59 protein-coding genes and 1 pseudogene (2 of these 60 running past the window's edge) are annotated in these 53,801 nt (G+C 62.8%); 26 read left to right on the top strand and 34 right to left on the bottom strand.

Annotated features, from left to right (window positions below; genetic code table 11):
• A protein-coding gene (locus J5278_RS14445; protein WP_209183161.1) for a DeoR/GlpR family DNA-binding transcription regulator crosses the window boundary here: on the bottom strand, window positions 1–328 show its start. The gene continues 428 nt to the left of window position 1, outside the view; only the first 328 of its 756 coding nucleotides appear in the window; its start codon is at window positions 326–328; its stop codon lies off the left edge, out of view.
• A 117-nt stretch (window positions 329–445) separates the two neighbouring features.
• Between J5278_RS14445 and J5278_RS14440 the strand changes: the two genes are divergently transcribed.
• Together J5278_RS14440 and J5278_RS14435 are read left to right on the top strand one after the other, a co-directional pair.
• Window positions 446–802, top strand: a complete 357-nt coding sequence (locus J5278_RS14440; RefSeq protein ID WP_142824295.1) for a DUF4406 domain-containing protein — start codon at window positions 446–448, stop codon at window positions 800–802.
• Between the two features lie 111 nt (window positions 803–913).
• Entirely contained in the window at window positions 914–1,534 is a 621-nt protein-coding gene (locus tag J5278_RS14435) for a glutathione S-transferase family protein (protein ID WP_209183162.1), read from the top strand.
• Window positions 1,535–1,537: 3 nt separating this feature from the next.
• Here J5278_RS14435 and J5278_RS14430 read toward each other — a convergent pair whose 3' ends face one another.
• The 3 genes from J5278_RS14430 to J5278_RS14420 form a co-directional block, all read right to left on the bottom strand.
• Complete coding sequence (locus tag J5278_RS14430; RefSeq protein WP_209183163.1) at window positions 1,538–2,197, bottom strand: glutathione S-transferase family protein; 660 nt, start codon at window positions 2,195–2,197, stop codon at window positions 1,538–1,540.
• 103 nt (window positions 2,198–2,300) lie between these two features.
• Window positions 2,301–3,656: a TIGR03808 family TAT-translocated repetitive protein gene (locus J5278_RS14425; RefSeq protein ID WP_209183164.1), complete on the bottom strand. Its 1,356-nt coding sequence runs from the start codon at window positions 3,654–3,656 to the stop codon at window positions 2,301–2,303.
• Window positions 3,657–3,740: 84 nt separating this feature from the next.
• Window positions 3,741–4,526, bottom strand: coding sequence for a carbon-nitrogen hydrolase family protein (locus J5278_RS14420; RefSeq protein ID WP_209183165.1), 786 nt, complete (start codon window positions 4,524–4,526; stop codon window positions 3,741–3,743).
• A gap of 247 nt (window positions 4,527–4,773) precedes the next feature.
• Between J5278_RS14420 and J5278_RS14415 the strand changes: the two genes are divergently transcribed.
• The 3 genes from J5278_RS14415 (at window position 4,774) to J5278_RS14405 (ending at window position 8,938) form a co-directional block, all read left to right on the top strand.
• Window positions 4,774–5,787, top strand: coding sequence for a ligase-associated DNA damage response exonuclease (locus J5278_RS14415; RefSeq protein ID WP_209183166.1), 1,014 nt, complete (start codon window positions 4,774–4,776; stop codon window positions 5,785–5,787).
• Between the two features lie 403 nt (window positions 5,788–6,190).
• Window positions 6,191–7,828, top strand: a complete 1,638-nt coding sequence (locus J5278_RS14410; protein ID WP_209206627.1) for a cisplatin damage response ATP-dependent DNA ligase — start codon at window positions 6,191–6,193, stop codon at window positions 7,826–7,828.
• Window positions 7,829–7,984: 156 nt separating this feature from the next.
• Window positions 7,985–8,938 (top strand): S9 family peptidase, encoded by a 954-nt coding sequence (locus tag J5278_RS14405; RefSeq protein WP_209184071.1) that lies wholly within the window; start codon window positions 7,985–7,987, stop codon window positions 8,936–8,938.
• Between the two features lie 469 nt (window positions 8,939–9,407).
• On the opposite strand, the gene scpA is transcribed toward J5278_RS14405, so the two are convergent.
• Together scpA and J5278_RS14395 are read right to left on the bottom strand one after the other, a co-directional pair.
• Complete coding sequence (gene scpA / locus J5278_RS14400) at window positions 9,408–11,543, bottom strand: methylmalonyl-CoA mutase (RefSeq protein ID WP_209187359.1); 2,136 nt, start codon at window positions 11,541–11,543, stop codon at window positions 9,408–9,410.
• A gap of 946 nt (window positions 11,544–12,489) precedes the next feature.
• Window positions 12,490–13,860 (bottom strand): methylmalonyl-CoA mutase family protein, encoded by a 1,371-nt coding sequence (locus J5278_RS14395; RefSeq protein ID WP_209183169.1) that lies wholly within the window; start codon window positions 13,858–13,860, stop codon window positions 12,490–12,492.
• Between the two features lie 228 nt (window positions 13,861–14,088).
• On the opposite strand from J5278_RS14395, the gene J5278_RS14390 reads away from it, so the two are divergent.
• Window positions 14,089–14,886: a L,D-transpeptidase gene (locus J5278_RS14390; RefSeq protein ID WP_247749013.1), complete on the top strand. Its 798-nt coding sequence runs from the start codon at window positions 14,089–14,091 to the stop codon at window positions 14,884–14,886.
• A 168-nt stretch (window positions 14,887–15,054) separates the two neighbouring features.
• On the top strand, window positions 15,055–15,786 hold the full coding sequence (locus tag J5278_RS14385) for a L,D-transpeptidase (protein ID WP_142824305.1): 732 nt from the start codon (window positions 15,055–15,057) through the stop codon (window positions 15,784–15,786).
• 19 nt (window positions 15,787–15,805) lie between these two features.
• On the opposite strand, the gene J5278_RS14380 is transcribed toward J5278_RS14385, so the two are convergent.
• Complete coding sequence (locus J5278_RS14380; protein WP_224128065.1) at window positions 15,806–16,294, bottom strand: MarR family winged helix-turn-helix transcriptional regulator; 489 nt, start codon at window positions 16,292–16,294, stop codon at window positions 15,806–15,808.
• 121 nt (window positions 16,295–16,415) lie between these two features.
• On the opposite strand from J5278_RS14380, the gene J5278_RS14375 reads away from it, so the two are divergent.
• Entirely contained in the window at window positions 16,416–16,838 is a 423-nt protein-coding gene (locus J5278_RS14375) for an organic hydroperoxide resistance protein (RefSeq protein WP_209183171.1), read from the top strand.
• 254 nt (window positions 16,839–17,092) lie between these two features.
• On the opposite strand, the gene J5278_RS14370 is transcribed toward J5278_RS14375, so the two are convergent.
• Window positions 17,093–18,214 carry an NADH:flavin oxidoreductase gene (locus J5278_RS14370; RefSeq protein WP_209187360.1) on the bottom strand — a complete coding sequence of 374 codons (1,122 nt, stop codon included), beginning with the start codon at window positions 18,212–18,214 and terminating at the stop codon, window positions 17,093–17,095.
• Window positions 18,215–18,314: 100 nt separating this feature from the next.
• Here J5278_RS14370 and J5278_RS14365 point away from each other — a divergent pair, with 100 nt between their 5' ends.
• Complete coding sequence (locus tag J5278_RS14365; RefSeq protein ID WP_209183173.1) at window positions 18,315–18,734, top strand: helix-turn-helix domain-containing protein; 420 nt, start codon at window positions 18,315–18,317, stop codon at window positions 18,732–18,734.
• A 65-nt stretch (window positions 18,735–18,799) separates the two neighbouring features.
• The gene (locus tag J5278_RS14360) at window positions 18,800–19,105 is read left to right on the top strand and encodes an alkylphosphonate utilization protein (RefSeq protein ID WP_142824309.1); all 306 of its coding nucleotides are present in this window, start codon (window positions 18,800–18,802) and stop codon (window positions 19,103–19,105) included.
• Window positions 19,106–19,169: 64 nt separating this feature from the next.
• Here the strand turns inward: J5278_RS14360 and J5278_RS14355 are convergent, their stop codons facing one another.
• The gene (locus J5278_RS14355; RefSeq protein ID WP_209229192.1) at window positions 19,170–20,726 is read right to left on the bottom strand and encodes a helicase HerA-like C-terminal domain-containing protein; all 1,557 of its coding nucleotides are present in this window, start codon (window positions 20,724–20,726) and stop codon (window positions 19,170–19,172) included.
• A 212-nt stretch (window positions 20,727–20,938) separates the two neighbouring features.
• On the opposite strand from J5278_RS14355, the gene J5278_RS14350 reads away from it, so the two are divergent.
• On the top strand, window positions 20,939–21,337 hold the full coding sequence (locus tag J5278_RS14350) for a hypothetical protein (protein ID WP_142824311.1): 399 nt from the start codon (window positions 20,939–20,941) through the stop codon (window positions 21,335–21,337).
• A gap of 42 nt (window positions 21,338–21,379) precedes the next feature.
• Here the strand turns inward: J5278_RS14350 and J5278_RS14345 are convergent, their stop codons facing one another.
• From J5278_RS14345 to J5278_RS14320, 6 genes are all read right to left on the bottom strand, one after another.
• Window positions 21,380–21,634: a BrnA antitoxin family protein gene (locus tag J5278_RS14345; RefSeq protein ID WP_209183175.1), complete on the bottom strand. Its 255-nt coding sequence runs from the start codon at window positions 21,632–21,634 to the stop codon at window positions 21,380–21,382.
• Window positions 21,594–21,866, bottom strand: coding sequence for a BrnT family toxin (locus J5278_RS14340; RefSeq protein ID WP_209183176.1), 273 nt, complete (start codon window positions 21,864–21,866; stop codon window positions 21,594–21,596). Before J5278_RS14340 ends, J5278_RS14345 begins: the two co-directional genes overlap by 41 nt.
• A 100-nt stretch (window positions 21,867–21,966) precedes the next feature.
• Window positions 21,967–22,740: a trans-aconitate 2-methyltransferase gene (gene tam / locus J5278_RS14335; protein WP_209183177.1), complete on the bottom strand. Its 774-nt coding sequence runs from the start codon at window positions 22,738–22,740 to the stop codon at window positions 21,967–21,969.
• Window positions 22,741–22,800: 60 nt separating this feature from the next.
• Window positions 22,801–24,360: a TerC family protein gene (locus J5278_RS14330; protein WP_209183178.1), complete on the bottom strand. Its 1,560-nt coding sequence runs from the start codon at window positions 24,358–24,360 to the stop codon at window positions 22,801–22,803.
• A gap of 379 nt (window positions 24,361–24,739) precedes the next feature.
• Window positions 24,740–25,201, bottom strand: a complete 462-nt coding sequence (locus J5278_RS14325) for a cupin domain-containing protein (RefSeq protein WP_209184072.1) — start codon at window positions 25,199–25,201, stop codon at window positions 24,740–24,742.
• 323 nt (window positions 25,202–25,524) lie between these two features.
• The gene (locus J5278_RS14320; protein WP_209184073.1) at window positions 25,525–26,565 is read right to left on the bottom strand and encodes a zinc-dependent alcohol dehydrogenase family protein; all 1,041 of its coding nucleotides are present in this window, start codon (window positions 26,563–26,565) and stop codon (window positions 25,525–25,527) included.
• A gap of 247 nt (window positions 26,566–26,812) precedes the next feature.
• Between J5278_RS14320 and J5278_RS14315 the strand changes: the two genes are divergently transcribed.
• Window positions 26,813–27,700: a branched-chain amino acid aminotransferase gene (locus J5278_RS14315; RefSeq protein WP_209183179.1), complete on the top strand. Its 888-nt coding sequence runs from the start codon at window positions 26,813–26,815 to the stop codon at window positions 27,698–27,700.
• 88 nt (window positions 27,701–27,788) lie between these two features.
• Here J5278_RS14315 and J5278_RS14310 read toward each other — a convergent pair whose 3' ends face one another.
• Window positions 27,789–28,145 carry a hypothetical protein gene (locus J5278_RS14310; RefSeq protein WP_209183180.1) on the bottom strand — a complete coding sequence of 119 codons (357 nt, stop codon included), beginning with the start codon at window positions 28,143–28,145 and terminating at the stop codon, window positions 27,789–27,791.
• A gap of 110 nt (window positions 28,146–28,255) precedes the next feature.
• Here J5278_RS14310 and J5278_RS14305 point away from each other — a divergent pair, with 110 nt between their 5' ends.
• The 3 genes from J5278_RS14305 (at window position 28,256) to J5278_RS14295 (ending at window position 30,295) form a co-directional block, all read left to right on the top strand.
• A complete protein-coding gene (locus J5278_RS14305; protein WP_209183181.1) occupies window positions 28,256–28,870 on the top strand; it encodes a TetR/AcrR family transcriptional regulator in 615 nt (204 codons plus the stop codon).
• A 130-nt stretch (window positions 28,871–29,000) separates the two neighbouring features.
• On the top strand, window positions 29,001–29,852 hold the full coding sequence (locus J5278_RS14300; protein WP_209183182.1) for a protein-L-isoaspartate O-methyltransferase: 852 nt from the start codon (window positions 29,001–29,003) through the stop codon (window positions 29,850–29,852).
• A gap of 191 nt (window positions 29,853–30,043) precedes the next feature.
• Window positions 30,044–30,295, top strand: coding sequence for a DUF1488 domain-containing protein (locus tag J5278_RS14295; protein ID WP_111220761.1), 252 nt, complete (start codon window positions 30,044–30,046; stop codon window positions 30,293–30,295).
• A 37-nt stretch (window positions 30,296–30,332) separates the two neighbouring features.
• Here J5278_RS14295 and J5278_RS14290 read toward each other — a convergent pair whose 3' ends face one another.
• The 3 genes from J5278_RS14290 to J5278_RS14280 all read right to left on the bottom strand — a co-directional run bounded on the left by J5278_RS14290 (window position 30,333) and on the right by J5278_RS14280 (window position 33,206).
• Window positions 30,333–31,556 carry an MFS transporter gene (locus J5278_RS14290; RefSeq protein WP_209184074.1) on the bottom strand — a complete coding sequence of 408 codons (1,224 nt, stop codon included), beginning with the start codon at window positions 31,554–31,556 and terminating at the stop codon, window positions 30,333–30,335.
• A gap of 11 nt (window positions 31,557–31,567) precedes the next feature.
• Entirely contained in the window at window positions 31,568–32,275 is a 708-nt protein-coding gene (locus J5278_RS14285) for a YbhB/YbcL family Raf kinase inhibitor-like protein (protein ID WP_209183183.1), read from the bottom strand.
• A 91-nt stretch (window positions 32,276–32,366) separates the two neighbouring features.
• The gene (locus J5278_RS14280; protein ID WP_209183184.1) at window positions 32,367–33,206 is read right to left on the bottom strand and encodes an AraC family transcriptional regulator; all 840 of its coding nucleotides are present in this window, start codon (window positions 33,204–33,206) and stop codon (window positions 32,367–32,369) included.
• Window positions 33,207–33,396: 190 nt separating this feature from the next.
• Between J5278_RS14280 and J5278_RS14275 the strand changes: the two are divergent.
• Window positions 33,397–33,603: pseudogene (locus J5278_RS14275) on the top strand (hypothetical protein); the annotation flags it as partial.
• A gap of 21 nt (window positions 33,604–33,624) precedes the next feature.
• Here the strand turns inward: J5278_RS14275 and J5278_RS14270 are convergent.
• Window positions 33,625–34,365: a histidine phosphatase family protein gene (locus tag J5278_RS14270; protein ID WP_209183186.1), complete on the bottom strand. Its 741-nt coding sequence runs from the start codon at window positions 34,363–34,365 to the stop codon at window positions 33,625–33,627.
• A gap of 55 nt (window positions 34,366–34,420) precedes the next feature.
• The gene (locus J5278_RS14265) at window positions 34,421–34,612 is read right to left on the bottom strand and encodes a hypothetical protein (protein ID WP_209183187.1); all 192 of its coding nucleotides are present in this window, start codon (window positions 34,610–34,612) and stop codon (window positions 34,421–34,423) included.
• A 165-nt stretch (window positions 34,613–34,777) separates the two neighbouring features.
• Between J5278_RS14265 and J5278_RS14260 the strand changes: the two genes are divergently transcribed.
• Window positions 34,778–35,077 (top strand): hypothetical protein, encoded by a 300-nt coding sequence (locus J5278_RS14260; RefSeq protein ID WP_142824325.1) that lies wholly within the window; start codon window positions 34,778–34,780, stop codon window positions 35,075–35,077.
• A 39-nt stretch (window positions 35,078–35,116) separates the two neighbouring features.
• On the opposite strand, the gene J5278_RS14255 is transcribed toward J5278_RS14260, so the two are convergent.
• Both J5278_RS14255 and J5278_RS14250 read right to left on the bottom strand, forming a co-directional pair.
• Complete coding sequence (locus tag J5278_RS14255; protein ID WP_209183188.1) at window positions 35,117–35,305, bottom strand: hypothetical protein; 189 nt, start codon at window positions 35,303–35,305, stop codon at window positions 35,117–35,119.
• Between the two features lie 127 nt (window positions 35,306–35,432).
• Entirely contained in the window at window positions 35,433–35,654 is a 222-nt protein-coding gene (locus tag J5278_RS14250; RefSeq protein WP_142824327.1) for a hypothetical protein, read from the bottom strand.
• A gap of 547 nt (window positions 35,655–36,201) precedes the next feature.
• Between J5278_RS14250 and J5278_RS14245 the strand changes: the two genes are divergently transcribed.
• The 4 genes from J5278_RS14245 (at window position 36,202) to J5278_RS14230 (ending at window position 38,879) form a co-directional block, all read left to right on the top strand.
• Window positions 36,202–36,804: a superoxide dismutase gene (locus tag J5278_RS14245; protein ID WP_209183189.1), complete on the top strand. Its 603-nt coding sequence runs from the start codon at window positions 36,202–36,204 to the stop codon at window positions 36,802–36,804.
• A 304-nt stretch (window positions 36,805–37,108) separates the two neighbouring features.
• Entirely contained in the window at window positions 37,109–38,191 is a 1,083-nt protein-coding gene (locus tag J5278_RS14240) for a D-alanine--D-alanine ligase family protein (protein WP_209183190.1), read from the top strand.
• 104 nt (window positions 38,192–38,295) lie between these two features.
• Window positions 38,296–38,550, top strand: coding sequence for a type II toxin-antitoxin system HicA family toxin (locus tag J5278_RS14235; RefSeq protein ID WP_209183191.1), 255 nt, complete (start codon window positions 38,296–38,298; stop codon window positions 38,548–38,550).
• Entirely contained in the window at window positions 38,547–38,879 is a 333-nt protein-coding gene (locus J5278_RS14230) for a type II toxin-antitoxin system HicB family antitoxin (protein WP_209183192.1), read from the top strand. Before J5278_RS14235 ends, J5278_RS14230 begins: the two co-directional genes overlap by 4 nt.
• A 327-nt stretch (window positions 38,880–39,206) precedes the next feature.
• Here J5278_RS14230 and J5278_RS14225 read toward each other — a convergent pair whose 3' ends face one another.
• Together J5278_RS14225 and J5278_RS14220 are read right to left on the bottom strand one after the other, a co-directional pair.
• Window positions 39,207–39,773 carry a hypothetical protein gene (locus J5278_RS14225; RefSeq protein ID WP_209183193.1) on the bottom strand — a complete coding sequence of 189 codons (567 nt, stop codon included), beginning with the start codon at window positions 39,771–39,773 and terminating at the stop codon, window positions 39,207–39,209.
• Window positions 39,731–40,207 carry a hypothetical protein gene (locus tag J5278_RS14220; protein WP_209183194.1) on the bottom strand — a complete coding sequence of 159 codons (477 nt, stop codon included), beginning with the start codon at window positions 40,205–40,207 and terminating at the stop codon, window positions 39,731–39,733. Before J5278_RS14220 ends, J5278_RS14225 begins: the two co-directional genes overlap by 43 nt.
• 118 nt (window positions 40,208–40,325) lie before the next feature.
• On the opposite strand from J5278_RS14220, the gene J5278_RS14215 reads away from it, so the two are divergent.
• On the top strand, window positions 40,326–40,952 hold the full coding sequence (locus J5278_RS14215) for a TetR/AcrR family transcriptional regulator (protein ID WP_257623368.1): 627 nt from the start codon (window positions 40,326–40,328) through the stop codon (window positions 40,950–40,952).
• On the opposite strand, the gene J5278_RS14210 is transcribed toward J5278_RS14215, so the two are convergent.
• The 3 genes from J5278_RS14210 to J5278_RS14200 all read right to left on the bottom strand — a co-directional run bounded on the left by J5278_RS14210 (window position 40,922) and on the right by J5278_RS14200 (window position 42,963).
• Window positions 40,922–41,467, bottom strand: a complete 546-nt coding sequence (locus J5278_RS14210; RefSeq protein ID WP_247749016.1) for a putative glycolipid-binding domain-containing protein — start codon at window positions 41,465–41,467, stop codon at window positions 40,922–40,924. The genes J5278_RS14215 and J5278_RS14210 overlap by 31 nt on opposite strands.
• 152 nt (window positions 41,468–41,619) lie before the next feature.
• On the bottom strand, window positions 41,620–42,108 hold the full coding sequence (locus J5278_RS14205; RefSeq protein WP_219258280.1) for a GNAT family N-acetyltransferase: 489 nt from the start codon (window positions 42,106–42,108) through the stop codon (window positions 41,620–41,622).
• Between the two features lie 411 nt (window positions 42,109–42,519).
• Window positions 42,520–42,963, bottom strand: coding sequence for a helix-turn-helix domain-containing protein (locus tag J5278_RS14200; RefSeq protein WP_209183196.1), 444 nt, complete (start codon window positions 42,961–42,963; stop codon window positions 42,520–42,522).
• Between the two features lie 98 nt (window positions 42,964–43,061).
• On the opposite strand from J5278_RS14200, the gene J5278_RS14195 reads away from it, so the two are divergent.
• Window positions 43,062–43,826, top strand: coding sequence for a cation transporter (locus J5278_RS14195; protein WP_209183197.1), 765 nt, complete (start codon window positions 43,062–43,064; stop codon window positions 43,824–43,826).
• 103 nt (window positions 43,827–43,929) lie between these two features.
• Here J5278_RS14195 and J5278_RS14190 read toward each other — a convergent pair whose 3' ends face one another.
• The 3 genes from J5278_RS14190 to J5278_RS14180 form a co-directional block, all read right to left on the bottom strand.
• Window positions 43,930–44,319 (bottom strand): DoxX family protein, encoded by a 390-nt coding sequence (locus tag J5278_RS14190; protein WP_209183198.1) that lies wholly within the window; start codon window positions 44,317–44,319, stop codon window positions 43,930–43,932.
• 258 nt (window positions 44,320–44,577) lie between these two features.
• Window positions 44,578–45,291, bottom strand: a complete 714-nt coding sequence (locus tag J5278_RS14185; RefSeq protein ID WP_209183199.1) for a DNA helicase — start codon at window positions 45,289–45,291, stop codon at window positions 44,578–44,580.
• 201 nt (window positions 45,292–45,492) lie between these two features.
• A complete protein-coding gene (locus tag J5278_RS14180; RefSeq protein WP_209183200.1) occupies window positions 45,493–46,689 on the bottom strand; it encodes a GTP-binding protein in 1,197 nt (398 codons plus the stop codon).
• 228 nt (window positions 46,690–46,917) lie between these two features.
• Between J5278_RS14180 and J5278_RS14175 the strand changes: the two genes are divergently transcribed.
• Window positions 46,918–47,211, top strand: a complete 294-nt coding sequence (locus tag J5278_RS14175) for a DUF1330 domain-containing protein (RefSeq protein WP_111220278.1) — start codon at window positions 46,918–46,920, stop codon at window positions 47,209–47,211.
• Window positions 47,212–47,372: 161 nt separating this feature from the next.
• Complete coding sequence (gene bla, locus J5278_RS14170) at window positions 47,373–48,353, top strand: class A beta-lactamase (protein ID WP_209183201.1); 981 nt, start codon at window positions 47,373–47,375, stop codon at window positions 48,351–48,353.
• A 74-nt stretch (window positions 48,354–48,427) separates the two neighbouring features.
• On the opposite strand, the gene J5278_RS14165 is transcribed toward bla, so the two are convergent.
• Both J5278_RS14165 and J5278_RS14160 read right to left on the bottom strand, forming a co-directional pair.
• The gene (locus J5278_RS14165; RefSeq protein WP_209183202.1) at window positions 48,428–48,946 is read right to left on the bottom strand and encodes a hypothetical protein; all 519 of its coding nucleotides are present in this window, start codon (window positions 48,944–48,946) and stop codon (window positions 48,428–48,430) included.
• A 140-nt stretch (window positions 48,947–49,086) separates the two neighbouring features.
• Window positions 49,087–51,423, bottom strand: a complete 2,337-nt coding sequence (locus J5278_RS14160; RefSeq protein WP_209183203.1) for a glucose/quinate/shikimate family membrane-bound PQQ-dependent dehydrogenase — start codon at window positions 51,421–51,423, stop codon at window positions 49,087–49,089.
• Window positions 51,424–51,564: 141 nt separating this feature from the next.
• Here J5278_RS14160 and J5278_RS14155 point away from each other — a divergent pair, with 141 nt between their 5' ends.
• The gene (locus tag J5278_RS14155; RefSeq protein WP_247749761.1) at window positions 51,565–52,335 is read left to right on the top strand and encodes a hypothetical protein; all 771 of its coding nucleotides are present in this window, start codon (window positions 51,565–51,567) and stop codon (window positions 52,333–52,335) included.
• Window positions 52,336–52,386: 51 nt separating this feature from the next.
• Here J5278_RS14155 and J5278_RS14150 read toward each other — a convergent pair whose 3' ends face one another.
• Window positions 52,387–53,801: the 3' portion of a YdiU family protein gene (locus J5278_RS14150; protein WP_209183204.1), read on the bottom strand. 91 nt of this gene lie beyond the right edge of the window; the window shows 1,415 of its 1,506 coding nt (coding positions 92–1,506); its start codon lies off the right edge, out of view; it ends in the stop codon at window positions 52,387–52,389.

Below are 53,801 nucleotides of genomic sequence, written 5' to 3'. Positions count from 1 at the left end.
GCAGCTGCCGGGCAATTTCCGCGTTCGTCGTGCCGCCATCGAGGAACACCGTCTGGCCAGGGCGGATCATGCCGGCGGCACAGGCGCCGAGCCGCTGCTTTTCCCCGGACGACAGGCTGCGGCGCGCAGACAGGTCCGGCAAGTTCGGCGACAGCGGCATCGCCCCGCCGTGCACCCTGAGCAGCAGCCCCTCGGCTGCCATCTCGCGCAGATCGCGCCGGATGGTGTCTTCCGACACGCCGAGCATTTCTGCCATCTGCTTGGCAATCACCTGTCCCTCGCTGCGCAAGGCCGCCTGGATCGTCGATTTGCGTTGGTTCGTCAGCATGCTTGTTTCCTGCACGAAGTTACACGATATTGCGCATAATATGAAATATGACTCGACATACCAGCAATATTATCGATATTCGTGCAAATTGTCGCATCAGGCGACAGGAGACAAACCATGTTGATATTGATTGCCGGCCCTTATCGCTCCGGCACGAACGACGACCCGGTTAAAATGGCGGAAAACCTGAAGCGGCTGGAAGCGCCGTCGCACCGCTTGTTCGAGGCCGGCCACGTACCGATGATCGGCGAGTGGGTCGCCTTGCCCGTCTGGAACGCCGCCGGTGGAAAAACCGTTGGCGACGACCTCTACGAGGCCATTTTCCATCCTGTTGCCGGCCGGCTTCTGGCCCTTTGCGACGGCGTGCTCCGCCTGGAGGGAGCATCCAAGGGCGCCGACAACGATGTGCGCATCGCCAGGGAACGGGGCATTCCCGTGTGGAACCGCCTCGAGGATGTTCCGGGCTGCGCCTGAAGTCGGCAGGGGGCGATCTATCGCCCTCTTATCCTCCGATTTTCCGACGCATGGCCTTTCACTTCGGTGAGAAACGCGCTTATTCTACTCCCCCAAGGGAGAGGAATCATCATGACAGTTTTGTATTATTCGCCGGGAAGTTGTGCACTTGCGAGCCTCATCGCCATGGAGGAATCCGGCATCGCCTACGAGCCGCGCCGCATCGATCTTTCCAAGGGCGATCAGAAGACGCCGGAGTATCTGAAACTCAATCCGAAGGGCAGGGTGCCCACGCTGGTGACCGAGCGTGGCGTCATAACCGAGACGCCGGCGATCCTCGCCTATATCTCCCAGGTCTCGCGCAACGTACGGCTGGCGCCGCTCGACGACTCCTTCGCCTTTGCCGTCATGCAGGCGTTCAACAACTACCTGTCCTCGACCGTTCACGTGAACCACGCCCACGGGCGCCGGGGTAGCCGGTGGTCGGACGATGCAGCCGCCATCGAGACGATGAAGGCCAAGGTGTCGCAGACCATGACCGAGAGCTTTGTGTTGATCGAGGACCAGCTGCTGGCCGGCCCCTGGGTGCTCGGCGGCAACTATTCCGTGGCCGACGGCTATCTCTTTACCGTCGCCAGCTGGCTGCCCGGTGACGGTGTCGATATGGACCTGTTTCCCAAGGTCAAGGCGCATGGCGAGCGCATGCGCGACCGGGCGGCCGTCCAGCAGGCGCTCGCCATCGAAAAGGGCTGAGCCTCAGCCTTTTTCCTGCCCGCGCGTCGCCTGCATGGCAAGGTAGGCGGGGCGGGCCTGGCAGCGCTTGATCCAAGCATCGAGGGCCGGACGCGCGTCGAACAATGCTGCCTCGCTCTGGGCATAGCGAAGCACTTCGGCAACGTTGAGGTCAGCGACCGTGAAGCGATCGCCGACGAAATGGCCGTTCGCCGAGAGATGTTTCTCCAGCACGTCCAGTGGCCGCTTCAGGAGGCGGCAGGCCACCGCGATCGTGGCCTTGCCGGCATCGGTGCCCTGTTCCCCACGGTCGTAGGTCTGGACAAGGCGGATGCTGTGCGGCTCCAGTTCCGTCGCGGCGAAGATCGTCCACATCGACAGCAGGCCGTCCTCTTCCGCCGTCTGGCCAGCGAGCGGCCCACCATGCTTGCGCGCAAGGTAGAGGTTGATGGCGAGTGATTCGTGCATGACGAAGTCGCCGTCGGTAATGCTCGGGATCAGCCCCATCGGGTTGATGGCGAGGAACTCCGGCGACATGGTGTTGATCGGTGCGCCCGGCGCCAGCGGCTCGTCCAGACGGTGGGCCTGCATGACGGGTATGGATTTGAACGGAATCCCCAGTTCGTTTGCCATCCAGTAGTTGCGCGATGCGCGCGAGCGATAGACGCCATAAATCGTCAGCATGAAGGTTCTCTCTATTTGCTTATGCCGACAAACCTATCTGGCAGCGCAGGCGAACGGAAGCAGCTGGCGTTGATGCAGCGATGAAAGCTTTTGATCGGTCGCGCTACGCCAAGCGGTTGCCGAGGATCGTCAGGTGCGGATAGGCCGTGCTGCCGGTTACAAGGTCGGCCGATGCAGGCTTGTCCCAGAGGAAGGCGACGATTGCCCCCTGGCTCGCGGCCTCGAACAGGTTGTTCGAAATCACCGCCGATCTCGCCCCGTCGGCGACCGAGACCGCGCAACCGACAGGCGCATTACGGACGATGTTGCCGGAGGCGACGAGGTTGCGCATATAAGGCCCCCAGCCGAGCTTGATGCCCCAGAGCGGTGCGTTTTCGATGACGTTGCCCGAGATCAGCGTGTCCGCCTCAGCCGAGATGCCGATGCCGAAACCGCCGTCCTGTGCATAGGGCGCCGACAGCGACAGGTTGCGCACCAGATTGCCGGTGACACTGGCGAGCCGGCCGCCCTTGTCGAAATTGGCGATGGCGATGCCATTGGCGGCGCCGTCGATCAGGTTGCCCGACACGACAGCGCCCTCGAATTCGAATTCGCAGAAAATCGCCGTCTCGCCGGAGCGCAGGCACTGGTTGTCGCTGATCTGCACGTCCGAGGCGGAGTTGGCTCGCACCGCCGTAAAGGCGCAGTCGGCGATGTGGTTGTCGGTCACCATGACATTGCCGGCGTAATAGACGTTGATGCCGTTGCCGTTCTCCCCGGTGCCGCCGTCGCGCGCACCGATCCGGGCGATGCGGTTGCCGGAGATGACGCTGCCATCCTCGCCCTTCTGCCAGCGATGCACCAGAATGCCGCCATTGCCGCAATCCTCGACGCGGTTGCCGGTCATAGTCAGCGCGTTCGACTGGACCGCATAGACGCCGGCATTGGCCGCGCCCGAAATACGGTTGCGCTCGATCCTGCCGCCGCAGCGCTCCAGATGCAGCCCATTCCCGGCGCTGCCGGTAATCTCGCAACTGCTCAGCAGCAAATCGCCGACGCCATCGAACCGCAGCAGCCCGCCGGCATCCTCGGCGAGCCCGAGGTTCCCCCCGTCGATGACGACGCCGGAGATCTCGATCCGCCCGGCATCGGCCGCCTTCATCAGAAAGCCGCCGCCGCCATAGACGATGCGCGTCGCCCCGGGGACGCCGATCAGCCGCGTATTATCGGGGAGGGTGAGGTTCGAGGCCGTGTAGTTGCCTGCCGGCAGCATCACCGGCCCCTTGTTCCGAGCTGCCGCATCGATCATCGATTGCAGCCCATCCGCCGACACCCGCTTGCGAAACGCCACGCCATCGATGGCACCGCGCATATCCGAGGCAGCCACATTCCCCGCCGGCCCCGCCAGCGCCCGCGAAACCGCTGCCGCACTCGCCGCCGCCGCACAAGCGCCAAGCATCAACTCACGTCGGGAAATCATGCTCGGCTCCTCGAATGCAAGGGAGTTCGCCTTATGCTCCCTTCATGATGCCGATAAAATCGGACGAGACGCAATCCCGGTCTATCACACACGCCGGAACCACTCTTTTTCCTGCGTCGCCCTGATCATTTCCAGATCGAAGTCCGCAAAGGCGATCTCGCTTTGCTCTCCTGCCATGCAAACAATCCGTCCTAGGGGATCGACGGCAAGAGACCGGCCGTCGTTCTTCGGTGCCGGATAGTTGGCCACGGCGACACCAACAACCGATTGGAACGCCATGGCGCGGATGCCTGCCACGCGGACATCGCCCACCTCGGGGTCATCGACAAGAGGGCTGCTGTTTGGCACGAAAATGACCTCGGCGCCCAAGCGGACGAGGTCGGACGCCACGTCGGGAAATTCGCGGTCCATGCAGATCATGATGCCAACTGTAACATCGCCGTTCCGGGTCGAAAGGCGAACGACACTGGAGCGGTCGCCCGGTGCGCAGGCATCTTCCGGGATGTCGAAATGGCAGATGTGTCGCTTTCTCTGCTGCAGCACGATTTTGCCGTCACTGTCGATCAGGACTGCAGCGTTGAAGGGCCTGGGTTCGGCCCGTTCGAGAAAGGTTGCCACGACGGCAATACCATGTTTGCGCGCTGCGTCGCGAAACCGCTTCACGTATTCCCCATCAGGGGCCACCGCTCCATCGACCCAAGACGCCCTGGAGCCCGCATCCGTGCCGTCGTAGCGGCCGTAACCGTTGGAAAACATCTCGGGAAACACCACGACATCGGCGGCTGCCTTGGCTGCCGAGGCAATCGCGTTACCAACGTCCGCATCCGGCATGATTTGCGCCAGCCCGACGCGCATGGAATGGGTCGCCAAGACATCCTCCTTGTCTGCATCGCAATCGCACATGGCCGTTTCGCTGAACGCCGCAGTCTGTCGATGCGCCCTCGCAAGCACAGAAGGTATCACCGTTTTGCGTCCCATCGACAAGCAGACACCGCCCTACCGGATGCCGCCCGTGGCGACAAGGCAGCCCATCGCGCTCCGCCGTTGATCCATCTAAATTTGCGCGAAAGCACAGCCGCCTCTGGCCGTCCGGCAAACGGTCGCTATCTTGTCTTGCATGAGGCCAGATGCATTGCTTTACCCCGCCCCGGAAGGGCTTTTCTGCCCGGTCGGCGGGTTTTATGTCGATCCGGTGCGCCCGGTCGACAGGGCGTTGATCACCCATGGGCATTCGGACCATGCGCGGCCCGGCCATGGCCATGTGCTTGCCACCCGCCAGACGCTCGACATCATGCGTATCCGCTACGGCGAGGGCTTTGCCGGCAGCGAGCAGGCGGCCGGCTTTGGCGAGGAGATCGTCGTCAACGGCGTCACCGTCAGCTTTCATGCCGCCGGCCATGTGCTGGGCTCGGCGCAGATCGCCATCGAGAAAGACGGCCTGCGGATCGTCGTATCCGGCGACTACAAGCGTCGCCCGGACCCCACCTGCGCCGCCTATGTGCCCGTGCCCTGCGACGTCTTCATCACCGAGGCGACCTTTGCGCTGCCGGTCTTCCACCATCCGGACCCGATGGCCGAAACGCGCCGGCTGCTTGCTTCGCTGAAGCAGTTTCCCGACCGTACCCACATGGTCGGTGCCTACGCGCTCGGCAAGGCGCAACGGGTCATCCGTTTGTTGCGCGATTGCGGCTATGACGAGCCGATCTATATCCACGGCGCGCTGACGCGGCTGTGCGATTACTACGAGAGCCAGGGCATCGCGCTCGGCGACCTCCGGCCGGCGACCATCGAAAGCCGCGCCGACCAGACGACATTCCACGGCGCCATCGTCGTCGGCCCGCCCTCGGCGTTCGCCGACCGCTGGGCGCGACGCTTCCACGACCCCGTCTCCGCCTTCGCCTCCGGCTGGATGATGGTCCGCCAACGCGCCAAGCAGCGCGGCGTCGAACTGCCGCTTGTCATCTCCGACCATTGCGACTGGCCGGAACTGCTGGAAACCATTTCCGAGCTGCAGCCCCGGGAAGTCTGGGTGACGCACGGCCGCGAGGAAGCCCTGGTCCGCTGGTGCGAGCTCCAGGGCATCAAAGCCAAGCCGCTGCATCTGGTCGGATATGAGGACGAGGGGGATTGATGCATCATCGTCTATCGGCTGCAGCTTCCCAGGCAGCGTTGTTTGGAACACGTGCAGAAGCTCCCATCTCCCTCTTTCCTGTGCTCGTCACAGGAATCCATCCACCGTGCGTCTGCACGGTGAGAGGACCTTTGCCTTACAGCGACAGTCTCCCGCAGCGCCGACGCGCTGCACTGGATTCCTGTGACGAGCACAGGAATGAGGGGAAGGAGGGGACTGAGGCCGGGGGAGCGATTGAGGCGGGATTGGTGGAAGCGCTGCGTTTCTTTACCTCCCCCTCTATGGGGGAGGTCGCGGCAAAGCCGCGGGTGGGGGTGATCTGCGGCAAATTCGGAGCTTGTGGCAGTCACCCCACCCCGTCGCTACGCGCCGACCCTCCCCATCAAGGGGAGGGTGCATACTCATGAAAGCTTTCGCCGATCTCCTCGATCGCCTGGTTCTGACGCCGAGCCGGAACGGCAAGCTGAAGCTGCTGACCGATTACTTCCGCGACACGCCGGATCCTGACCGCGGCTATGGCTTGGCGGCCATTGCCGGCACGCTCGATGTGCGCAACGTCAAGCCGGCGATGCTGCGCGAGCTGGTGCTGGAGCGGATGGATGCGGTGCTGTTCCGCTATTCCTATGACTATGTCGGCGATCTCGCCGAGACCATCTCGCTGGTCTGGGACAATGACGCCGATATCGAGCGGGCGCCAACCGATGAGCCGGGTCTCGGCCAGGTCATCGACGAGATGAATGCGCTCGGCCGCACCGAGGTACGTGGGTTCGTGCGCGACATGCTCGACAGGCTCGATTCCTCCGGTCGCTTCGCCTTCCTGAAGCTTGCGACCGGTGCCATGCGCATCGGTGTGTCGGCGCGGCTTGCCAAGCAGGCGCTGGCTGAATTGTCGGGCAAGGACGTGACCGAGATTGAGACGCTGTGGCACGGGTTGGAGCCACCCTACGTGACGCTGTTCCAGTGGCTCGAGGGCAAGGGCGACCGGCCGCTGCTGGCAACGCCGGCGATCTTCCACTCCGTCATGCTGGCAAACCCGGTCGAGCCCGGCAATCTCGATGGCCTCGACCCGAAGGACTTTGCCGCCGAATGGAAATGGGATGGCATCCGCGTCCAGCTGTCGCGCTCGGGCTCGACGTCGAAGGTTTACTCGCGCTCGGGCGACGATATCTCCGGTGCCTTCCCTGACGTGGTGGACGCCATCACCTTCGAGGGCGTCATCGACGGCGAACTGCTGATCGGCGGCACGGCGCGCTCTAACAACCCGACCCGCACCTTCTCGGACCTGCAGCAGCGACTGAACCGCAAGACGGTGAACGCCCAGATGCTCGCCGACTACCCGGCGTTCATCCGCACCTACGACCTGCTGTTCGACGGTGACCAAGATGTCCGCGCCCGGGGCTTTATCGAGCGTCGCGACCGGCTGGCCGAGATCATCGAGCACGCGCCGCACGACCGTTTCGATCTCTCGGCGCTGGTCGATTTTACCGACTGGGACGAGCTCGACAGGCTCCGCGCGGCGCCGCCCGATCCTGTCATCGAAGGGGTGATGATCAAGCGTCGCGACAGCCCCTACACAGCCGGCCGCGCCAAGGGGCCATGGTTCAAGTGGAAGCGAAATCCGTTCAACATCGACGCGGTGCTGATGTATGCCCAGCGCGGTCACGGCAAGCGCTCAAGCTACTATTCCGATTTCACCTTCGGCGTCTGGTCGACGACACCGGAGGGAGAGCAGCTGGTGCCGGTCGGCAAGGCCTATTTCGGCTTCACGGATGCCGAGCTGGAGGTGCTCGACAAGTTCGTGCGCAACAACACGGTCGAGCGCTTCGGTCCGGTCCGGTCGGTGAGGGCGGAGCGCGAATTCGGCTTCGTGGTCGAGGTTGCCTTCGAGGGCATCAATCGCTCGAGCCGGCACAAGTCCGGCGTGGCCATGCGCTTCCCACGGATCGCCCGTTTGCGGCAGGATAAACCGCCTTTCGAGGCCGATCGGCTGGAAACACTGGTGGCAATGATTGACGCCAAGACCCCTCCAGCCGAATATTAGCGTCAATGCGAATCCTCACCACAAAGTGAGTTGGCGCCGACCTTCAACCCGTGCAGACTTTGTCTGGCGGGGAACCACCGACGGAGCTTTACTTTGACTGATGTACCTGAGTTCTCCCACCGCCGTCGTGCAGTTCTGACCGGCCTTGCCGCCAGCATGCTCCTTCCAATCTCCGCCCGTGCAGCCTCCGTTGCCTCCCGTGCCACCACGCCGCCTGCTGCTTCGACGACACCACCGGCGCCGGCGACTGCTGCGCAGCCGGCCCCGGCTGCAAAGGCATCGGACGTTCCCAACACAGCACCGGCGCAGATGAGCGGCGATTATCAGCGTGAGCGCCGCAAGTTCCGCACCAACCTGCTCGTCAAGGGACCGGCGCCGGATAAATACGAAGCGCTCGTCGCTCCCGAAGGTGCAAACCAGATATTCTACCGCAGCGGCTATGGTGGAGAGCTCGAGCTCGTCGCCTGGGTATCGCGCTATGAGCGCACCCGCACGCCGCGCCCGGCAGTCCTCTTCCTGCATGGCGGCAATGCGATCGGCCAGGGCCACTGGCAGCTGATGAAGCCATACATCGACGCCGGCTATGTGGTGATGATCCCCAGCATGCGCGGCGAAAATGGCCAGAAAGGTAACTTCTCCGGCTTCTACGACGAGGTGGACGACGTGCTGGCCGCCTCGGACCGGCTGCGTCACATGCCGGGCGTCGATCCGCATCGCATGTTCCTCGCCGGCCACAGCATCGGCGGCACGCTGGCCATGCTGACGGCGATGTCGACGCGGCGTTTTCGCGCCGCCGCGCCGATCTCGGGAAATCCGGACTCTTTCGCCTTCTTCAACAGGTACCCGCAGGATATCCGCTTCGACGACAAGGACCCGCGCGAATTCCAGATGCGCTCGCCTGTCTGCTATGCTCACAGCTTCAAGTGCCCGATGAAGGTGATGCACGGCTCGGAAGAGGTGCACTTCGTCACCCGCGTCGGCATCCTGTCGAAACGGGCCCGCGAGGCGCATGTCAACATGGACGTCGACGTCATCCCGGGCGGCCACTTTTCTGCCCTGCCGGCCGAAATCGAACGCAGCATCCAGTTCTTCAAAGGTATTGCGGCCTAGCCTGTCACACAAAAATGGGCGGCTTTATCCGCAGAACACCCTTATCACGGTCGATTTCGGGTTGGTGACACTCTCGGATGCTGTGCCGCTGTGGACAAAATTGAGACGAGTGGGCGTATCTGTGGCGACACGTTCCTGGCTGCCGTAGTGGCGGGAGTCTCCGGGTATTTTGAGCCCCACTGTCGCAGAGGATGGACCGCCCACGAACTTTTGATATCGGGATGCACCACAGGCATCCGAGGTCGACGCCTGGTTTGACGGGGACGTGGTTGAGCATGCACTCAGAAAAATGAATGCCGAAAATATTGATGCTATCGGTGAAGGTTTCAAGGTTGTGCCTTTTGCGTGATGGTTTGCTCTATCTCTGCTTTATCAGAGGCATAGACATTGCCATCCCATCATTGCCGATGCAACCGACCTCTTAAATCTCAACACAGGATACAATATGGCGCCCTTCCCGTGGCCGTCGTCACGCTGGCATCATCCGTTCGATCAGTGCCTGCGCCGCCTCGGCGATGACGGTACCGGGCGGGAAGATCGCGTCGGCGCCGGCGGCCCGGAGGGTGGCGAAATCCTGAGCCGGAATGACGCCGCCGACCGCGATCAGGATGCTGGCGCCACCCCTGCGGGTGAGGGCGCTTTTCAACTCCGGCACCAGCGTCAGGTGACCGGCGGCCAGCGAAGACGCGCCGACGATATCGACGCCTTCGCGCACCGCGAGATCGGCCACTTCCTCCGGCGTCTGGAACATCGTGCCGACGACGACGTCGAAGCCGATATCGGCAAAGGCCGAAGCGATGACCTTCTGGCCCCGGTCGTGGCCGTCCTGGCCCATCTTGGCAACCAGAATGCGCGGCGCCGCACCCCTTGCTCTCCGGAACCCCTCGACGGCAGCAACGGCGGCGTTGAACACGGGATCGCTGTCGCCGACCTGGCTGCGGTAGACGCCGGAGATCGTCTGTACCTCGGCCACGTGCCGGCCGAATGCCTTTTCCATCGCCAGCGAGATTTCGCCGACGGTAGCCCTTGCGCGCGCCGCCTTGACCGCGAGATCGAGCAGGTTGCCCTCGCCATTGCGGGCGGCCAACGTCAGCGCATCCAGCGCCTGCTCCGTGGCGGCAGTATTACGCGTGCCCTTCAGCTGCTGCAGCTTCGACAATTGCCGGGCGCGCACCTCGGAGTTGTCGATCGTCAATACGTCGACGTCGCGCTCCTCGGCGAGCCGGGAGACGTTGAGCCCGACCACAGCCTGCCGGCCGCTGTCGATACGGGCCTGCGTCCGGGCGGCGGCTTCCTCGATGCGCAGCTTGGGGATGCCGGTTTCGATGGCTTTCGCCATGCCGCCGAGCGCCTCGACCTCCTCGATGTGACTGAGCGCCCGGGCAGCGAGATCGTGCGTCAGCCGTTCCACATAGGCCGAGCCGCCCCAGGGGTCGATGATGCGGCTGGTGCCGGATTCCATCTGCAGAAGGATCTGCGTGTTACGGGCAATGCGGGCGGAATGATCGGTCGGCAGCGCCAGCGCCTCGTCGAAGGCGTTGGTGTGCAGCGACTGGGTATGCCCCTGCGTCGCCGCCATCGCCTCGACCATGGTTCTGACGATGTTGTTCATCGGGTCCTGCGCCGTCAGGGACCAGCCGGAGGTCTGGCAATGGGTGCGTAGCGCCAGCGACTTCGGATCCTTCGGCGCAAAATTCTTCTGCATCAGTGCCGCCCAGAGCAGTCGCGCGGCCCTGAGCTTTGCCACCTCCATGAAGAAGTTCATCCCGACGGCCCAGAAGAACGACAATCGGGGGGCAAACTTGTCGATATCGAGCCCGGCAGCAACGCCGGCCCGCGCATAGTCGATGCCGTCGGCAATCGTGTAGGCAAGTTCAAGGTCAGCCGTCGCACCGGCTTCCTGCATGTGGTAGCCGGAAATCGAAATGGAGTTGAATTTCGGCATCCTTCGGCTGGTATAGCTGAAGATGTCCGAGACGATCCGCATCGAGGGCTGCGGCGGATAGATATAGGTGTTGCGGACCATGAACTCCTTGAGAATGTCGTTCTGGATGGTGCCGGACAACTTGTCCTCGGACACGCCCTGTTCCTCGGCGGCAACGATGTAGAGCGCCATGATCGGCAGCACCGCACCGTTCATCGTCATCGAAACGCTCATCTCGCCAAGCGGAATGCCGTCGAACAGCTGCTGCATGTCGAGGATCGAATCGATCGCCACGCCGGCCATGCCGACATCGCCGGCGACGCGCGGATGGTCGCTGTCATAGCCGCGATGGGTGGCAAGGTCGAAGGCCACCGAAAGCCCCTTCTGTCCGGCCGCCAGATTGCGCCGGTAAAATGCGTTCGACGCCTCGGCCGTCGAGAAACCGGCATATTGGCGGATCGTCCACGGCTGCTGGACATACATCGTCGGATAGGGGCCCCGTATGAAGGGTGCTGCACCCGGATAGGTCTCGAGAAACGGGACATTGGTCAGTTCCGCCTCGCCATAGCGACGTTTGACGTCAATCCCCTCAGGCGTCTCCCAGGCATCACCGGCTTCGGCAACCGTCGGAAGGTTAGGGCGAACCCAGGGCAGGATTGAAAAATCAGGAATGCGGCTCATACGATATCTCCCAAGCCCATGACCGGCACGAGTACCCCGCCACGCCCCTTCATCAACGAGCCCAAAGACCCCAGCCACCGGCTCATCGATTTTCGACAGGCACCACCCCATCCTCCCTCATTCCTTTGCTCGTCACAGGAACCCAGCCAAGGCGCGTCTGCGCCTTGAGGAGACCCGCTCCGCACGCGCAAGAGTCTTTTCCGCCCAAGGACTTGGGCGTGCTGGATTCCTGTGACGAGCACAGGAATGAGGGAGGGGGATGCGCTCTCTGTCGCAAGATGGTCCTGTTTCCAGGAGGGGGCTGTCAGGCCGCATGGTCGCAAGGCAGATGTCACGCGGCTCCCTTGGCCACCTATCGATGACCCGCGCCGCAGGGCCACTCCTTTTTCCCGAGCACCGCCCGATCCTCCCTCATTCCTGTGCTCGTCACAGGAATCCGGCCAAGGCGCGTCTGCGCCTTGAGGGGACCGGTGCCACGAGCGCAAGAGTCTTTTCCGCCCAAGGACTTGGGCGTGCTGGATTCCTGTGACGAGCACAGGAATGAGGGAAGGGGCGGCGCTCTGTGTCGCCGCAAGACGGCCCTGTTTCGAGGAGGGGGGTGTCAGGCCGCATAGTCGTAGGGCAGATGTCACGCGGCTCCCTTGGCCACCTATCGATGACCCGCGCCGCGGGGCCACTCCTTTTTCTCGAGCCCCGCCCCATCCGCCCTCATTCCTGTGCTCGTTACAGGAATCCAGCCAAGGCGCGTCTGCGCCTTGAGGGGACCGGTGCCACACGCGCAAGAGCCTTTTCCGCCCAAAGACTTGGGCGTGCTGGATTCCTGTGACGAGCACAGGAATGAGGGAGGGATCGGTACTGTCGTCGACTGTTTGGACATCGATATCCTCTTGCGGCCGTTGGCTTCGGGCCATCAAGTTCCGACCAGCGGCACCCTGTTCGACCATCATCATACCGTCTCCTCGTCCCGTCGCACCGGCCGCACGCCGACAGTGGCAACTGTGGTCCGAGGTCCCAGCACCGTGACGAGCCGCTCCTTTTCCGCAGCAAACAGTGTCGTCCCTACAATCAGTCCAGGCGGACGCTTCTGTCGGGATTGCGCCACCATCGATGCCAGGCTGCCATCGGCGATGGCGGCCTGCAAGCCACCTGCGCGTTCGATATCGCCAAACAGCGCCCAGGCTTTTGCCGCCAGTGCATCGGTCAACGCCTCAAGGCCGCCGGAGCCGGCTGCAGGGTCGGTAACGTCGGCGAGGTGGCTTTCGGCGGTCAATACAAGCTGCGTGTTGCGCGCCAGGCGTCGCGCCAGCGGGTCGGGGATGCCATGCGCCAGGGTGTGCGGCAGCACGGCAATCTCGTCGGCGCCGCCCGTGCCGGCGGCAAATACTGCGATGGTGTTGCGCAGGATATTGGTCTCGGGGTCGCGCAGCGTCAGCATGCGGCAGCTGGTTTCGGTGAAGACATGCGGCCGTGGCGCTGGATCGACGCCGCAGGCTTCAGCGATGCGGGCAAAGAGCAGCCGTGCGGCGCGAACCTTGGCAATGGTGAGAAACTGGTCCTGGTCGGCGCAGAGGTTGAGACTGATGGCGCCGAGCACCGCTTCCGGCTCAATGCGCTCTGCCTCGAGGAGGCGCAGATAGGCGGCGATTGTCGCTGCCATGACGGCCAGTTCCTCCGCCTCGGTGCCGCCGGCATTGTGGATGATCCGCCCGTCGGCGTTCAGGATGGTGCCGCCGCGTGCCAGCCCTTGCCGTTGCCGGAAGCGGGTGCCGAGGTCGGCCGTCTCGACAGGCCGTCCGCCAAAGGCCGCCGGGGTGAAGGGGTCGATGCCGAAATGCACTGTCTGCGGTAGGTCCGTGCCGGAAGACTGCAGGAAGTTATCGACGACGGAAACCGACTGGACGCCCTGTTCGAGCCGCATCGAAACCGGACGGCCTGCGGTGGCGGCAAAGATTGAGGCGATAAGCGCCCTGTTGTCTGCACCGATCCCCGTGCCAAAACCTTGGGCGCTGTCGTCAAACACCATGCTGACAGCCGTGGCGCCGTTGGCCAGATCGTCGGCCAGTTGCGACAAGGCGCGTGTTGCATCGGGATCGTCGATCCGCTGGCAGATCGCCCAGGCCGCCGATGGCTGGCGACGCGCGAGCGGTGTTGCAGCCACACGTCTTTCGTAGAGCGGCTGGATGGCGATACCGTCGTCGGTCGCAGACACCAGCGTGCGGTCGAAATCAGCGCCCTTCAGCGCCTTGCCAACCAGCGCCAGCCAAGCCTCGCGGTCTGTGGCGGCAAAAGCCTGCGGGTCGAGAATGTTCAGCGTCATACGATCCTCCTCAGGTCGTTCTAAAGGAGCGAGGCGGCGTCGAAAACAACACATTGGATGGTTTCTCAAAATAACTGCGCCATCCAGCCCAATTCGGATGACAAGCCTGCCTCACTGCCTCACTGCCTCACTGCCTACTTCTGCACCCGACACCAGCCTCGCGCCAGCCGTGGCTGGCAGGGTGCGGTGCATTGCTCCTTTTGCGCGTTTTCGATGATGGCTGGTCCTATGCTCCTTTCCCGTTTGCTGTTGCTGGCTTCGACTGTCTCCTGCCTCGCGCTGGCAAGTTGCAGCATCATTCCCGACACCGGCGCCACCGATCCGGATCGCTTTGCCCAGGAAACCGCACCGGTCTTCTACCGGCCGGAAGGCATCGATCCCGAAAAGGTCAAGCGCCTGCCGGTGCAGCCGGTGCCCCAGGTGCGCAATATCTACCAGACGCAGTTTCACCAGACCTATGGCCTGCCGGTTTCCAATCCGGTGCACCAGGCAATGTATGCCCAGCAGCACGAAGACGATTTCACGCTTCCGGCCATACCCTATTCCCGCATCGATCCGCGCTTCCTGCGCCAGGAGGTCAGCTATCAGTCGACCGAGCGGCCGGGCACCATCGTCGTCGATACCCGGAACTACTTCCTCTATCTGGTCGAGGCCAACGGCAAGGCGATGCGCTACGGCGTAGGGCTGGGTCGCGAAGGCTATGCCTGGGCCGGGCGGGGCGTGGTGCAGTGGAAGCAGAAGTGGCCTCGCTGGACGCCGCCGGCGGAAATGGTGGCGCGCGAGCCGGACATGCGACCGATCTCGGCCGAGCGCGGCGGCATGAATCCGGGGCCGACCAACCCGCTGGGTGCGCGGGCTCTCTATATCTACAACAACGGCAAGGACACGCTCTACCGTGTCCACGGGACGCCGGACTGGCAGTCGATCGGCAAGCCGACATCGTCGGGCTGCGTGCGCATGCTCAACCAGGATGTCATCGATCTCTACAATCGCGTGCCGGCCCATACGCAAATTGTCGTGATGTAGGCGTCTCAGTCTACTATTTTAGGAGCTGTTGCATAAGCGCGATAGCGGCGGAAGATCAGGCGCTTTAAAGGCTTGTTAAGCTTGAATGGTCTTCAATCGGCGAAACTGATTCGGCACTTGTCGTTTTTGTCCGCCCGACGCCCCCGCACCATGGAATGATGTTCACACATGAACCTGCCTTCGTCTCTTTCACGCCGTAAATTTCTGACCTTCGCTGGCATCGGCGCCGCATCAACGCTCGCCGGCTGCGCCTCTTCGGCCGGTCCCGGCGGCCAGATCATCGAATACCGCAACCCGATGCCGATGATCAGCGGCTGGCTCGGCGGCAACGGCTATCGGGGCGAACAGCCAGATCCGGCCGTGATCTACGCTGCAATGGAAGACAACGGCTATCTCCTGCCGGCCATTCCGTATCAGCAGATCGACCCGAAGTTCTGGCGCCAGCGCGTCATCAACGACACCGGACAGCCGGCCGGCATGGTCATCGTCGATACACGCACCCGCTTCCTCTACATCACCGAACCCGGCGGCACGGCAATGCGCTACGGCATCGGCGTCGGTCGCGAAGGCTTCGCTTGGCAGGGCACCGGCGTTATCCAGTGGCGCCAGAAATGGCCACGCTGGAACCCACCGGACGAAATGGTTGCCCGTCAGCCGGAACTCGTCAAGTATTCGATCAAGAACGGCGGCATGGGCCCAGGCCTCAAGAACCCGCTCGGCGCGCGTGCTCTCTATATCTTCCAGGGCAAGCAGGACACGTTCTACCGCCTGCACGGTAATCCGGACTGGCATTCGATCGGCAAGGCCGTATCGTCGGGCTGCATCCGCATGCTGAACCAGGACGTCATCGACGTCTACGACCGCGTGCCGGAAAAGGCACCGATCATGGTCATCCAGTAATAGACCTTGAAAATGGGGGTCAGTCTGATTTTGTCAGATTGGCCCGCAACTGCTGCAGGCGGTCGCGAAGACCTGCCATATCGTCGATGCTGCAGCCTATGGTCTCGCCGATGGCGAGCATGATGCCATCGACCTCGCTTTTCATCGCCTCTCCCTTGTCGCTCAACGACACGATAAGCTGCCGTTCGTCCTCTGCATCGCGCGTCCGGACGATAAGCCCGTTCTGCTCGAGACGCTTCAGCAGCGGCGACAGTGTTCCGGAATCGAGATCCAACTGCTCGCCGATCGCCTTCACCGGCAGCCGGCTTTTCTCCCACAGCACCAGCATCACCAGATATTGCGGATAGGTCAGGCCGACGCGGTCGAGGATCGGCTTGTAGGCACGCGTAAACGCATGCGCCGTGGCGTAGACGGCAAAGCACAATTGCCGCTCGAGGCGTTTTTCCTCGTCGGGTACCACTCGTCTAGTCACGTGCTCTGCCATTTCATCCTGCCGTTCAGTTCCCATGTAATTGCCCACAGGGGCTTTCTAAAATCAAATCGCAAATATCTATTGCGCACAATTAGATTTCGCGATATATAAAATCATCCAACCGAGCAAGATCGTCCAACCGAGAAGGAAACGCGATATGCCTATTCTCTACACCACCAAGGCTTCTGCAACAGGCGGCCGTGCGGGCCACGCAGCATCTGAAAACGGCGCACTCGATGTCACGCTGACGGTTCCGAAGGAACTGGGCGGCGACGGCGCTGCCGGCACCAATCCTGAACAGCTGTTTGCTGCCGGTTATTCCGCCTGCTTCCTCGGCGCATTGAAGTATGTCGCGGGCCAGCAGAAGGTCAGCATCCCGGAAGACACAAAGATCACCGCAACGGTTGGCATAGGCCCGCGCGAAGACGGCACCGGCTTCGGTATCGAAGTGGCGCTGTCCGTCCACATCCCGGGCATGGAAAAGGCCGAGGCTGAAAAGCTCGCCGCTGCCGCCCACATCGTCTGCCCCTACAGCCACGCCATGCGCACCACGACCGAAGTGCCGGTCACGGTTGCCTGAGCCAGCATTTGCCGGGACACGCGAAAGGCCTTCTCCCAGCCGGGAGAGGGCCTTTTTTGTCCTGGAACAAGATGATGATGTTGGCGAGGACCGCTGCCGCTAAACACAACGGTTGCGCATGAGGGGAAATCCCGAAACTGCTTCGAGCAAATCAAAGTCAAACTGCATGAGACCAGGATGACGAGACGGCGGCATTGTTCGCGTTGACGGCGGCAAGGCGATGATCGCCGCCGTCCCACTTCATCGAGGCTAGATCAGACCAGTTGGCCGAAATCGGCAGGACTGAAGTCCTTGAGGGCGGCGGTGTCGCCAGCATGGATCTTGGCGGCCCAGGCCGGATCGCTGATCAGCGCACGGCCGACGGCGATGAGGTCGAACTCTTCGCGCTCCATCCGGCGCACCAGATTGTCGAGACCGGTCGGCGTCGAGCTTTCGCCGCCGAAAGCAGCCATGAAATCGCCGGAGAGGCCGACGGAGCCGACGCTGATGGTGGCAGCGCCGGTGAGCTTCTTCGCCCAGCCTGCAAAGTTCAGGCCGTTCTCTCCGTCTATCTCGGCAAATTCAGGCTCCCAGAAACGACGCTGCGAGCAATGCAGCACGTCGACCCCGGCTTCGACCAGCGGCACGAGCCAGTCCGCCATTTCATCCGGGGTTTCCGCCAGGCGGGCCTTGTAGTCCTGCTGCTTCCACTGACTGAGGCGCAGGATGATCGGATAGTCCGGACCGACTGCGGCGCGGATGGCTTTGACAACTTCGATCGGGAAGCGCGAGCGTTCCTTGATCGACGTGCCGCCAAACCGGTCGTCGCGGATATTGGTAAGGCCCCAGAAAAACTGGTCGAGCAGATAGCCATGGGCGCCGTGGATTTCGAGTGTGTCGAAGCCCAGGCGCTTGCTATCTGCGGCAGCGCGCGCATAGGCGGCAAGCGTGTCAGCTATGGTCTCGTCGCTCATTGCCTCGCCGAATGGTGCGTCTGGAGCCTCGAGACCCGATGGGCTCTCGATCGGCGATGGCGGAACCCACTCGGTTCGGGCGTTCCTGACGGCGCCGACATGCCAGATCTGCGGGCCCATCTTGCCGCCGGCTTTGTGGACGGCGTCGATGACGTTGCTCCAGCCGGAAAGCGATGCTTCGCCATGGAAGAACGGCACATTGGGATCATTCTTGGCGGCCGGGCGGTCAATTGCCGTGCCTTCCGAAAGGATCAGTCCGACTTCGTTTTCGGCGCGACGGCGGTAATAGGCGGTGACGTTGTCGCCAGGGACGCCATCCGGCGAGAAAGAGCGCGTCATCGGCGCCATGACGATGCGGTTCTTCAGTTCCAGCGACTTGACGCGGAAGGGCTGGAACAGGGAGGATACGTCTGTTGAACTCATGGAAAGGCTCCGCATTGATGATGCGGCAGATTAGTATATCCTGGATACCTAGTGTCAATCAGGCACTTTTCGGCCACTAGGTTGCTCAAAGGAAACCACCATGTCAGAACAGCAGGCATTGTCGCGGGAAGCCGGTGGGGAAATCGCAAGCTCCTCCCGGAAAAAGGTTCTCAGCGCCGCCGATTGCCCGCACCGCCTGCTTCTGGAGCAGATCGCCGACAAATGGTCGGTGCTGCTGCTGGCAGCCCTTTGCGACGGCCCGCTGCGCTTCAACGAGATCCGCCGCACGCTGGAGGGCATCACCCAGAAATCCCTGACCCAGAGCCTGCGTCGTCTCGAGCGCAACGGTATCGTCGACCGCCGCGTCATCGATACATCGCCGGTTGCCGTCGAGTACAGCATCACACCGCTTGGTCATTCGCTGAAAACGCCTTTCCGCGCTCTCTACAGCTGGACGGTCGATAACCTGCAGGACGTTGAAAAGGCCCGCGCCCGGTTCGACCAGAGGAAGGGCGGGTGAGGAGATGTTGCGATTGATTGCGCGACTGCTATAAGCGGCGATCTTTGCATCAGGAGTAGATTTCGATGGCAGCCGATAACGACGAATACGTGTATGACGAGGCGACAGGCGACTGGCGTCCCGCCTCCGAAGTAAAGGCTGCCGGCGCTTCCGGTGCCGTCGAAGTGCGCGATGCCTCCGGCACGGTTCTGAAGGACGGCGATAGCGTCACGCTGATCAAGGATCTCAAGGTCAAGGGCGCAGGCCAGACCCTGAAGCAGGGCACTGTCATCAAGTCCATCCGTCTGACCGACAATCCGGAAGAGATCGACTGCCGCCACGACGCCATCAAGGGCCTCGTCCTGCGCACCGAGTTCGTCCGCAAGCGTTGATCGCCAAAGCCCCGGATCGGAACCGGGGCTCACTCCGATTCTCTCGCTTCACACCCGGCGCTTGCTACCGCTTCAGGCTGCCAAGAATACCCCGCACCAGCGCTCGCCCGACCTGGGTCGCGACGGTGCGGGCGACACTTTTTAGCGCCGCCTCCATCACCGTTTCCCGCTGATAGCCGGCCCGTCCGGCCGGTTTCTCCTTGGTCTCGTCCTTGTCTCCGCCAAAGCCGGGCAGGGTCCAGCGGCCCGAGGCGTTGTCGTTGTCGGCGGGCTGAGCCTGCGGGTGCTGCTTGGCGGCATCCTGGTCGGCGGCCTTGCTGGCCCGGGCGATCAGGATCTCGTAGGCAGATTCCCGGTCTATATCCTGGTCGTACTGGCCGGCAACCGGGCTGTTGGCCATGATCTTCTGGCGCTCGTCATCCGTGACCGGGCCGATGCGCCCGGAAGGCGGGCGGATCAGCGTGCGCTCGACGATGGACGGTGCGCCCTTGCCCTCCAGCGTCGACACCAAAGCCTCGCCGGTACCGAGCGTGGTGATGACGGTGGCGCAATCGAAATCGGGGTTGGGCCGAAACGTCTCGGCAGCGCTCTGTACTGCGTTTTGCTCACGCGGCGTATAAGCGCGCAGCGCATGCTGCACCCGGTTGCCGAGTTGGGCAAGCACGGTGTCTGGCACGTCGAGTGGGTTCTGGGTGACGAAATAGACGCCGACGCCCTTCGAGCGGATCAGTCGCACCACCTGCTCGACGCGCTGCGTCAGCACTTTCGGAGCGTCGTCGAAGAGCAGGTGGGCCTCGTCGAAGAAGAACACCAGTTTCGGCTTTTCGGGATCGCCGATCTCGGGCAGTTCCTCGAACAGTTCTGACAGCAGCCAGAGGAGGAAGGTCGCATAGAGACGCGGGTTCATCATCAGCTTGTCGGCGGCCAGGACCGAGATCTGGCCATAACCGTTCTGGCTGGTGCGCATGATGTCGCTGATCTTCAGGGCTGGTTCCCCGAAGAAATGCTCGGCGCCCTGCTGCTCCAGCACCAGCAGCCCGCGCTGGATTGAGCCGACAGAGGATTTCGAGATCAAGCCGTACTGGTTGGAAAGCGCAGACGCGTTTTCCCCCATGTAGTTGAGCAGCGCCTGGAAATCCTTGAGGTCGAGCAGCGGTAGTCCGCCCTGGTCGGCGATCTTGAAGGCGATGTTGATGACGCCTTCCTGTGCTTCCGACGCGTCCATCAGCCGCGACAGCAGCAGCGGCCCCATCTCGGCAATCGTGGTGCGGACGCGGTGGCCCTTTTCGCCGTAGAGATCCCAGAAGATCACCGGAAACTGCTCGAATTCATACGGCGAGAGGCCGATCTCCTCGGCGCGTTTCAGCAGGACATCCTTCGGCTCGCCTCGCGCCGCAATGCCGGAAAGGTCGCCCTTGATGTCGGCGCAGAAGACCGGGACGCCGGCCCGCGAAAAGCCCTCGGCCATCACCTGCAGCGATACGGTCTTGCCCGTACCGGTAGCGCCGGTCACCAGCCCGTGGCGGTTGCCGAACTTCAGCGACAGGTATTCCTTGCCGGCGATGCTGTCGTCCGGCTTGCGGCTGGCGCCGAGAAAGATCTGTCCCTTGTCGTCAGCCATCCGTCGTCTCCCCACCGGATCAGGCAGCCCTGCCGGCTGCGATCGTGTTTTACATTGCTAGTTATAAAGGGGGTCTTCCGCAGGAACAACAACTTGCTGCGGGCACTGCCATAATCGCAGAAAAGCTATCTCCCGCGTCACGTCGCCTTGAGTTGGCCGGCCAAACAAAATACGCTTGAGGCTACCTTTAATCCCTGTGGCAGGAGAGCCCCATGAACGAAGTCGTAGACCAGATCGCCGCCAAGGCAGGCATCGCCCCCGATATCGCCGAACGCGCCGTCGGCATGATGCTCGGCTTCCTGCAGCGCGAGGCTCCGGACGGACCCGTCTCGAAGATGATCACGGCAATCCCCGGCGCGCCCGATCTCGTAGCCCAGTTCAACGGTGCCGAGACTGGTGGCGGCGGCGGTCTCCTCGGAGGCCTCATGAGCGCCGTCGGCGCTGGCGGCGGCATCATGGCGCTCGGCCAGGAACTGATGAGCCAGGGCCTGGGCATGAGCGAGATCTCGGCGCTCGCCAAGGAAACCATCGCAGTCGCAAGGCAATATGCCGGTGACGAAGTCGTCGACGAGGTCGTCGGCTCGATTCCGGGGCTCAGCCAGTTCGTCTGATCCGGTAATATAAGGCGGCGGTTCGGAAATTCGGGCTGTCGCCTATGCCTGCTTGTCCAGCCATTCCCGCAGCGCGGCGTTGATGCGCGTCTGCCAACCCGGACCACCCTCGCGAAACCGCTCCAGGACATCCGCATCGAGCCGGATTGTCGTCGATTCCTTCGGCGTATCGATCAGCGGCCGACCGCGCCTGACGGGCACGCTCCTGAATTTCTCGATCCATTCGGGTGTGGAAAGGTCCGGCGCGTCGTCCTCGTCATGCCAGTCTGCCTGCGTAGACTTTTCGCTCTCGGTCATTGGCCTTCCTCATGCTGATTATACGCTCATGACCATCACGTGGTGTCCACACGACGATTACCATTCTGCCGTCAAGCCAACCAACCGTGATGAACCTCTGTTCGCCGTAGTCGGCTCGATCGTCTTCTCTGGTGAGGGTGTCACCCGCAAAAACTTCGCTGCAGCGCGCAAAATCCAGCCCACGCTCCCAAAGGGCATCATTGCGTTTCGCAGGATCGAAAATAATCGCCATTTTTGTTACTACAAAAATCTATAATTTGCAATAACGATACGATAGCAACTTTTGCGAGCAATGATAGTCCCGACGAGGCCCGTTGCCCGGGCGCCAAACTTCAGCCGCCCTTCACCACCACCAGAAACATCCGCGGAAAGCGCAGCAGCACGCGGCCGTCGGCGAGTGGGGGGTAGGCTGCCCGGACCCGTTCCAGATAGTTCGCAGTGAAGTCATCGCGGTGGGTGCTGCCGGCATTGTCGAGATAGGGGCGCAGGCCGGTGCCCTTGACCCATTCGACGATCGCTTCTGCATCGGCCATCGGATGGTTGTAGACGGTGTGCCAGAGATCGATACGCGCTGCTTTGCCGATCAGCCGGTCGTAGTAAACGGAAGGGGCGGCGAGGGGAGTGCGGCGAACGCTCTTTGCCTCGAACGCCGGACGCCAGGGCCCGGCATGCGCCGTCTCTTCCATCAGCAGGTGTGTCGGCTCGTTGAGATTGTCCGGCATCTGCACCGCCAGCACGCCGCCGGGTGCAAGGCCGTCCAGCAGCCTGTCGAAGATGTCGAGATGGTTCGGCAGCCACTGGAAGACGGCGTTGGCAAACAGCAGGTCGGTCTTTTCGCTCGGTTGCCAGGTCGCAAGATCCGCCTGCGTGAAGGTGGTGCCGGGCATCCGCCGGCGCGCGCTCTCCAGCATGTCGAGATCGCTGTCGAGGCCGGAAACCGAAGTGGCACCGAAGCGCTCGACGATCAGCTCCGTCGAATTGCCGGGTCCGCAACCAAGGTCAATTGCGCGCGTCACCGTTTCAAGCGGCACCTGCGCCAGCAAGTCGCGCGCCGGGCGGGTGCGCTCGTCCTCGAACTTCACATACTGGTTTGCCGACCACGCCATGTCATATCTCCCTGTCTTTTCAGACAGACCATTGGCGCCAACTATGACACCAGCATGACGTCAGGCGGGCTCCGCGACCCGGCTGATCCGCACCTTGGCGATGTTGCGACCTTCCAGCTTGACGATCTCGAAGGCCAGATCCTCGGAAGCAAAGTTCTCGCCCTCGTGCGGCAGATGGCCGAGACGCCAGAGGATGAAGCCGGCCAGCGTCGAATAGCGGTCGTTTTCGTCGACGAGATCGGCGTCGACCAGCTTCGATGCCTGGCGGATGTCGATCCAGCCATCGACGGTCAGCGATCCGTCGGCGCCTCGCTCGATCGACAGCTTCTCGTCGTCCTCGTCCGGAAATTCGCCGGCGATGGCTTCGAGCAGGTCGGTCGTCGTCACCATGCCCTCGATCTCGCCGTACTCGTCGAGAATGACGGCAATAGCCTGGTTCGAAAGTCGCAGCTGCTCCATCAGCTTCAGCGCCGTGATGCTTTCATGGACGACGAGCGGCTGGCGGATCGACCGCGCCAGATCGACGGCACCGTCCTTCAGGAGGTCGCGCAGCAGATCGCGGGCGCTGGCGATGCCAATGAAATTGTCGAGGCTGCCGCGCGCCACCGGAAAGCGCGAATGGCCGACGTCGAGGATCAGCTGCTGCAGTTCGGCCTGGGGCTTGTCGAGGTCGAGCCAGTCGATATCGATGCGGGGCGTCATGATCGAGCGGGCAGAACGGTCGGCCAGCGCCAGCACGCCCTGGATCATGTCCTTCTCCTCGTTCGAGAAGACTTCGGCTTCGCCAGCCTGTTCGGCGATCAGGTCAACCGTCTGCCCGAGCGTGCCCTGCGAGCGCTTGCCGCCGAGCAGGCCCAGCACCGCGTCGGCGGTGCGGTCACGGATGTTGCTCGGCGTGATCAGCCGCTCCTTGCTGTGGCGTGCGAGCTGGTTCAGCGCCTCGATGATGACCGAGAAGCCGATGGCAGCGTAGAGATAGCCCTTCGGTATGTGGATGCCGAAACCTTCGATGATCAGCGAGAAGCCGATCATCATCAGGAAACCGAGGCAGAGGATGACGACGGTCGGATGCTTGGAAACGAACTGCGTCAGCGGCTTCGACAGCAGGAGCATGACGCCAACGGCAATGATGACTGCCATCATCATCACGGCGAGGTCCTGCACCATTCCGACGGCGGTAATGACGCTGTCGAGCGAGAAGATCGCGTCGAGCACGACGATCTGCACGATCACCTGCCAGAAGACGGCATGGACCTGCTTCTTGTCCTTGCTCTCCTCCTGGCCTTCCAGCCGCTCGTGCAGCTCCATCGTCCCCTTGAAAAGCAGGAATATGCCGCCGATGATGAGGATGATGTCCCGGCCCGAGAAGCCGAAATTCAACACCGTGAACAGCGGCGTCGTCAGCGTCACGATCCAGGCTATCGAGGCCAGCAGTCCAAGCCGGATGACCAGCGCCAAGCCGAGACCGATAAGCCTAGCCGAATCGCGCTGTTGCGGCGGCAGCTTGTCCGCGAGGATCGCGATGAACACGAGGTTGTCGATGCCGAGAACGATCTCGAGAACGATGAGGGTGGCCAGACCGACCCAGACGGAAGGATCGGAAATCCAGTCGAAGATCATAGTTCTGCGTTGGCGGCCGCAGTCATTGCAGACCGGCCACTCCCCTGTTTTGAGATGGGATGAGGTGTGTTGACGCTAACCACGCTCGACGACGGGCGTCGGCGCGTCGAAATGCCGATGGCTGGTGTCACGGACGAGGAGCGCAAACGACCCGCTTTGCCGGGTCTACAATCGTCGCTGCCCTCGTCTGCCGGCATATCGCGCTCGGCATGGGGCAGGCTTGTAGTGGATGGGTCGCTATCGGGCATCGGTGCAATCTGGCGTCGAACTGCTGTTTGCGCAAGGGGGAGAGGACGAAAACATCGGTACAGGCGAGGTTATGAACACACTGCATGCCAGCAAGCCGACCGCAGCACGCTGCTGCGGTCGGCCTTGGATATTACGATGCCAGAATACGGATGCCGTGCTCGCCGGCGGCAACCAGAAATCGTTCGGCTTCCTCGTCGGACGCGACTTCCGCCTGCGGGCCGATGTCGGCAACTTCGAAATATGTGGCCATGTCCTTGTCGATGATGGCCGAAAAGACGACGGCGTCGGGGCCGGTATTGCTGTAGCCATGCGGCACGTTGCCGGGGATGGAAATGATGTCGCCAGCCTGCGCCTGCGTCTCCGAGAGGCCGGAGTCGGTCATCTGCTGCACGGTCAGCGTGCCCTCGAGAATGCGGAACACTTCGGGGCTGGCGTGGCTGTGAAGGGGCGTGCCGCCACCGGAGGGAACCGTGACGTCGAAGACGTTGAGCCACGTGCCTTCAAGGCGCGCCTGGCGCTGGACGTGGTCGCCGAGCACGAAAAGAGGCTTGGCCTGGGCTGCCGTGTCGGCATGGGAGGAGTCGGACATGATGTCGCTTTCTTGTTTTTCTTCTTGAGGACGCGTCCGTTAAACCCTTCGACCACCCTTGGCAACCGTTCGGCCATGGTCATACGGACGGGCTGCCCTGCGTCATATTCACGGGTACGAACGCGGCGTAGCAGTATCAGGCGCATTCGAGCGACCTTTGGAGGCCGGCCGAACCAGCCCTGCGTGGCCACCTTCTTGCCCTTGCAGCGCAGTGCTAGCACGCTCTCCGATACAGACATGTGACAGGCAAGACATCGCAGGCGAGACGGATGGCCTGAATGCAACCCGGCGGTCTATCGCTCCCGATGAAGCCGCCGACCGCAACCTCAAAACCGCGTGATAACGCTGATCCCGAGGCCTTCCGCCCGGTCGAGCGTCATCAGCGCGGGAATAGCCTCTTCCAGGCTGATCCGCCGCTGGATGAGCTTCTGCGGCGCGATCTTGCCGGCAGACAGCATGGCGAGCATCGCATCGTAGCGCCAGGCCTGCATGCCGTGGCTGCCATAGATCTCGAGTTCCTGGCTGATCACCTGCGCCATCGGGATCGCCGGGGTCGCGTGCTGGCCGAGCATCAGCCCGACCTGCACGTGCCGACCGCGTCGACGCAGGTTGCGGATAGAGTTGAAGCAGGTCGTGGGGTGCCCGAGCGCGTCGATCGACACATGCGCGCCACCGCCGGTGATCTCGCGCACTGCCTCGGCAACATCGGAAACGGTCCCGGCATTGATCGTCGCCACCGCACCGCATTCGCGGGCGAAGGCCAGTTTTTCGTCGGAAAGATCGATGGCAATGGCATTGGCGCCGAGTGCCGTGGCGATCATGATGGCCGACAGCCCGACGCCGCCGCAGCCGTGCACGGCGATCCATTCTCCGGGCTTGGTCTTTGCCTGGTCGGTGACGGCGCGGAAGGACGTGGCAAAGCGGCAGCCGAGGCTGGCCGCCGTCGCGTCGTCGATCGCCTCCGGAAGATGCACCAGATTGGTGTCCGCATAGTCGATACCGACATATTCCGCGAACGATCCCCAGTGGGTGAAGCCCGGCTGGAACTGGTTCGGGCACACCTGCTGATTGCCGGAATGGCACTCGCCGCAATGGCCGCAGCCCGAAACGAAAGGTACGGTGACGCGGTCGCCGACCTTGAAGCGCACCACGCCCCGCCCCGTCGCCACCACCTTGCCAGCCAGTTCGTGGCCGGGAACATGGGGAAGGGCGATATCGGGATCATGCCCCATCCAGCCATGCCAGTCGCTGCGGCAGAGGCCGCTGGCACCGACTGCGATCACAACCCCGTCTTCCGATGGCGTCGGATCGGGCAGGGTGCGGATTTCGGGTCTAGCCTCGAAGGCTTCGTAATACATGGCGCGCATCGGCAGTTCCGATTCGAGTGGGCGTTGGATGGTTTCCATGATGGCACGCCACCACGGCTGCTTCCACTCTGCGGCCCATCAATTCTGCTCATGCACAAATTCATGCGACGGATGGCATGCGCAGGAAAGTTGCGCCGGCTTTGCACCTTCGCGTCATTTGTTGCGAATGGATTTGCCGCCGAGATTTCTTCTTGATTCTCGCCCTCCATGAGGTCTTGTCTCGTGACGAAATTCGAAGGAGACCACCATGGCTGTCGATACATCGCCGCGTTCCGCCACCTGGACCTATGTCGACGGCGGGTGGCTGCCCGGCAACCCGCCGCTGATCGGGCCCACGTCGCATGCGATGTGGCTGGCCTCGACGGTCTTCGACGGCGCCCGCTGGTTCGATGGCATCGCGCCCGATCTCGATCTGCATTGCCAGCGCGTCAACCGCTCGGCCCGCGCCATGGGCCTCGAACCGACCATGACGGCCGAACAGATAGAGGCGCTGGCCACGGAGGGCGTGAAGAAATTCGATGGCACTTCGGCGCTCTACATCAAGCCGATGTACTGGGGCGAGCACGGGATGCCGACCAGCGTCGTCGCCGTCGATCCGGCCTCGACCCGCTTTGCGCTCTGCCTGTTCGAAGCGCCGATGAACAATGCCAAGCCGCAGTCCCTGACCGTCTCGCCCTATCGCCGACCGTCGCCTGAGACGGCGATGACCGAGGCCAAGACCGGCTCGCTCTACCCGAACAGCGGCCGGATGATTATCGAAGCCCGCAGCCGTGGCTTCGACAATGCGCTTGCCTGCGACATGAACGGCAATGTCGCCGAAACCGCATCCTCGAACGTCTTCATGGTCAAGGACGGCGCTGTATTCACGCCCGTCGCCAACCGCACCTTTCTGGCCGGCATCACCCGCGAGCGGATCATCGGCCTGCTCCGCCAGGCCGGCTTCGACGTTCGCGAGACGACCTTATCCGTTGCCGACTTCATGGGAGCTGACGAGGTCTTCACGACGGGAAACTATTCGAAGATCGTCGGCATCGACCGCCTCGATGGCCGCACGTTCGGCGAGGGACCGGTCGCCCGCAAGGCACTGGAGATCTATATGGACTGGGCCCATTCACGCAAAGCCACCGACGAGTAATCCGCATCTTTAGACGCATGAAGACGAGTTGGCGGCGAGACACGATGGCTGCGCCCGCTGCAGGCGGCACAGGTATCGTGCGAAAATCCTATTTCGCCCGTCCGACGGGCTTGCCCTTCGTCTGCCAGAGCGCATGCACCTCCTGCCAGTCCGGCACGCGGTCGGCATAGAAACCCAACGTCTTGCCGGTCGCAATCGAACCGAACGCCTGCATCGCCTTCAGATGCGCGCCGGCGACGAGATAGCGGCGCATAGCGGCCTCGTCTTTCCAGACCGTCAGCGTGTGGTGGACGCCGTCTATCCTTCGTGCGTCCGTCGAGATGTTCCCCTCTGCCTTCTGCGCCTGCAGCATCGAGGGGATGGCGTGCCACCAGAAGTGCGGCAGATGACGCCGCGCCTTGATCTGGAGGCCCGTAATCGACACGTAGACCATCGTTCCGTCCATGACTGCTCCCGTCCGCGAGACCTGCCGGCTCATATCTAGACACTGTAAAGATATATGGCATCCATGCCGACCTCTCGTCAAGCGCGATCTTGTCGGTGTAAGGATGGCGGATGACTCAGACCTATCATCATGGTGCGCTTCGTCCGGCCCTGCTCGCCGCAGCAGAGGCAATCCTCGACCGCGACGGTATCGACGCCCTGACGTTGCGGGCCGCGGCACGCGAAGCCGGCGTCTCCCATGCAGCACCGTCCCATCATTTCGGCGATATCACCGGCCTGCTGACCGAGTTGGCGGCCGCAGGCTTCGTCCGATTGCGGCAGGCGCTCGAAAAGCACCTGGCCGAGCCGGACGCGCACAGGCGGGTGCAGGCATTGGCGCACGGTTACGTCGCCTTCGCCAGAGCCCATCCCGGGATATTCCTGCTGATGTTCCGCTCGGAGCGGCTGGACTGGTCTTCCCCGGCGCTCGCGACGGCAGGCGTCGCCGCCTTCGCGCTGTTGACCCCTGACCAGTCCGGCCCGGCACCGGATCGATCCGGATTGGCGCCAGTCACGGCGCCGCAAGACTTCGAGACCCTGGTGCTGGCCAGCACGCGCTGGTCGCTAATGCATGGGCTGGCCACCCTGCTTATCGACGGCCGGCTCGGTGCGATGGCGGAAAAGACGCCTGATGCCGATCTCAAGCGACTGATCGAGGCGGTGATCCGCAATGGTCTCCCTGCCTGATCGAGGCGCTCGTCAGACTGTTTGCCAAATTCCCCGTTGCACAACAGAGGAAAATGCACTTTCCTTGCGACCAAGCCGATGTTTCCGAGTTTCGTCTGCACCGTAATGCACCGGAGAGCGGGGAGGGTTCATGAAGAGCAACCGCGCCAGCCTGGAAGAGATCCGCGGCTTTTTCGCCAAGCGCATGGCCGCCGTCAGCCTGTCCCGCGATCCACGCCTCGAGCGTGTCTTCGAGCTCGTTCCCCGCGAAGTCTTTCTCGGCCCGGGGCCGTGGCATGTCTGGGTAGAGGGTAGCAATTACCTGGAAACTCCGAGCGCCGATCCCGTCTATCTCTACGAGAACAACCTCGTCGCCCTGGATGCGGCAAAGGGCATCAACAATGGCGAGCCCTTCCTGCATGCCTCCTGGATCGGAGCGGTCGCCCCGCAGCGCGGCGAGAGCGTCACCCATATCGGCGCCGGTACAGGATACTACACCGCCATCCTGGCGCTGCTGACCGTGCCGGACGGCAAGGTCACCGCTTTCGAACGGGAAACCCATCTCGCCGACAGGGCGCGGCTTAATCTCCAGCCCTTCGAAGGCGTCACTGTCGTCAATGCCAACGCCACGCAGGCGGCACTGCCGAAGTCGGACGTCATCTACGTCAACGCCGGCGTCGCCGCGCCGCCGGTTGCCTGGCTGCAGGCGCTGAAGCCCGGCGGGCGGCTGATCTTTCCGTGGCGACCGACGCAGGATGTCGGATTGACGTTGCTCATCCGCGCCGATGCAAATGGTTTCAGTGTCGCCCCGCAGAGGCCGTCTTGGTTCATTCCCTGCATCGGGGCCTCCCATGAGATTGTCGCGACGCGGACGCCACAAAGCCTATTGGAGGCACGATCCGTCCGCTCTGTCTGGACCACGGCCGCAAGGGCGCCGGACGACACCGCCATTGCCGTCTATCCCGATGTCTGGTTTTCCAGCGATATGCCGCAATCTGCCTGAGCGGCTTCGCGTGCGGTGACATTCCTGCAAATTAAAGCCGCCGCCTGACGCCCTCGCATGCTATGCTCTGCGCGAGACCTGCGATGCCACGCTCCCGCAGGCAGCTTTTCCGGACGCAAGGGGACAAGAGGCGATGACGCTTCGGCCCCCGATTTTTCAAGGCGACCGGGCCGTTTTCAGAAGGTAGTCCGATGTCGCTTACGTTTCCCAATGCCAGCCGCAGCTATGACGAACCCGGTCGCCGCGTTCGCTTCCTCGGTCACGACGGCATGTTCCAGGTGCAGCTTTTCGTCGATGTCGACGTGTTTGCAGGCGCCAATTCCGAAGCCGGCTATCTCGCCGCTTTCGACGCCAAGCGCAGCGGCATCCAGGCCGTCGCCACCAAGGCCTACGCCGCCACCCGCCGCAGCTCGTACATCCTGACGTCGAAGGATTTCAGGTAGAACAGTAGCATCAGGCGCTGACCGAGACGGCGCACCCTCAGGTCGCGCCGCTCTTGTCATGCCTTGGCCGAACCATCCAGCTGTAGATGGCGCCGGCTGACAGCAGCACGCAGGTGCCTAAAAATACCGCGCGCATGCCGATGTGGCCGCCAACGAAGCCGCCGAGCACCGGGCCGACCACCTGGCCGACGAACTGCGACGAGGTCGACAGGCCGAGGATACCGCCGGCGGCTGCATCGGGCACGCTGTGGCGAATGACGGCAGCGATGCAGGGCAGCAGTCCGCCGAGCGCCACGCCCATCAGGAAACGCAGGATAATCAGCTGCCAGGCGCTGGTCACGAAGGCCTGCGGTATCAACAGCAGCGCGGCGATGCCGAGTGCGCCTGATATCACCGGCCAGTGGCCGATGCGGTCGGCGAGCTTGCCCAGCCACGAGGCCGAAAGCACGCTCCCCAGCGCCGCCACCGACATCACCACGCCCGATACCAGCGTCAGCTTCGTCTGGTCGTCGATGAGGTCGGCGACATAGACGGTGATGATCGGCTCGATCGACATGTTGGCGAGCATCAGCAGCATGCCGGTTGCCAGCATGGCGATGACCGGCCGCTTGTCCTCGATCGAGCGCCAGCCGCCGCTGGCCTTGGCGGCTTGTCTGCGGGAGGCCGATTTCTCTTCCTTGATCAAAAAGATGGTGGCGAGGAAGGTCAGCAAGATCACTCCGCCAGCCGCAAGGAACGTGTTGCGGATGCCGATGATTGCCGGCAGCGCGCCACCGATTAGCGGCCCCACCAGATTGCCGGCCATGATCCCCGACGACACCATGCCGAGCGCCCAGGCGACGCGATGCTTTGGCGTCTGCGTGGCCACTAGCACCATCGACCCCGACGCATAGCCGCCGGCAAGCCCGGTGAACAGCCGCAGCGCCACCAGCTGCCAGACGCTGTCGACCATGCCCATCAGGCCGATGGCGACAGTCATGCCGAGGCTGGCGCGCACGAGCATCAGCTTGCGGCCGTAGATATCGCCGAGCCTGCCCCAGATCGGCGCGACGAAGGCTGCGGCAAAGAAGGTGGCGCCGTAGGCGATGCCCGACCACTGGACGATCCCGGCCTTGTCGCCGACGCCGAGCTCTTCGACATAGAGCGGCAGGAATGGCAGCAGCAGCGTCATCGCGACGATGGTGGTGAAGGAGCCGACGAGGCAGACGATCATGTTGCGCATCCAGTGCGCGGTGACATCGTCGCTGGCGGTCTTGCTCATGCCTGTCCCGGTCATTCCCTGGCCCTGGCGTTCAATGTGTAGCGCAGTTCGGCGCTGCCGCTCGACAGGATGTGGCCATCGGCGGCCCGCAGAAGGTCGGACCGGGTAAACGCGTCCGGCAGGCCGAGATGCTCGACATCCAGCGCGTAGACGGTGACGCGGTAGTGGTGGACACGCTGGTCGTTCCAGGGCGGGCAGGCGCCGTGATAGCCGCCCTGCGGGCCGTTCTTCAGAGAGCCCTCGCCAAAGCCGTTCTGGCCTCGCCGGCCGTGGTCGGTGCGCTTCAGCGGCAGTCCCGCCTTGGTCACGCCGTTGCCGTCGATTGCCTCGGGCAGGTGGCTGAAGTCGGAGGGAATGTCGGCCAGCACCCAATGGACGAATTCCTCGCGCGGCGCGGTCTCGGCAATCACCGTGTCATCCCTGTTGAAGCCGCTGCGATCGACGGGCACGTCGGGATCGACCATGGTGACGGCATAGGATTTGGTGCCCGCCGGGCCCTTCGACCACGACAGCGACGGGCTCTCGTTGCGCCCCGGCCTGAGCTTGCCCTGGTGCACGACGCAGGCCGCATTAGCCGGCGGCAGCATGCGACCTGGCTCGGCCTTGCCGAAGCTGACCGCAAGATCGGCGGCAAAAGCCTGTATTGCGGAGGCGGAGAGAATGAGGCCAGCCACGGCGGCAAGCACTATGGCACCCGGAAATCTGTTGGTGGTTCGCATGGAAGCCCCTTTGGTGGATCGCTGGACACTGGCTAACAGATCGCCGGCCGGACCATGAGCACGGAAACGCTCGATTGGAAGTCTGAAACGCTTAAATCGGCTCCGTCGTGCCGTGCTGGATGAGCGCCCGCCGGCGTTCTGCAAAGCGCCTGGGCGAGCGGTAGCCTGTCGCCAGCGCCGCTTCCCGCAGGCTAAGCCCATCCTCCGCCAGCATCGCTTCGGCCAGTGCCATGCGCTCTCCGGCAATCACGGCACGCAGGGAAGTGCCCTCCAGCCCCAGCCGGCGGCGCAGCGTCGCATTGCTGGTGCGAAGTTCGGCCGCGATCAGGTCGGCAGTCCAGGCCCGGTCGGGCTGCCAGCGCACCAGCGCCCGGATGGCATCGGTCGTGGTATCCGCCCGCGCGGGCAGGGCGCCGCGCATTGCCAGAACCATCAGGATTTCCAGCACCCGGTGTTCGGCGATCACCGTCGGCAGATTGCCGTCCATGATCCCGTCGCCGGCATGGCGGATCGCCTCGGCAAGGGTAGCATCGAGCGCGAGGTGAGGAAGCGCCAGCCGCCGCAGCGGAGAGAGGCCGGACTCTGCCCGGCGCACCAGCGCATCCGGGAAGTCGATGAAGATGGCGCGGTATGCGCCGCTTGTCGGATCGGGATCGTTGACGACCTCGCCGCGCCAACCGGACGGCAGCACCAGAACCGTGCCGGCATCGAGACGCTGATGGCGGCCCATGCTGAGCACTTCCTTGGTGCCCTCGACGATGACCACGATCGACAGGCGCGCAAAGGCGGCGCCGGCGATGCGCTCGCGCCTGTGGGTTACGAAGGAGAACAGCGACGATGCGGCATTCCGGTCGGCGAGTGGCGCGATCGGCCTGCGATCTTCAGCCACCAGCCGGCGCAGGCGCTCGAGAATGAGACGGGATTCGGACATGTCAAGCTCCAGGCGGGAGCCGATATCTACGCCGACGTTTCGCGGGATGCCAAGGCCGGATAGGCCGTCAAACGGCGTCTTTTCGGTATATCGATGCGAATTGGCGACAGGCTGATGACGCCAAAAGATGGAACCGACCGTCGCCGGCAAATGTTACGGTTGTGCCCATTATAGAGAAAAGGATATCCCCATGACAGACGAAGCCAGGATCTCGCCCGCTGCCCAGTCGCTGAAGCAGGAACAGGCAGACCAGCGCACCACCGCCGCAAAAGGCGAACTCGACACCGGTCTTGAGGACAGCTTTCCCGCATCCGACCCGGTCTCCATGACGACGAGCAGCATTTCCGGCGGTCGCACCGACGTCGAGGAAGCGGAAAAGGTCAAGACCCAGGCGGAATAGCCGCCGGCCCCGAACCCGTCAGGCTCCGGGGCCTGAGAGCACAGACGGCAGGACGGCATCGCGCAATTCGTCCTGTCCGGGCTGTCGGTCGGTAGCCTTGTGCAGCAGCGTGGACGTGTAGCCGCGCGTCCCGTTGCCCTCGATCAGCGTCACGTCGGCATTGCCCGGATTGTCGGATTCTTCGAACCAGGCGACGGGATGCTGCAGGAAATTCATCTCGAAGGCGCGGTTGGTAACGCCGTGGCCGACGATCAATACGCTATCGTGGCCGTGCAGCGCCTCGTGCATGACAGTCTGCAGGAACAGCCGCATGCGCTGCGCCACGTCGGCGCGGCTTTCGCCATCCGGTGGCCGCGCGTAAAACTTGGCGCCATTGCTGCGCAGCCGTGCCCACCGCTCGAACTCGTCCGGAAACTTCTGCCTCTGCTCGACGTGGTCGTAGATCTCGGTGAAAACCCCGAAATCCTGCTCGCGCAACAGGTAGTCTTCCCGCACCTTGCCGACGCTTGCCGCCGGCAACACCGTCAAAAGCGCATCCTTGCTCTGGCGCGTCCTGAGGAACGGTGAAAACCAGACACGCAGTTTCGGGCGCTCTAAATCGGCAAGGCTGTCCAGGTATTTGGCAATCACGCCGCCAGCCTGCGCCACCTGACGATAGCCCCATTGGCTCAAGGGCACGTTGTGGTCGCCGAATTCACGGTAGGCATGGCCATCGAGGTTGCCGAGGGATTCGCCGTGGCGAACGAGAAAGATGCGCATCAGCCGTTCCGCATTGTCAGCATGCCACCGCAGGCGGCGTGTTTCGGGGCAAGGCTCAGAGCCGCCGGGACCAGAGCATTGCCACGACACCGCAGATCGCCGTGATGGCGCCGCGGTAGACCCAGGGACGCTGGTCGATCATGAAACTGTTGGCGGGGTAGGGGAAGTAACCGCTGCCCTGTGCGGCCCAGATCACTCCGGCGATGAACAGCAACAGACCCAAAACAAACAACGCTTTTCTTGCCATCGTCCCATCCTCGCTTGAAAGGACGACATAGCAGTTCCTGCGGCCGATGCCTACCGTCATGCCTACCGTCGCGATGGTGGTGAAGACGCTGCTGACACAATCTGACAGTGGCAGCGTCTACTCCTGCGACATCGAGCAAGTCTCGCAAACGGCAAGGAGCACCACATGATAACCTGGTTACGCAGCGCGGCCATTGCGCCCGGCAAGGTCCCCGACGCATTCGCCTTCGTCAAAAAGGCAGCAGGGCTGATTGAAGAAAACCACGGCATCCGGATCGCCATCAGCCGGCCGCTCGCGGGAAATCCGACGCGGATATTCTGGTCTGCGCAGCACGAGGATCTTCAGGCCTTCGAGCGTGACCACAAGGCGATCAACACCGATGCCGCGTTTCTGCGATTGCTCGGCGAGGCCAGCAGCTGCTTCATTGCCGGCTCGACTCACGATGAAATTCTGCAGACGATTTGAGGATGCCACGATGACAGATGCCGGCAGCGCCAGCGCGGCTCAAATCAGGCTCCCGACCTCGATCGTCGGGTGGTCGGACGGCATCGCGATGGCTATGTCGGCATCTTCGAGCCCGGCCATGGCTACCGCCTTCGCGTCGGAAATGCCGACGAGCGCAAGGTTGGGGTAGGCGCGGGCTCGAAGCGGTGTCTCGACAATGACCGAACGGCCCTTGAAAAAGAACAACATGGCACTCTCCTGTGGGCGTTGGCGATGCTTGACGAGGGCTTCAGGCGCATGTCGTAGAGGCCGGCGGCAGTAGGGTCAGGATGCCATCAGGCGTCCCGTCCGGAAATGCTGCCGGTCAAGGCCGCCGTTACTCGGCGGCGATATCCGGAGCGATGTCATAGGCTTCGATATCGCGCTCCTGGCTTACACGCTCCTGGGAGACTTCGTCGTTGCGCATCCGGTATTGCGGCGAATTATCCCGCACCGGCAGCAGGGCGATGATGCGGTAGGTATCGGCTGCACGCGGCGACAGGCCTTGGCGGCTCTTGAGGCGTACGGACTGGCCGATCGGGAAACGATGAACTGACATGGGCGCTTTTGCTCTCCGCCACGTCGCCGGTCGCCATCAGGGCGCCGTAGCGTGGTCTTTATCTCAAAGTCGAGTACTGAGGCGAATGCCATCCGCGGCATCCGTCGATCGCAAGGCGCCGGTCAAGGCCAACTCGGGACAACGTGTGATTGCCGCCCGTCCCTGGCTCTCCAGTCCCCAGCGATCGACAAGAGCATAGCATGAAGCGCGCGACAGGCTAGACCTCTTGGCGGTTGCAGTCCTGCCGAAGGCTTTGACACTCGGAACGTGCCCATGAAGGGCTAATCCAGCGTTTCATGACGACCGCGTCGATGCGGCGACAACTGCAGGCTGAATGCGGCCCGTGCTGCCAATACAGGCGGCGGACCCCTCCAGCGGCGAGCGACATGGTAGGCCCTCCGGGCCTCCGCTACCTAGCCTGTTTGTCATGCGCCTGAAATACGGCGGATTTTTTCGGTAGGCGCTCCGATTTTTGGCCCCTGCGCGGTTGCCTCGTGCGGGTTCCGCTCCTATGTTCCGCCTCACCTGCCAACAGGAGAACAAGACCATGGCTTTCGAATTGCCTGAACTTCCCTATGACTACGATGCGCTTTCCCCCTTCATGTCGAAGGAAACCCTCGAGTTTCACCACGACAAGCATCACAAGGCCTATGTCGACAATGGCAACAAGCTCGCCGCCGAAGCCGGCATGAGCGATCTGTCGGTCGAAGAGGTCGTCAAGAAGTCGTTCGGCACCAATGCCGGTCTCTTCAACAACGCTGCCCAGCATTACAACCACATCCATTTCTGGAAGTGGATGAAGAAGGGCGGCGGCGGCAACAAGCTGCCCGGCAAGCTGGAAACAGCCTTCGCCTCCGATCTCGGCGGCTATGACAAGTTCAAGGCCGATTTCGCTGCCGCCGGCACGACGCAGTTCGGCTCCGGCTGGGCCTGGCTGTCCGTCAAGAACGGCAAGCTCGAAATCTCCAAGACACCGAACGGCGAAAACCCGCTGGTCCACGGCGCAAGCCCGATCCTCGGCGTCGATGTCTGGGAACACTCCTATTACATCGACTACCGCAACGCCCGCCCGAAATATCTCGAGGCCTTCATCGACAGCCTGATCAACTGGGATCACGTGCTGGAAATGTACGAGGCGGCAACGAAGTAATTCTAGTCCACCACCCAGAAAGCCCGGCCCCGCGCCGGGCTTTTTCTATTTTGGCCGGCCTCCGCCAATCTCTCCTTGTGGGAGAGATGTCAGAATCGTCGACAGAGGGGTGCGCCGCCACACGCGCAAGATGGCCTCTTGCTCCATCCAACGCCGCCGCCAATCCACAAAAATCCCCCTCGCGCGACCCGCCATAAATCAGGCGCAGTTCAATTTAACCTTGCAGGCCGGCGGAACGGTTGTGCCAACCGTCTGCCCGGCCGCGAAACCTCGCGGCCATACACGCACGGGGGATCGCCACCGCATGTCCAGCAAGCCGAGAATCGCAGTCCTTTTCGGGGGACGTTCCTCCGAGCACGAGGTTTCGCTCATGTCCGCCGCCAATGTCGTCGGCGCCATGGATCGCACCCGCTACGAGATCGTCCCCATCGCCGTCACCCGCAGCGGCGAATGGCTGATGATCGACTGGGACGGCGCGACGATGCCTTCGGCCGTGCCGGCGACCGGCACCGGCGTTTGCCTGCTGCCGGGCGGCCGCGGACGGATGATGGCGATGCCGCCGGCGGGCGCGGCCTATGAGTTGCCGCCGGTCTCTGTGGTGTTTCCGGTGCTGCATGGCCTGTTCGGCGAGGACGGCTCGGTGCAGGGGCACTGCGAGGTCGCCGATGTCGCCTATGTCGGCTGCGGAATTCTCGGCTCAGTCGCAGCGCTGGACAAGGACATCGCCAAGCGGTTGCTTGCGGATGCCGGGCTTGCGGTTGCCCCCTCGGTGACGCTGCGGCGCGGCGAACCGGCGTCGTTCGAGACGATCTCGACGACGCTCGGGCTACCCGTCTTCGTCAAACCGGCCCGGCAGGGATCGTCGGTCGGCGTCGGCAGGGCACGGACGTCCGACGAGTTCACCGGGGTCCTCAGCGACGCCTTCCGTCATGACGACAAGGTGCTGGTGGAAACCTTCGTCGACGGCCGCGAGATCGAATGCGCGGTGCTGGAGGATGCCGACGGTTCGCTGGTCGTCTCGCTTCCCGGCGAGATCGTGCCGGCCGAAAAGCACGGCTTCTACAGCTACGACGCCAAGTACATCGATGCCGACGGCGCCGTCGTCAAAGTACCCGCCGATCTGTCGGACCAGGTGGCCGCAAGCATCCGCGAAATCGCCCGCCGCGCCTTTCTGGCGCTCGGCTGCGAGGGCATGGCCCGTGTCGACGTCTTCCTGCAGGCCAATGGGACGGTCACCATCAACGAAGTCAACACCATCCCCGGCTTCACCAACATCAGCATGTACCCAAAAGCCTTCGCCGCCAGCGGTATCGACAACACCGAACTCATCGACCGCCTGATCGCCCACGCACTGCGCCGCGATAGCGCGCGGCGGTCTGCGCCGTAAAAGAGAACCGGGGGGCGGCGGCTTTGGCGGTTGCCCCCCGTGTTTGCACCCTCCCGGGACATCAGAATGCTTGCGTTTCATGCTAGCATTTGCTATCCTTATTCATGAACAGCAGGCATCGCAGAACCCTGGTCGCCGTTTTCAAGGATCCGGTGCTAGGCACGATCGCCTGGGCCGACCTAGAGGCGCTTTTGCTGGCGTCCGGATGCCGGGTTGTCGAAGGCAACGGTTCGCGTGTCCGCTTTGAAAAAGATGGAAAGCTGGCTTTTTTTCATCGGCCGCACCCCGTCAAGGAAGCCAAGCGATATCAGGTCAGGGATGCGCGGCTCTATTTGCAGGAACTGGGAATAACACCATGAGTATCCTCACCTACAAGGGCTATTCCGCACGCATCGCCTTCGATGCGGAAGACGAGATATTTTTCGGTAACATCGCCGGCGTGCCTGACGTCATCGGTTTTCATGCCGACAGCGTTGCCGCTCTCAAGAAGGCTTTTCACGAGGCGGTCGACGATTATGTCGAAACCTGCCGGAAGCTCGGGCGGGCGCCGCACAAGCCCTATTCCGGCAAGATGATGTTTCGCGTCGATCCCGAGATCCACGCCCGTGCCGCAAAGGCCGCAGAACTTGCGGGAAAAAGTCTCAATCAATGGGCCGAAGAAGTTCTGGACAAGGCCTCTGCGGCCTGATCTCCCTGCTCGCCGCCGGTCGGCAACCCACTGCGCTTCGACGATCTCGGAGACGGAAGATCGATGAACAGATGGCGCGCAGCTTTATCGGTTTGCAGTCGGCGCAACGAGCCCTCCACGGTGCGGGTGATACACCGCCTTAAGTTGCCTTGGCTGTTCGTGTCCGTCCCCATTGGCAGGTGCGCCTTGGTGGCAAGCACCGCAGTATCGCGGCGTCCCTTCGGCTTTGCCGACGATCTCCTCGGATTCGTTATGGCTGTCGTAATCTGCGGCGTCGCTGCGCCCAGGCAGTAGGGGCTGACCTTGACGCAGGTTTTTCCGAGATTTCTATAGTGCCTGATCTTTTCCATTTGTGGTTTTGAGATCGGACTGCTTGCTCTCGACCCGACCCAGCGGTTCCGCGCTATCGGCCAATGCGGCGCAGGCGGTCGGCCAGGCATCGTCCTCCGGGTAGAGCGCGGTGCGCAGGTACGCCCAGCTCATCCGTTGCACCAATGCGACGCGGGCCGGATCTTCGTCGGTCGTTTCGGCCGCATCGTAGCCGGCAATGCCGCCGAGCCCATGTTCGCCGCCAAACAGCGTCAGCAGGCTCTTCGGGCCGGGGCTGAAGGCGTAGGGGTCGGCATGCCAGTCGGGGCCCCGCACCGTGAGATGCGGTGAAACGTCCCGGTCACCGGCGATGACCAGTGCCGGTGTTGTCATATGGTCGAAGCGGAATGTCGTGAAGAAGGGGTACCTCTCGGCCGCAGCAGCGCTGAGGTCGGCCCCGCCATTACCGGGTGCCGCCAGCAGCACGCCGGCGCTGATGCGCGGATCCGCAACATTGATCGCTTTGCCGTCATGCTCATCCGTCAGCTGCGCGCCCAGCAGCATCGATGCCGTATGCCCGCCCATCGAGTGCCCGGCAACGGCGACCCGGCTGCGATCAGGCGACCGCGGAGTTCCGGAACGCAGGCTTCGATCAACTCCAGCTGGTCGAGGATAAATGTCATGTCCTCGACGCGCGATCTCCAGAACAGCGGGGCGCCGGGATCGCTGCCGACGATATGGCTCAGGGTCTTCGAACTGAGATGGGTGGGTTGGATGACGACGAAGCCGTGCGCCGCCCAGAAATGGGCCAGCGGACCGTAGCCGTTCATCGAGGACAGATGGTTCGACCGTCCGTGCCCGTGCGACAGAAGGATGATCGGAAGGCAGGTTCCGGTAACGGGAGCAGAGATGCGCATCTGCAGATCGACCGCACGGCCCGGCGCGGGCAGGATAACCGGGCAGATGGAGACAACCGCGCTGGCCTCGTTGATGGGGATCGTCCCTGCTGGATCGTTCATTGGCATGTCCTTCGGTATCCTTTGGTGGTCAATTCTGCCGGTCCGTGCTAACTTAATTAAACGGAGCAGTGTTCCGTTTTATACGGAACGGCGTTCCGTTTTGCAAGTGGGTATGACTGTGCGCGATGAAACGAATGACAAACCGGAGGGGGCGGGCGAAACGGAACGTCCGGATCGCCGTGTGCGCGCCGATGCCCAGCGCAATCTCGACGGCCTGTTGAAGGCAGCAATGGCGGTATTTTCCAGTTCCGGCGTCGATGCTCCGGTCCGCGAAATCGCGACCAGGGCGGGCGTCGGCGTCGGCACGTTGTATCGACACTTTCCCCAGCGCGCCGATCTGGTGGCGGCTGTCTTCCGGCATGAGGTGGACGCCTGTGCGCAGGCTGCCGCAACACTTGCCGCAGAACACGCGCCTGGCAAGGCCTTGGCACACTGGATGCAGCGCTATGCGGGCTTCATCGCCACCAAGCGCGGTCTCGCCTCGGCGCTGCACTCCGGCGATCCGACGTTCGAGACCCTCCCGGGCTATTTCCAGCAGAGACTGCAGCCCGCGTTGCGAAACCTTCTGGAGGCTGCGGCAGCTGCCGGTGAAGCGCGCACGGATGTCGACGCCGAGGAATTGCTGGGCGCTGTCGCGCGTCTGTGCATGTCCTCACAGGATAATGATCCGGACCATGCACGCCGGATGGTGGCCCTGCTGTCCGACGGACTGCGCTACGGCGCGCGCCGAAACACGCCCGGATAGTCGCCGACGATGCCGTCGCCATCCACCTCGATTTCGGCGCTGAACCCGGTCGACAGGCCCTCGTAGCGGAAACGCTTCTCGCCAAGCCTCGTATAGCGCTGCTCGACCGCTTTCACAGCGAGGTCGGGCACGGAGACATAGGCGACTTTGATCGTTCCGGTCTCACCGACAGCGAGGTCGAGCCTGCGGATGGGCAGGGTGTTGGTAAACGGCGTGGCCGCGATGTCGACGTCGATGCAGCCTGAAAGCCCGGCAAGCTCCATGCCATCGGCACCGCTCCAGCGCCCGTGTCCGTCCGACACCAGGTGCAGTGCCGGACCGTCGATCATCTGCATGCTGGTCTCGCGCACGCGCCACTGGAGATCGAGGGTCAGCATGTAGGAAAGGCCGAAGCAGCAATCGTCGCGCTCGCCGATCACCAGGCTCCGGGCCGCAATCCGCGTTTCGTCATCGGCAACGGAGAGATGCTCGAGCCCCTTGCCGTCCCAGTCCGTCCACCGCACTATCCGAGCCATCGCCCCATCTCCCATGCTTCTCCAGCGTCGATCAGCACTATGGCCGACGGGTTCACTGCTTCAAGCCTGCGTCTTGCAAGTGGCTGCACCGCGCCGGTGGGATGCCTCCCGGACGAGATCGCGAGGATTAACCAGGCCCATCGTCGTTCCCCTCAGCCCAGTGCCTGCAGGTAGCGCATGCCGGTGACCGGGCGGGGGGTGAAGTCCAGCTGTTCGTAGAAGCGGTGGGCAGCGACGTTGCCGGTGGCGGCGCTGACCGAGAGGTAGCGGCAACCGGCCTTGCGGGCGGTCTCGCGGGCGCGGTCGACCAGGTGCTGGCCGATGCCGTGGCCGCGATGGCCGTCGCGCACGAAGAGATGATGCAGGTCCATGCCGCGCTGGCCTTCCTGCGCCCTGTAGAGCGGCACGAGGATGGCATAGCCGAGGAGGCCTTCGGCTGAATCGGCAACCAGCGCCGTGATCCACGGCAGGGGGCCGAAGAGATCGCGTTCCAGCTGCTCGGGCGTCGTCGCGGCCGCATCGCCGTGATGGGCTGCCAGCAGGGTGATCATCGCGTTGAGGTCTGGCAAGTCCTCGCGCCTGGCGGCACGGATAGTCAGCAACGGAGGTCTCAGGAGAGATATTTCACTGTCTTCGAGCATGGTCTGCGTCCTGTGTGGAGTGCCGTCAGGACGCTGTCGCATACAACAAAGCCGCCTGACGGCGGCTTGTTGACAAATATGATCTGCCGGCCGCCCTTCTAGAGGTACAGCCAAAAGTACGAGCGGGTGATGAGCGCGTGTGTGATCATGGGGAAGAGATGATCCGAAATGGTGGGGATGTCAAGGGGAGGGGGTGATTAGTGAGCAGTGATTAGTGAGTAGAGGCAGTAGGCAGTAGGCAGTAGGCAGTAGGATTTGAGCATTAGGTAGGCGCTTTGAATATAAGTAGCAGAAATTGTGAGATCAGCAGTCATAGGCAATAGCGCATTCAAGTTGCCGTTAGATATTGATGGCGACTTGATTCAACACTCTGTTAGAAATAGCGACTGCCTACTGCCTACTGCCTACTCACTACTCACTAAAGCCACCCCCTCCATGCCCCGCATGCTCCGTCTCGCAGAGCCCATGGTCGGAGAGGGCTCGGATGACGTAGCAGTCTTCTATGCTGTGGCCGTTGCAATGGGATACGATGCGTTCCAGTTCGTTTTCCAGCTTCTTCAGGCGGGCGATCTTTTCGCGGACGTCGGCAAGGTGCTCGCGGGCGATCTGGTCGGCATCGCGGCAGGGCCTTTCCGGATGCTGGCTGAGGGTGATCAGCCCGCGGATCGCCTCGACCGTAAGGCCGAGATCGCGGCCGTGGCGGATGAAGGCCAGCCGCTCCACATCGGTCTCCCCGTAGCGCCGCTGGTTGCTGTCGCTGCGCTCGGGAGCGTCGAGCAGCCCGACCTGCTCGTAGTAGCGGATGGTCGGCACCTTGACGCCGGCGCGCTTCGACAATGTCCCGATCGACAGCATGGCGAAATTTCCTCTTGTTCCTCTAGTCGCTAGAGGGATTAGATAGGATGTCACACAGGTTCTTGCAACTAAACCAGCCCGATAAGAAAGGTGACATCATGAGCGCTTCCTGCGGCCACACCCACGGTCCCTTCGATGGCATGTCGGATACCTACAAGACGCGCCTGTGGATCGTCATCGCGCTCAACGGCATCATGTTCTTCGTCGAGATGGTCGCCGGCCAATTGGCCCGGTCCCAGGCGCTGCAGGCGGACGCACTGGATTTCTTTGCCGATTCCGTCACCTACGGCATCTCGCTGGCCGTCATCGGCGCTTCTCCCCGGATCCGCACCATGGCGGCGGCGGGCAAGGGCATCAGCTTGTTCCTGATGGGCCTGTTCGTCTGCGCGGCCACCATCTACCGGGTCTTCGTGGTCGGCGTGCCGGAAGCGCCGGTCATGGGCATCATCGGCTTCCTCGCCCTGCTTGCCAACCTTGCCACCGTCGTGCTGCTGGTCAACTACAAGGATGGCGATGCCAACGTGCGCTCCGTCTGGCTCTGCTCGCGCAACGATGCCATCGGCAATGTCGTGGTCATGGCGGCAGCTCTCGGCGTCTGGGGCACCAACACGGCTTGGCCGGATCTCGCCGTCGCGGCCGTCATGGCAGGCCTGTTCCTGACCTCTTCGGTACAGATCCTCAGCCACTCCTGGCGCGAATGGAAAGCAGCCGGAACCGGCGGTGTCGCAGATACCCATGATCACGAAGGCCACGACCATGCCGGCCACAATCATGCCGGCCACAGTCATGGGGGCTGCTGCTCTCACGACCACGCCGCCGGCGATAGCCACGACCATAAGCCTGCCGCCGCACACAGCCACTGAGGCTGCTGCTCTCCCGGCTTTCGTCAACTCTCCGAACGAAATCAGCCCATTGCATTTGCGTGCAATGGGCTGATCCGTGTCTGCAGCTTTCGAATAACGTCGACTAGTCCTGGCGCAGCTTTGCGTCGACGCTGACAGGGCCTGGGCCCGATGTCACGAAGTAGAGGAACAGGAAGCAGAAGACGACGGCAGCATAGCCGCCGTTTTCGGTCGGGAAGAAGCTCTTCGGAAAGTGGGCGATGAAGTAGGCGGCCGCCATCTCGCCGCTGAGCACGAAGGCCACGACCCGTGTCTGGAAGCCGATCAGGAACAGGAAGCCGAGGATAAGCTCGATCAGCCCCGCGACCCATGGTAGCGAGCCCTCCGGCGGCATGAAGACGCCGGCGTGGAAATGGAATATCTTGGCAGTGCCGAACGAAAAGATGACCAGGCCAAAGACGATGCGCAGGAGGCTGAGCACGTAGGGCTGGGCGGAGGATAGTTGCTGTTTCATAATCTTCTCCGGTGGTTGGGCTTTGTCGGTTGATGAGCAGCGTCCGCCGATACTCTTGAAAAAAAACCCCATAGCGCGACACTCTGCCGCCGCCAAGCCGACCGGCGGCGACAGACTGTTCACAGGTTCGATCTTCCTCTTGCGAAGACAGCCAAGGCAACGCCGATCCGCCAGGTGTCATTCAGCCACCCTCCGCATCGTCATCCTCGGGCCCGAGGTACCCCTCCGGATCGTCATCCTCGGGCTAGACCCGAGGACTCACGCCACGGCCTGCAACTGAGCCTCGCCATTGTGCAGGAAGCATGCCTTGGTGAAGAGGCCGAGGTCGATGAGGTTGGGAAGGCGGATATCGGAGATATCCGGCAGGCGCCGGCTCTCGGCATCGAACGACCGGTCGATCTGCGAGATGAATCCGAGGACGATGCCTGTCTCCTTCGCAAAACTGCCCAGTGCGGCAATCTGCTCGGAGAGCACGGGTTTTTGGCGGTTCTGGTCGAGAATCTGCAGGTAGTCGATGATCGCGATCGTTCCAGGCTTGGACCCTGCCAGATGCCGGATGACGTAATCCGCGCTGATATCGTCGGACGTGACGACCTCCAGCCTGTCGCAATCGGTGCGATCGTCCTTTTCGAGCACGCCGATATGCTTGCGCACCTGCTGCTCCGTCATTTCGAGCGTGAAAAACACCGCCCTTCTGTCGTCGCCGATGGCATCCACCAGAAGCTGCAGCCCGAGGCTGGTTTTGCCGTGTCCCGGTCGCCCCGCCACCAGCAGCAGGTCACCGTTTTCGAGCCTGGACAATATCGTTTCCGACAACGACCGGACGGCCATGCGCGACGAGAGCATGCTCCATCGGGCAAACCCCTCGTCGCGGGCAATCTGGTCGAGCGCCTGGTTGAGCGGAACGCCAGAGCTCCGGGCCATCAGCTTTGCCCGCCGCTTCAGCTGGAATATGGGTGCAGAAAGTTTCATGCGTAACCTCCATTGCGAGCCAAAAACGCAAACCCTCCGCATGCGATGCCCGAACAGATGGTTCGATGAACGTTTGTCACCCTGCATGTATGATGCTTCCCCGAATGGAGGGGGGAGGCGCGGGCCTAGCCTTCCCCAAAGACTAGCCACCGTCGTGAGTCGCGGCAAGCGCAAATGCGGCTGATCTCAGGCTCGACCGACTCAGCGCCCCCATGGCTCGAACGTGTCGGGAAGATCGCGCCAGCTTTCGGGCGTGAAGGCATCGGCTTTTATCAGGCAGGCATCGAGTTGCTGCCTGATCCAGTCTTCGTCCATCGGATCGGCGCCGATAAAGACGATTTCCTGCCGGCGGTCGCCCCAGACCGGGTCGATATAGGTTTCCATCAGCCGCACGGTATCCGCATCCTGAGGCCAGCGCTCGCGTGGCACCGATGCCCACCAGAGACCCATGTTCGCGGTTCGAACCATGGCACCCGCCTGGCTGAGTTCGCCCACATGGTTCGCACGCGTCGCCAGCCAGAAGAAACCCTTCGAGCGCACCACACCCGGCCATGGTCGATCCAGAAATGCGCGCAGCCTTGCGGGGTCGAAGGGGCGCTTTTCACGATAGACAAAGGAGCGGATGCCATATTCCGCAGTTTCCGGAATATGGTCTTTGAAGCCATGAAGCTCCTTGAACCAGAGCGGGTTCGTCTCTGCCTTTTCGATGTTGAAGAGGCCGGTTCCGAGAACGTCGCCGGGAGCAACCGCACCAAAATCCGCTTCGATCAAGCGTGCGTCCGGATTGAGCCCGACGATGATCTTCCTCGCGGCATCGCGCTGCGCCTGCGTTGCACTGCCGACCTTGTTGAGGACGACCACGTCGGCAAATTCGATCTGCTCGACCAGCAGATCGACAATCGTCCGGTTGTCTTCCTCGCCCGCCGTTTCGCCTCGATCCGCAAGGAAAGCTGACGATCCATAGTCCTTGAGCAGGTTGGCGGCGTCGACGACGGTCACCATCGTGTCGAGCCTGGCAATATCGGAGAGGCTTTCGCCGGCCTCGTCGCGGAATTCAAAGGTGGTGGCAACCGGCAGCGGCTCGGCAATGCCGGTGGATTCTATGAGCAGATAGTCGAAGCAACCTTGCTCGGCGAGCTGGCGTACCTCTTTCAGCAGGTCGTCGCGCAGCGTGCAGCAGATGCAGCCGTTGGTCATCTCAACCAGCTGCTCGTCGGTACGCGAAAGATTGGCGCCTCCATCGCGCACCAGCGCCGCATCGATATTGACCTCGCTCATGTCGTTGACGATCACCGCAACCCGCATTCCCTCACGGTTTCCGAGGATATGATTGAGCAGCGTGGTCTTGCCGGCACCAAGGAAGCCGGACAGGACGGTAACGGGAAGTCTCGAATTCATCGCCAACCTCAATATACGTTATAACATTACAATAATTTTGCCTGGAATTTTGTCAAGCAGGTTCCGGTGGGAGAATAGGGCGCCCTGGGGTTTGGCGCCAATGACTGTCCGGCGGCAAGGTCAGTTGGTGTTCATGGTGGAGATCAAAATTCCGTCAGTTGACCCATCGCCATCGGGATGATCTGCCATAGATGGGCTGTTACCGACCAAGAGCGAAAGGACAGAAAAATGAGTGCTTATGTGGTTTTCGTGCGCGACCGGATTACCGATCCGGAAGAATTCGCCACCTATGGCAAGATGGCGCCGCGGGCGGCGGAGGGGCGTGAGATGAAGCCGCTGGCCTTCTACGGGGCCGTCAAGACGCTGGAGGGCGCCGCAGTCGACGGGTCCGTCATCCTCGAGTTTCCGACCATGGAAGCAGCGCAGGCCTGGTACGACAGCCCGCTTTACCAGGAAGCCGTCCAGCACCGCTTCAAGGGTGCCGATTATCGCGTCTTCATCGTCGAAGGAGTCGCTGGCTGAACGGCGACAAAGGGCGAGCGCCCTGGAAGGCTCCCGCCTGTTGAAATTTGCGGGGCAGGGCGGGTACTTGGGGAAACTACGCTCACCCACGCGCCACCTGCGCCAGACCCGCGCCATATTCCCTCGTTAGGTGGGGGAATACGAACCTTTCGGAGGAAAGCATGCCTGCATCCATCACCCGTCGCCTGCTTCTGGGCTCGGCCATTCTCGGCCCCATGGCGGCCCTGCTGCCGCAGCAATTGATGGCGCAAACAACCCCGCCGCCCGTCGTGCCGCAAGACCCGGCGCCCCCCGTGCCGGAACAGCCGGCGCCGCCGTCCGACAAGACCGAGGAGGATGCCGGCGCCCAGCTGGCAGCGCTCGAAAAGCGCACCGGCGGACGGCTTGGCGTCGCCGTTCTCGACACCGAAACCAATATTTCGCTCGGCAACCGCGAGACGGAACGCTTTCCGATGTTCAGCACCTGGAAGGCGCTGGCGGCAGGCTTCGTGCTTGCCCGTGTCGACCAGGGCAAGGAAAAGCTCGATCGCCGCGTCAGCTTCGGCAAGGAGGCGCTCGTTGCCTATTCGCCGGTCGCCGAAAAGCACGCGGCAACCGATGGCATGACCATTGCGGAGTTGTGCGAGGCGGCAGTCACCGTCAGCGACAACACTGCCGCCAATCTTCTCCTCGACAGCTTCGGCGGCCCGGCGGCGCTGACCGACTGGCTGCGCACGACCGGCGATACCGAAACCCGCCTGGACCGCCGCGAGCCGGAATTGAACGAGGCGAAGAAGGACGATCCGCGCGACACCACCACACCGGACGCCATGCTCGATACGCTTGGCCTCTTGACCCTCGGCAACACGCTGTCGGATGCCTCGAGTACGATGCTGACGGGCTGGCTGGTCGCCGCCACCACGGGCAAGGATCGCCTGCGCGCCGGCCTGCCTGCGGAATGGAAGGTGGGCGACAAGACCGGCACCGGGGCTCAAGGCATGGCCGCAGACATCGCCATCGTCTGGCCGCCCGAGCGCGGCCCCATCCTGGTGGCCGCCTACATCGCTGATGCAACGGCACCGACGGCCGAGATCAACGCCGTCTTTGCCGAGATCGGAAAAATGGTCGCCGGCATGGTCGGCAGTTCGGCCGAAGAGCAGTAAGTACTGTAAATTCAAAGCGCTACGGGAGAGATGCGAATCTTTCCCGTAGCGACTTCACCTGATGAATGCGGCAATCAGCCGAGTGAAACCGCAGCGCTTCCGCCGTCGCTTTCGTCCTCGCCTGTAGCGGACATGCTGGCGCCTGCCTGCTGCTTTATCTGGCTGGCGATCTGGTCGTTGATGGCCTTCTGCTGGTCGGCCGGCAGTTGCGAGAACTGCTCTTCCGTCATGTTCTGCTGTTCCAGATATTGCGAGCGGATCTTGTCCGCCGGCGTCATGTCCGCCCATCTGGAGAATTGCGACAGGATATCGTCGTCATCGTCAGAACCGGCGGCGCTGCCGCTGTCCGTCGCATCCGTGCCGTCGGCGGCTGCCGCAGTGGTCGCATCGGTGGTCGATCCGCCCGACTGGCTCTGCCAGAAGAAGGATGAAATCGAGTTGGCAACGCCGGCGCTGCTGATTGACGGTGCAGTCTTCTTCTCGCTGCTGTCTTCGTCGTCGGGCAACACGAAGGGCGTGTCGTCGTCGGAGTCCGTATAGGACTGGCTGAGGAGCGGCGCACTGTAACTGCTTTGGCTGCTGTGTACCTTCATGATCGTATCTCCTGAAATCTGATGCCCACCCTGCCACGGCAAACCTGTCCGGGCCTTGTGGCTCAGGGCGTCCCGCCACAAAAAACTCCCCGTCGTTGCCAACGGGGAGGAGATGATTTCTGGCGATAGCGACGCCTGCGTTATGGCAGCGTATAGGCCATGACGTAGTCGCCGGGCTTGGTGCCGATGGATCCGTGGCCCCCGGCGACGATCAGCACATACTGCTTGTTGTCGCCTGCCGTGTAGGTCATCGGCGTCGACTGGCCGCCGGCGGGAAGGCGGCCCTTCCAGAGCACCTTGCCGGTCGTCAGGTCGTAGCCGCGGATATAGTTGTCAACCGCTGCTCCCATGAACACGACGCCACCCTTGGTAATCATCGGGCCGCCGATGCCGGGAACGCCGACATTGAAGGCCAGCGGCAGTGGCGTCATGTCGCGCGTCGTACCGTTCTTGTGCTTGTAGACGGTCTTGCCGGTCTTCAGGTCGACGCCGGCGACATAGCCCCATGGCGGAGCCTGGCAGGGGATCTTCAGCGGACCGAGGAACGGTCCCATGAAGACGCCGTAAGGCGCGCCGTCATTGCGGTTGAGGCCCTGTTCGCTGCCTTTCTGGTCCTGACCCTTCGGCGGGATCTGGCTGGCCGGCACGAGCTGCGATGTGAAGGCGAGGTAGGTCGGCATGCCGAACATCACCTGGCGTTCCGGATCGACGGCAACGCTGCCCCAGTTAAAGGTACCGAAGTTACCGGGATAGATCAGCGATCCCTGCAGCGATGGCGGCGTATAGCGGCCTTCATAGCGCAGTTCGTGGAACTTGATGCGGCAGGCAAGCTGGTCGAACAGCGAGACGCCCCACATGTCCTTCTCCTGCAGTGGCGGCGGGCTGAAGGTCAGGTCGGAAATCGGCTGCGTCGGCGATGCATGATCCTCGGGGATGGTGCCGCCCGGAGCAGGAATTTCCTTGAACGGGATGACAGGCGCGCCGGTGCGCCGGTCGAGCACGTAGATATCGCCCTGCTTGGTCGCGCCGACGAGCGCCGGAACGGTGGTGCCATCCTTCTGGGTGATATCGATCAGCGACGGTTGAGCCGGCACGTCCATGTCCCAGAGGTCGTGGTGGACGAACTGCTGGACCCATTTGACCTGGCCGGTGGCGAGATCGAGGGCTGCGATCGACGACGAGAACTTCTCGACGCTCGGGCTGCGTCCCATGCCGAGCTGGTCCGGCACCTTGTTGCCGAGCGGCACGTAGATGAGGCCGAGGGCTTCGTCGGCGCTGGAGACCGACCAGCTGTTCGGAGAGTTCGTGGTGTAGGTCTGGCCGGCCGGCAGCGGCGTCGTCACGTCAGGATTGCCGCTGTCGAAATTCCACACCAGGGCGCCGGTGTTGATGTCGAATGCGCGGATGACGCCGGATGGCTCCTGCGTCGAGTAGTTATCGTTGACGGCACCACCGACGATGATCATGCCCTTGGCGACGACAGGCGGCGAGGTCGAGTAATAGTAGCCGGCCGGATTGTACTTCATGCCCTGGCCGAGATCGAGCGTACCCTTGTTGGCGAACGTCTCGCAGACCTTGCCGTTGGCGGCATCCAGCGCGATCAGGCGAGCGTCCGAGGTCGGCAGGTAGACGCGCTCGGCGCAGGCCGAGCCGGGCTGGGCGGCCACGTCGTGATAGTAGCTGACACCGCGGCAGGTCTGATGCTGTCGGTTCGGGTTCATGCCGGAATTGGGGTCGTAGCGCCATTTTTCCTTGCCCGAGGCCGCGTCCAGCGCAATCGCCAGATTGTGCGGCGTGCAGAGATAGAGGCTGTCTCCAACCTTCAGCGGCGTCACCTGATAGGTGGTTTCGCCGACGTCGTCCGGGCGCTTCACATCGCCGGTCTGGTACTGCCAGGCAAGCTTCAGGTCGGCGACATTGGCCGGCGTGATCTGGGCAAGGGGAGAGTAGCGCTGGCCGTATGGCGTGCGGCCATACTGGTGCCATTCGCCATCGGGCATGTCGCCGCCCATCGGGGCATTGGCGGCAACCTCGGTCGGCAGGGCGCCTGCTAGGTCATGCGGATCCGTTGTCATCGAATAGCCGGCAACAAGCACGGCGATGATCACCGGAATGGCGAGCGGCCAGGGGTTGGCGCCATAGGTATGGCCGGTCGGGCTGCGGAAGCCGAGCGGCTTGCGGATCCACGGTGTCAGCAGCCAGAGGCCAAGCACGATAATCAGACCGCCACGCGGCCCGAGCTGCCACCAGTCGAAGCCGACTTCCCAGACCGCCCAGCCAAGTGCTGCCAGAACGAGGACGGCATAGACCCAGAGAGCGGACGAACGGCGCATCCACAGCAGGACGCCGGTGACGATGAACATCACACCGGCAAACAGGTAGAAGGGACTGCCGCCAAGGGCAACCAGCCAGCCTCCGCCGCCGCCGAGCGCAAGCCCGATCAAAATGAAAAGAAGGGAGGTAATCGTGACCGCCATCGAGCAATCTCCGCTGAGAGGGAGCCGCGCCGCCGGAGAGCGCGCACGGCATGTGGGGCCGAAAGCCGGCCCTGTCAGCGACGCAGATAGCGTGTCATCCGTGCCTTTCAATAGCCACAATCAAAATAAGGTAGCCTGGCTATGTATTTTGCTGTCCACCTATTTGAAATGGGCACTTCATGTGCCACAGGTCTCGATGCGAAACCGTGTCGGAAATTGGCGCTTACAGAGAAAGAGAACCCGGAGATGCGATTAAGAACTGTTGGCCTATGGGTGGGTCTCGGGTTTTTGGCCGGTTGCGCTGGGACTCCCGACCCAGCCAAGGTTGCCGCCCAGCAACAGCAAGGATCGGCCCAGATTTTCGCAAAAAAGAAACAGAAGGGCTCTCTCCTTCTCGTCCGAATGATCGATTCCCCGTTGTTGGGCGATGTGAATTGTGGCGGTTACATCACTCTACGCAAGATCAAGGCGGGTAAGCCTGACGAAACGGAGCCGCCTGTGTCCGTCAGTTCTGCGGCCGCGTATCGGTTGCCAAATCCAAACAAACTGTCTCTCGGTCAGCTGTTCGCCGCGACCGCACAAAGATATGAGAGATGGTTCGTGGCCGTGGAGCCTGGTCGCTACGCCATTACGTACGCAAATTGCAGCTATGGAGACATGACCATCGAAGCGGGAGGTGACACCGATGGCGTCTTCGGTCGAGCATTGAGCTATGTCGCTCCTTTTGGAGGTGAGAGCACAATCACGATTGGCCAGGGTCAGATTGTTGACGCGGGGTATGTTCGGCTGACAGGAACGCGCAGCGATCCCCGTGTGGTGGGAATGGAAGCCACATCCGCCGAGCGCGACCTTATGAGAAGCGCCATGCCGGACGTCTATCCCGCAATTACTTTCACAAAATTCGGTATGTAGGCGCTCAAGCAAGCAGGGGGCCAGTGCGTTTGACGGTCCTCTGCCCCTACCTCAGGTCCCACAGAACGTCTGCATAACCCGCTCTGCCGGCTTCGGTGACTCGGCGTAGGCTGCGAAGGCAGGCTGGTCCTCGTAGGGCTTCGCGAGCACATCCAGCAGCGCATGAAACAAGGAGAGGTCGCTTTCCTCTACGGCAGCGACGATTGCCTGCTCTATTCGGTGGTTGCGCGGGATGAAGGCGGGATTGACCGAGCGCATGGCCTTGGCACGCTGTGCAGCCGTCTGCGGATCGCGTGAGAGGCGCTCCCGCCAGCGGTGGAGCCAGGGCAGGGCAGCATCCGGGTTCTCGAATGTTGCCGCAAACGCCGCCGTGGCGGCGTCGTCCTCGGCGACAGCAGCAAGCCGGCGGAAGGTGAGCGTGAAATCGGCTTTCTCCGCCTGCATCAGGGCCAGCAACGCCTGGATGAGATCCAGATCGCCATCCTCTTCGCCGCCAAGACCGATCTTGCGGCCCATGCCGGCGAGCCAATGGGCCTGGAAGCGCGGGCCAAACCCCTTGATCACCTCGTTGGCGAGCGACGCCGCCGTGTCGGGATCGTCGTCGAACAGCGGCAGCAGGGTTTCGCCGAGCCGCGCCAGGTTCCACTGGCCGATACCAGGCTGGTTGGCATAGGCATAGCGCCCCTGCCTGTCGATCGACGAGAACACGGTGGCCGGATCGTATTCGTCCATGAAGGCGCAGGGCCCGAAATCGATGGTCTCGCCCGAGACAGTCATATTGTCGGTGTTCATCACCCCATGGATGAAGCCGACCCACAGCCAGCCGGCAATCAGCGCCGCCTGCCGCTCGATGATCGCCTCGAACAGCGCCAGGTAGGGGCGGATACTGTCGCGCGCGTGCGGATAATGCCGTTCGATGACATAGTCGGCCAGCGCCCGCGTGCCCTCGACATCGCCGCGCGCGGCAAAGAACTGGAACGTGCCGACGCGGATATGGCTGCCAGCCACCCGGGTGAAAACAGCGCCCGGCAACGCCGTCTCGCGGTAGACCGGCTGGCCGGTGGATACCAGCGCCAGCGCCCTTGTGGTCGGCAGGCCCAGCGCATGCATGGCTTCGCTGACCACATATTCGCGCAGGGCCGGCCCAAGCGCCGCCCGCCCGTCGCCGCGCCGCGAAAACGGCGTCTGTCCGGCACCCTTCAGCTGTATGTCGCGGCGTCTGCCGTTGATATCGATGACCTCGCCGAGCAGGATTGCCCGCCCGTCGCCAAGTTGCGGCACGAACCCGCCGAACTGATGCGCGGCATATGCCATCGCCAGCGGATCGGCGCCATCAGGCACGATGTTGCCGGAGAAGATCTCGGCACCGTCCCGCTGCAACGCCGCCACATCGAGCCCGAGCTCGATCGCCAGCGGCTCGTTCAGCATCAGCAGCAAAGGCGCCGCCGCCGCTGACGGCAGCTGCC

The sequence above is a fragment of the Rhizobium sp. B21/90 genome, from assembly GCF_019355815.1.
Classification (GTDB): Bacteria; Pseudomonadota; Alphaproteobacteria; order Rhizobiales; family Rhizobiaceae; genus Rhizobium; species Rhizobium rhododendri.
The sequence above is the reverse complement of the archived record's forward strand: the minus strand, read 5'-3'. Positions and strand labels throughout refer to the sequence as shown.

Excerpts from the sequence above, each read along its gene's own strand:
- J5278_RS14440 (WP_142824295.1), top strand. The coding sequence starts at position 446 with ATGTTGATATTGATTGCCGGCCCTTATCGCTCCGGCACGAACGACGAC.
- J5278_RS14435 (WP_209183162.1), top strand. The coding sequence starts at position 914 with ATGACAGTTTTGTATTATTCGCCGGGAAGTTGTGCACTTGCGAGCCTC.
- J5278_RS14430 (WP_209183163.1), bottom strand. The coding sequence starts at position 2,197 with ATGCTGACGATTTATGGCGTCTATCGCTCGCGCGCATCGCGCAACTAC.
- J5278_RS14425 (WP_209183164.1), bottom strand. The coding sequence starts at position 3,656 with ATGATTTCCCGACGTGAGTTGATGCTTGGCGCTTGTGCGGCGGCGGCG.
- J5278_RS14415 (WP_209183166.1), top strand. The coding sequence starts at position 4,774 with ATGAGGCCAGATGCATTGCTTTACCCCGCCCCGGAAGGGCTTTTCTGC.
- J5278_RS14410 (WP_209206627.1), top strand. The coding sequence starts at position 6,191 with ATGAAAGCTTTCGCCGATCTCCTCGATCGCCTGGTTCTGACGCCGAGC.
- J5278_RS14405 (WP_209184071.1), top strand. The coding sequence starts at position 7,985 with ATGCTCCTTCCAATCTCCGCCCGTGCAGCCTCCGTTGCCTCCCGTGCC.
- scpA (WP_209187359.1), bottom strand. The coding sequence starts at position 11,543 with ATGAGCCGCATTCCTGATTTTTCAATCCTGCCCTGGGTTCGCCCTAAC.
- J5278_RS14395 (WP_209183169.1), bottom strand. The coding sequence starts at position 13,860 with ATGACGCTGAACATTCTCGACCCGCAGGCTTTTGCCGCCACAGACCGC.
- J5278_RS14390 (WP_247749013.1), top strand. The coding sequence starts at position 14,089 with ATGCTCCTTTCCCGTTTGCTGTTGCTGGCTTCGACTGTCTCCTGCCTC.
- J5278_RS14385 (WP_142824305.1), top strand. The coding sequence starts at position 15,055 with ATGAACCTGCCTTCGTCTCTTTCACGCCGTAAATTTCTGACCTTCGCT.
- J5278_RS14380 (WP_224128065.1), bottom strand. The coding sequence starts at position 16,294 with ATGGGAACTGAACGGCAGGATGAAATGGCAGAGCACGTGACTAGACGA.
- J5278_RS14375 (WP_209183171.1), top strand. The coding sequence starts at position 16,416 with ATGCCTATTCTCTACACCACCAAGGCTTCTGCAACAGGCGGCCGTGCG.
- J5278_RS14370 (WP_209187360.1), bottom strand. The coding sequence starts at position 18,214 with ATGAGTTCAACAGACGTATCCTCCCTGTTCCAGCCCTTCCGCGTCAAG.
- J5278_RS14365 (WP_209183173.1), top strand. The coding sequence starts at position 18,315 with ATGTCAGAACAGCAGGCATTGTCGCGGGAAGCCGGTGGGGAAATCGCA.
- J5278_RS14360 (WP_142824309.1), top strand. The coding sequence starts at position 18,800 with ATGGCAGCCGATAACGACGAATACGTGTATGACGAGGCGACAGGCGAC.
- J5278_RS14355 (WP_209229192.1), bottom strand. The coding sequence starts at position 20,726 with ATGGCTGACGACAAGGGACAGATCTTTCTCGGCGCCAGCCGCAAGCCG.
- J5278_RS14350 (WP_142824311.1), top strand. The coding sequence starts at position 20,939 with ATGAACGAAGTCGTAGACCAGATCGCCGCCAAGGCAGGCATCGCCCCC.
- J5278_RS14345 (WP_209183175.1), bottom strand. The coding sequence starts at position 21,634 with ATGACCGAGAGCGAAAAGTCTACGCAGGCAGACTGGCATGACGAGGAC.
- J5278_RS14340 (WP_209183176.1), bottom strand. The coding sequence starts at position 21,866 with ATGGCGATTATTTTCGATCCTGCGAAACGCAATGATGCCCTTTGGGAG.
- tam (WP_209183177.1), bottom strand. The coding sequence starts at position 22,740 with ATGGCGTGGTCGGCAAACCAGTATGTGAAGTTCGAGGACGAGCGCACC.
- J5278_RS14330 (WP_209183178.1), bottom strand. The coding sequence starts at position 24,360 with ATGATCTTCGACTGGATTTCCGATCCTTCCGTCTGGGTCGGTCTGGCC.
- J5278_RS14320 (WP_209184073.1), bottom strand. The coding sequence starts at position 26,565 with ATGCGCGCCATGTATTACGAAGCCTTCGAGGCTAGACCCGAAATCCGC.
- J5278_RS14315 (WP_209183179.1), top strand. The coding sequence starts at position 26,813 with ATGGCTGTCGATACATCGCCGCGTTCCGCCACCTGGACCTATGTCGAC.
- J5278_RS14310 (WP_209183180.1), bottom strand. The coding sequence starts at position 28,145 with ATGGACGGAACGATGGTCTACGTGTCGATTACGGGCCTCCAGATCAAG.
- J5278_RS14305 (WP_209183181.1), top strand. The coding sequence starts at position 28,256 with ATGACTCAGACCTATCATCATGGTGCGCTTCGTCCGGCCCTGCTCGCC.
- J5278_RS14300 (WP_209183182.1), top strand. The coding sequence starts at position 29,001 with ATGAAGAGCAACCGCGCCAGCCTGGAAGAGATCCGCGGCTTTTTCGCC.
- J5278_RS14295 (WP_111220761.1), top strand. The coding sequence starts at position 30,044 with ATGTCGCTTACGTTTCCCAATGCCAGCCGCAGCTATGACGAACCCGGT.
- J5278_RS14290 (WP_209184074.1), bottom strand. The coding sequence starts at position 31,556 with ATGAGCAAGACCGCCAGCGACGATGTCACCGCGCACTGGATGCGCAAC.
- J5278_RS14285 (WP_209183183.1), bottom strand. The coding sequence starts at position 32,275 with ATGCGAACCACCAACAGATTTCCGGGTGCCATAGTGCTTGCCGCCGTG.
- J5278_RS14280 (WP_209183184.1), bottom strand. The coding sequence starts at position 33,206 with ATGTCCGAATCCCGTCTCATTCTCGAGCGCCTGCGCCGGCTGGTGGCT.
- J5278_RS14270 (WP_209183186.1), bottom strand. The coding sequence starts at position 34,365 with ATGCGCATCTTTCTCGTTCGCCACGGCGAATCCCTCGGCAACCTCGAT.
- J5278_RS14265 (WP_209183187.1), bottom strand. The coding sequence starts at position 34,612 with ATGGCAAGAAAAGCGTTGTTTGTTTTGGGTCTGTTGCTGTTCATCGCC.
- J5278_RS14260 (WP_142824325.1), top strand. The coding sequence starts at position 34,778 with ATGATAACCTGGTTACGCAGCGCGGCCATTGCGCCCGGCAAGGTCCCC.
- J5278_RS14255 (WP_209183188.1), bottom strand. The coding sequence starts at position 35,305 with ATGTTGTTCTTTTTCAAGGGCCGTTCGGTCATTGTCGAGACACCGCTT.
- J5278_RS14250 (WP_142824327.1), bottom strand. The coding sequence starts at position 35,654 with ATGTCAGTTCATCGTTTCCCGATCGGCCAGTCCGTACGCCTCAAGAGC.
- J5278_RS14245 (WP_209183189.1), top strand. The coding sequence starts at position 36,202 with ATGGCTTTCGAATTGCCTGAACTTCCCTATGACTACGATGCGCTTTCC.
- J5278_RS14240 (WP_209183190.1), top strand. The coding sequence starts at position 37,109 with ATGTCCAGCAAGCCGAGAATCGCAGTCCTTTTCGGGGGACGTTCCTCC.
- J5278_RS14235 (WP_209183191.1), top strand. The coding sequence starts at position 38,296 with ATGAACAGCAGGCATCGCAGAACCCTGGTCGCCGTTTTCAAGGATCCG.
- J5278_RS14230 (WP_209183192.1), top strand. The coding sequence starts at position 38,547 with ATGAGTATCCTCACCTACAAGGGCTATTCCGCACGCATCGCCTTCGAT.
- J5278_RS14225 (WP_209183193.1), bottom strand. The coding sequence starts at position 39,773 with ATGGGCGGGCATACGGCATCGATGCTGCTGGGCGCGCAGCTGACGGAT.
- J5278_RS14220 (WP_209183194.1), bottom strand. The coding sequence starts at position 40,207 with ATGAACGATCCAGCAGGGACGATCCCCATCAACGAGGCCAGCGCGGTT.
- J5278_RS14210 (WP_247749016.1), bottom strand. The coding sequence starts at position 41,467 with ATGGCTCGGATAGTGCGGTGGACGGACTGGGACGGCAAGGGGCTCGAG.
- J5278_RS14205 (WP_219258280.1), bottom strand. The coding sequence starts at position 42,108 with ATGCTCGAAGACAGTGAAATATCTCTCCTGAGACCTCCGTTGCTGACT.
- J5278_RS14200 (WP_209183196.1), bottom strand. The coding sequence starts at position 42,963 with ATGCTGTCGATCGGGACATTGTCGAAGCGCGCCGGCGTCAAGGTGCCG.
- J5278_RS14195 (WP_209183197.1), top strand. The coding sequence starts at position 43,062 with ATGAGCGCTTCCTGCGGCCACACCCACGGTCCCTTCGATGGCATGTCG.
- J5278_RS14190 (WP_209183198.1), bottom strand. The coding sequence starts at position 44,319 with ATGAAACAGCAACTATCCTCCGCCCAGCCCTACGTGCTCAGCCTCCTG.
- J5278_RS14185 (WP_209183199.1), bottom strand. The coding sequence starts at position 45,291 with ATGAAACTTTCTGCACCCATATTCCAGCTGAAGCGGCGGGCAAAGCTG.
- J5278_RS14180 (WP_209183200.1), bottom strand. The coding sequence starts at position 46,689 with ATGAATTCGAGACTTCCCGTTACCGTCCTGTCCGGCTTCCTTGGTGCC.
- J5278_RS14175 (WP_111220278.1), top strand. The coding sequence starts at position 46,918 with ATGAGTGCTTATGTGGTTTTCGTGCGCGACCGGATTACCGATCCGGAA.
- bla (WP_209183201.1), top strand. The coding sequence starts at position 47,373 with ATGCCTGCATCCATCACCCGTCGCCTGCTTCTGGGCTCGGCCATTCTC.
- J5278_RS14165 (WP_209183202.1), bottom strand. The coding sequence starts at position 48,946 with ATGAAGGTACACAGCAGCCAAAGCAGTTACAGTGCGCCGCTCCTCAGC.
- J5278_RS14160 (WP_209183203.1), bottom strand. The coding sequence starts at position 51,423 with ATGGCGGTCACGATTACCTCCCTTCTTTTCATTTTGATCGGGCTTGCG.
- J5278_RS14155 (WP_247749761.1), top strand. The coding sequence starts at position 51,565 with ATGTATTTTGCTGTCCACCTATTTGAAATGGGCACTTCATGTGCCACA.